A 57,671-nucleotide genomic window follows, 5' to 3' on the forward strand; every position below is an offset into this window, starting at 1 on the left:
ACGCACAAATGCAAAGTATGTCGCTTGGAAACTCTTCGTTGCAGGGGGCTTCATTTGAAAAAATGGGCAATAACCTTGGTATGGGAGACAGCGCTATTCCAGCGCTGAATAAGTCGACCAGTAATTTTGGCGATATGCTTAAAGATGCGGTGAATAATGTCAATGATATTCAAAAAGAGTCTGGAGCAAAGAAAATAGCTTTTGAAATGGGCGACCGAAGCGTTACGCTCGCTGATACCATGGTTGCTTCCGCTAAAGCTGGTATTGCTTTTGATGCCACCGTACAAGTACGTAATAAGTTTGTTGAAGCATATAAAGAAATAATGAATATGCCAGTTTAACAATACCTTAGTATAAAATAGATAGTATTTCGTAATAAAATCAAGTGGTAGTGGAGAAATTAAGTGGCTGATACTGATAATAATTCAATGGTTGCTGCCGATGGCGGCACCGGGTTAATGGCAAGTGATGGTGCTGATAATATGGCTGATGAGCAAAAATCAGGCTTTGCTTCTGCTATGGGTAATGTCGATTTATTACGCCAAGTCACCTTAATTATGGCATTAGCAATATGTTTAGCTATCGCTGTTTTTGTTATTATGTGGGCAAATCAAGCCGAATATAGATTTCTTGCCAAACAACCTACCGAACAATTAATCAAAACAATGGACTTTCTAGACGCTAACCAAGTGGATTATCGTCAAGCAAACAACACTATTTCAGTACAAAGTGATCAATATCAAGAAATTAAAATTTTACTCGCTCGTGAAGGTTTATCTGATGAACCAACAGAAGGTAGTGAAATTATTATGCAAGATATGGGTTTTGGTGTCAGCCAGCGCCTTGAAACAGAACGTCTTAAGTTTTCTCGTGAGCAGCAATTGGCTCGCACCATTGAAGAACTGCAAGCTATCTCTAGAGCAAAAGTCTTACTGGCGATACCCCGCGAAAATATTTTTGCTAAACGCACCCGCAGCGCATCTGGCACTGTGGTACTAACTATGCGTAAAGGGCGGATGTTATCTGAAGAAGAAGTTGACTCTGTTGTTGATATTATTGCTTCTGCCGTTCAGGGAATGGAGCCTAACCGAGTTACAGTGACAGATCAAAATGGTCGTTTACTTAATTCAGGCTCACAAACCTCTGTTTCTTCTCGCTCACGCAAAGAGTTTGAAATGGAGAAAAAAAGAGAAAATGAATATTTAAACAAAATAGACAGCATACTCATCCCTGTTGTTGGCTTAGGGAACTACACCGCACAAGTTAATGTGACTATGGATTTCACCTCAAGTGAAGAAATGCAGCGTCGTTATAATTCAGATTTACCGGCACTGCGCAGTGAAATGAAAGTCGAAGACAACACGATTGGCGGTTTACTTGGTGGTATTCCTGGAGCGTTAAGCAATCAGCCACCACTGGATTCAAATATTCCAGAAAATGCGAATGGTGGTGCACAACAAAGATCAATGCCTGGTCGTAAACACCTTGAATCAACAAAAAATTATGAATTAGACGAAGCTATCAGCCATACCAAACAACAAGCAGGTGTCGTTCGTCGAGTAAGCGTTTCTGTTGCACTTGATTACTTGGCAACTGCTGATGCTGAAGGCGCGATTACCGATTCACCGAGATCTGTTGAAGAAATGTCAAATATTCGTCGCTTATTACAAGGGAGTATTGGTTTTAATTTACAACGTGGTGATGTATTAGAAGTTGTTACCTTGCCATTCTCTCGTCAAATTATTGAGGATGCTCCTAAAGTTCCTTTCTATGAGAATGCCGACATATTAAAGTTTTTCAAATTAGGCATGGGCGCATTAGTGATTATTGTATTGATACTTGCCGTTGTTAAACCTATGCTTAAACGTCTTATTAACCCTGATCAAACACCTGATGACTACGGTGATAAATCACTCGATAGCCACATTGATTTGGGTGATGAAACCATGGATATGCTAACATCAGATTTTGATGCGGCGGCAGTAGGTTTTGCACCTGATGGTAGTTTACAATTACCTGATTTACATCGCGATGAAGATATACTAAAAGCTGTTCGAGCGCTTGTTGCTAATGAGCCTGAACTTTCCTCTCAAGTGGTTAAAAGTTGGTTGAACGAAGATGAGTGATGAAATGCAAGAGTTAGCCCCTGCACCTAAGGGTTTTGACGTTGACAAACTTGATGGTGCAGAGAAAGCTGCGATATTATTACTAAGTTTATCTGAAGAAGATGCCGCGCAAATATTAAAACACTTAGAGCCTAAGCAGGTTCAACAAGTGGGCATGGTTATGGCTGCTATGGAAGATTTCACCCAAGAAAAAATTACCGCTGTTCATAAGCTCTTTATCCATGAAATACAAAACTTCAGTACCATTGGCTTCCAAAGTGAAGAATTCGTTCGCAAGGCATTAACTGCAGCATTAGGTGAAGACAAAGCCGGTAATTTAATTGATCAAATTGTCATGGGAGGCGGCGCAAAAGGTTTAGATTCATTGAAATGGATGGACTCAAAACAAGTAGCCAATATTATTCGTAACGAGCATCCTCAAATTCAAACCATTGTACTTTCCTATTTAGACCCTGATCAATCGGCTGAAATTATGAGCCAGTTTGCCGAAAAAGTGCGTTTAGATTTAATGATGCGTATTGCCAACCTTGAAGAAGTTCAACCGGCAGCATTACAAGAACTTAATGAAATTATGGAAAAACAGTTTGCCGGTCAAGCAGGTGCACAAGCCGCTAAAATGGGCGGTTTAAAAGCAGCAGCTGACATTATGAACTATTTGGATACCAATGTTGAAGGTATGCTAATGGATTCAATTCGTGAACATGACGAAGAGATGAGTCAACAAATTCAAGACTTGATGTTTGTTTTCGAAAACCTTGCCGATGTAGACGACCGTGGTATTCAAGCGATATTACGTGAAGTACAACAAGATGCGTTGATGAAAGCAATTAAAGGCGCAGATGATGTGCTGAAAGAAAAAATTATGGCTAATATGTCCAAACGTGCCGCTGAAATGCTGGCAGATGACCTTGAAGCTATGGGACCTGTGCGTATTAGTGAAGTTGAAGCCGCACAAAAAGAAATATTATCTGTTGCTCGACGATTATCTGACGCTGGAGAAATTATGCTTGGCGGCGCTGGTGGTGGTGATGAGTTCTTATAAACCTTATATTTTTAGGTCAGTCAAAACTTACTGTTATAAAATATTATGAAATTATTAAATAAATCGAATGCTGAAGTTATTAAACATAATCCCGAACAAGAAACCGATGTTTGGTCATTGCCGACGGTTGAATCTGAAAATAAAATTAAAGATGAAACAACCAATGCTATGGGAAAGAAAGCCGCTTGGCGTTTCGAGCCCCCTGAAGATTTTGTTGAAGAAGAAATCGCGCCATTAACGGCAGAAGATATTGAAAACATTCGTCAAGCTGCATTTGATGAAGGCCTTAATCAGGGTAAGGAAGAAGGTTTTGCTAAAGGTTATGAAGAAGGTAAAGTCTCTGGCCATGAAGAAGGTGTGGTACTTGGTCACCAAGAAGGGCTTGAAACCGGCTTAGCCGAAGCAAAAGAAAGTATTGATGAACAATCAGCTGCATGGGCGTCACTTACTGAACAGCTTCATAAGCCATTACTCGATGTCGAAAAAAATGTTGAACAACAATTACTTTATCTTGTCGTAGAACTCACCGAAGCGATTACCTTAGAAGAAGCTAAAACTAACCCTGATATTATTATTGCTGCGATTTCTGCGGGTATAAAAGCTTTACCTAGCCAAGAAGCGCAAACGCAAATTTTATTACACCCCAACGATATTAAACGTGTTGAAAAGCAATTTGGCGCTAAACATGTGCAAGAACAAGGTTGGCGTTTACTCGCTGCCCCGCAATTAGTTCCGGGTAGCTGTCAAATTGAAAATAGCACCTCTAATATCGACCTGAGTGTTAAATCTCGAATAAAAGAAGTATTGGACTCGTTTTTGCAAGATGCACTACATCAGTAATTTCTTGTACAAAAGAGTCAAAATACCGCTATGGTTGATATTTCTCGCCTTAATGAAAGACTAAAAAACTGCCAAGAATTTGTGCACCCGCATAAAGTCTCTGTTGCTGGGCGTTTAGTCCGAGTAGTCGGATTAACGCTTGAAGCTGTTGGCGTAAAAGCGGCAGTTGGTAGCCAATGTTTAGTCGAAACGGCACAAGGCGATTTAATCGCTGAAATTGTTGGTTTTTCTAAAGACATAACTTTTCTAATGCCAGAGCAAAGCTTACAAGGTGTTTTACCGGGTGCGCGCGTTGTGCCACTGACAACTAAAGCTCGCTTACCCTTTTCAATGGATTTACTTGGCCGAGTCGTTGACGGTGTTGGTAAACCACTCGACGGCAAAGGGCCAATCAAGAACTCAGGCAATTATCAAATAAACAATAAGCCGATTAATCCGTTATCAAGGCGTGGTATCACTGAACCGCTTGATGTCGGTGTGCGCGCTATTAATAGTTTTTTAACGGTTGGTATTGGTCAGCGTATGGGCTTATTTGCCGGCTCAGGTGTCGGTAAAAGTGTCTTGTTAGGTATGATGACACGCGGCACAACTGCTGATGTTATCGTTGTGGGGCTAATTGGCGAACGTGGTCGAGAAGTTAAAGAGTTTATCGAAGAAATTTTAGGCGAAGAAGGGCGAGCACGTTCAGTTGTTGTTGCGGCGCCTGCCGATAATTCGCCATTAATGCGTTTAAAAGGCTGTGAAACTGCGGTACAAATTGCTGAGTACTTTCGTGATCAAGGTCTGAATGTCTTGCTACTGGTTGACTCGCTAACGCGTTATGCCCAAGCGCAACGAGAAATAGCACTGGCTGTCGGCGAACCACCGGCAACCAAAGGTTATCCGCCTTCGGTCTTTTCAAAGTTACCCCAACTGGTTGAACGAGCCGGTAATGGTGGCGATGGTCAGGGATCAATTACCGCATTTTTCACCGTATTAACCGAAGGTGATGATTTACAAGATCCGATTGCTGATGCGGCGCGTGCTATTTTAGATGGACATATTGTTTTATCTCGTGCCTTAGCCGATTCAGGGCATTACCCCGCTGTTGATATTGAAGGCTCGATTAGCCGTGTTATGCCGATGGTGACCAGTGATGAGCATCAACAACTTGCTCGGCAACTAAAGCAAGTCTACTCACTATACCAGCAAAATAAAGATTTGATTGCTATTGGCGCTTATAGCCGTGGTAATGATCCTCGCATTGATCAATCCATTGATTTAATGCCGGTGATCAAGTTCTTCCTACAACAAAAAATGTTGGAAATTATTCCTTATGATCAAAGCTTAACGCAACTTCAAGAAATACTTTCTGCAGCGCAAGCACACGCGCAAGCAAAACAAGGCCAGCAAAATGCCTAAGCATAATAACGTTAACACTATTTTCGAAAAATTTATTAGCTGTTTAGCATTATCTAGGAGGACGTTATGCCATTAAAGCAACTGAATACCTTACATCGCTATGAACAGGATAAAGAAAAAAAAGCAGCGCAAGCACTGCAAACTGCTGAATTTGAATACCAACAAAATCTTGAACGTTTACAAAGTGTCAGTGACTATCGTCTTGAATATATGAAACGTTTGAATGCTCGCTCTATGGTGGGTATTGATAGCGCGACGTTTAGTCATTTTCATGCCTTTATTGCCAAGCTCGATTATGCTGCTGGGCAAGTTGATATTGCGATTATGCAGAGTAAGGCGATGGTGGAAAAGAGCAAACAGCTCTGGCTAGCGCAGCGACAAAAAATTCAAGCGGTAGAATTACTGCTTGATAAAAAAACACAAGCGCTCACTCTTATCGCTAACAAGCAAGAACAAAAAATGTTTGATGAAATTGCTACTCAACAATTTGTCCGTCGTAAAATGCGGGGGTAAAGTGAATTAAATAGTAATTTCTAAGTGGAACAATACTTGCTTATTTAACTAATATAAAAAGTATTCGCAATAAACGACGTTGTCATCATTGTAAATATAGCTCAAATTTACCATTGAAATAAAAAGGTTTACTATGCCGCAAGTTACTCCATTAGCCATAGATATCTCGCCAAGTAAGGACTTTAGCCCTGTTCAGTCAGGAGCGATTAGCACATCCAAAAATTCAACTAAAGATTTTGCACAAATGGTTGACCAGCATTATCAAAGTCAACAAAGCGGCAAAAAGCAACAGGCAAGCGGCAATAACATGAAACTTGCTAGCGAAATTAATGCTGAAAAGAAAGTACCCCAAGAAAAATCTTCCACAACGGATGTGCAACCAAAAGAAAAGCAAATGGGTGGAGTTTCTGATGAGAAGGTTAATACAGAAATTAACCAAAGCGAAGCTTCAGAAAGATTGCCTTATGATGATACAGCGACTAGTGAAAAAAATGTTCGAGTAGAAAATAGCCAAGAAGAAACACCGGAACACAAAGCTAGCGGATTAATTAATCTTGATACTAATTCCACCGCACCTGAAAATACAGATAAAAGTACCGAGCAATTAATGTCGTTGTTATCTGCGTCACAACAACTATTAAATGATACGGTGAAAAATGACGGTGCGATACCATCACAACTTAATGAAAAACCATCAATAGTTGTGGCTGGTAGTCATCAACAAGAAAAAACACAGTTAGCAGCAATGTTAAGGCAAGTGCTTGGTGGCAATAGCCAAGAAAATGTAGCGACCAGTGATAATACCCTAGCAAAAGATAGCCTTGCGCCAGAGTTAGCTAAATCATTAACCGTTCCAGTAACGGTTAACAGTGAAATGCCAGCAAAGAAAGTTGACCTAGCTAGCGAACCCAAAGTCGTTGCTGATAAAGTTGTGCAAGGGGAGGCTGAATTAGCTTTATCTGCATTATTGGAGAAAAAAACAAACAGTGAAGGACAAGATCCCTCGCTAAAAACAACGAATGTTAATGGCCAACTTTCCACGCAATCCGTTCCTCCTGCTCAAAGCGAAACGTCGTTAAAAGCAGAGCCGATTGTAGATAAAACCAATAATGTACCGAAACAGGCGATGCCTTTAAGTGATCTTGAAGCGCTATTAGCGGATATGGAAAAAGCGCCCACGGATACTGAACTTGAACAAATTAAAGCTGCACTTATCGCCAATCAAGACAAAGCTATAATTCCTGATAAAAGTAATCAAAGTATCAGCAATAGTAAAACGTCGGTCGATAAAGAGTTGGCTGGAGCGGTATTGCCTGTAACCCTTAAAAATGAAAGCTTGGTTAACGAAATAGCAATTGATGCTGATAAGGTCAATACGGATAATGTTGTTTTTTCAAGTGTAGCTGTTCCAGGTGAAAAACAAGCTCAGGAAAATAACGCAAATAATAGTCGAGGGGTTAATCAGATAAACCAGAAAACCCTTGAAACACAAAATTTAAATGCCGGTGAACAATTTAAAGAGCCAGCTAAAGATCAGTCGGCAGAGCAACAAAACCAAAAGCAGGCACAAAGCTTAACTCAGCTTGATAAAGTGGCTAACAATGATGCTCAAGTCAAAGAAAAAACTATTAATGAAATATTTGATAAGAAACAAGTCAGTACAAGTATTGAGAATACTCTTAATAGAGATATGCATCGAGCCAATAATGAAGTAACCAAATCTACGGCTTCTGCGGAGGAAATGATCACTAAATTAACCAGTGACCATGTGCAATCAACGGCCCAATCAGCAACAAATGCCAAGCAAGTGACAGCGTTACAAAATGAAGCCTTATCGGTATACCGTAAAGACTTTACTGGCGCATTGAATGATAAAGTCATGGTAATGATGAACCAAAAGCTTCAGCAGGTTGAAATTCGTCTTGACCCACAAGAATTAGGTAATGTGAACGTAAAAATAAATCTGCAAAATGAGCAGGCGGTTGTTAATTTTACTGTTCAAAATCAGCAGGCTAAAGAAGCGTTCGATCAAAATTTAGGGCGATTAAAAGAGATGCTTGCTGAAAGTGGCGTCAATGTCGGTGATGCGAATGTCGAACAGCAAAGTAAACAAAATAATAATGAAGAAGAACTCGGTGAAGGTCGCCAAGGTGGTGGTGACGGTAACGAGAATGAATTTTCAGATTTAAGTGATACTCAAACACTACATTTGGTTAAAGGTTCGTCAACTGGTATAGATTACTACGCATAAATGACAAAACTCATTGGCTCGCTGACCATTCAACGATATAGTTGACTGAAAGTAATTTTAACATTTAAATAGATAATAAAGGCTTGATGATGGCTGATGATAAAGGCGAAGGTAAAGAATTAGAATTAGACGGTAAAGGCAAAAGCAAAAAGATGATCATTATCATTGCTGCTGTTGTGATATTGGCTGTTGGCGGTGGAGCGGCTTATTTTTTTCTGGCTGGAGATGATGCTGTTTCTCAAGAGCAACTTGATGCTGAGCTAGACGGTGATAGTGCCAGTGAAGGCGAAGCCGTTGAAAGTGTTAGTGCCAGTACAGGCTCTGCGCTTTATGTACCTATGCCAAGACCTTTTCGCTTTAATGTTCCTGGCGCTGCCCGCGACAGATTTGTAGAAATCAGAGTGCAATTATTAGTACGTGGCTCTGATAATGAAGAAGCGGCAAAGAAGCATGTACCATTAATTGAAAGTACTTTACTAGCGACTTTTTCTCAATCAAATGCCGATGATTTAGCAACCAGTGCCGGAAAAACCTCATTGAAACAGAAATCTTTAATAGAAGTTCATAAAATTATGAAAGAAGTTGAAGGTAGCAATGTGGTTGAAAAAGTATTATTTACCGGTTTTGTAATGCAATAAGGCTATGCGATAAAACAATGCATTTAATTAAAGAGACTATTCAGTGAGTGATTTATTATCTCAAGACGAAATTGATGCGCTATTACACGGTGTTGATGACGTTGAAGAAGAGGAGCTAGTTGAAGACTTTGCCCGTGAAGCTGGCAGCACGTCTGACTATGACTTTTCATCACAAGATCGCATTGTTCGTGGCCGGATGCCAACACTGGAAATGGTTAACGAACGTTTTGCACGCCATATGCGTATCAGTTTATTTAATATGATGCGCCGCACTGCTGAAGTATCAATTAATGGTATTCAGATGATCAAGTTTGGCGAATATGTTCATACCTTATTCGTGCCAACAAGCTTAAATATGGTACGTTTTCGCCCATTAAAAGGCACCGCATTAATTACCATGGAAGCACGGCTGGTCTTTATTTTAGTCGATAATTTTTTTGGTGGCGATGGTCGCTATCATGCAAAAATTGAAGGTCGTGAATTTACGCCAACAGAGCGTCGTATTATTCAAATGCTGTTAAAGTTAATTTTTGAAGATTACAAAGAAGCTTGGTCACCCGTGATGGATGTCTCTTTTGAGTATTTAGATTCTGAAGTTAACCCGTCGATGGCCAATATTGTTAGTCCTACCGAAGTGGTAGTGATCAGCTCTTTTCATATTGAACTTGATGGTGGTGGTGGTGATTTTCACATTGCTTTGCCTTACTCAATGCTCGAACCTATCCGTGAGCTACTTGATGCCGGTGTACAGAGTGATAAAGAAGATACCGACATGCGATGGTCGAAAGCCCTACGCGATGAAATAATGGATGTTCCCGTTGAATTAACCACTAAATTTATCTCTGTAGACCTACCTTTACAAAAGATTATGGACTTAGAGAAGGGCGATATTATTCCTATTGAGATGCCAGAACATATTACGGTATTAATTGAAGGTTTACCGTCGTTTAGAGCAAAACTAGGCCGTAGTCGCGATAATGTTGCGATTAAAATATCTGAAAAAATTAAACGTCCTGAATCAGTGAAAAACGAATTAACGATATTAACTAAAGGAGGTAAGCGCCTAGATAGCGACGCTGAATTACATCTTTTAGAAGACGATTTCGATTATTAATAATTTTATTAAAGCAGCAGTAAACAAAAAAATAAATTTGAGGCCAATGGCATGAGTGATAAAGACGATGATTTAGGCATGTGGGATGAAGCGATGGATGAACAAGCCGAAGCTGCAGCCAAAGCCGAAACTGTTGAGTTAGAAGAGCTTGAAGAAGATGCACCAATAACGGGTGATGAAAAACGTAAACTGGATGCGATTTTAGATATTCCGGTGACTATTTCAATGGAAGTTGGACGTAGTCATATTAGCATTCGTAATTTATTACAGTTAAACCAAGGCTCTGTTGTTGAGCTTGACCGAGTTGCGGGTGAATCCCTCGATGTATTGGTCAATGGTACGTTAATCGCGCATGGTGAAGTTGTTGTGGTAAACGATAAGTTTGGTATTCGATTAACCGATGTTATTAGCCAAATTGAACGTATTAAAAAGTTGAAGTAATACTGATGCGTTTTTTACTTTTTAGCTTGTTAAGCTTACTTACTTTTTTGGGCCATGCTCAAGAAAGTATCGTCGCAACAACCGTCGTTGAAACAGACGACGCTCCCGTGATAGCGCAAACAGCACCGGCGACCGTTGAAGTAGGACGACATGTTATGGGTAATATTGATGCCGGTAGCATGATCGTTTCATTATTGGCGGTACTCGTTGCTATCGTTATTGTTGCTTGGCTATTAAAAAAGCTTCAAGTAGGGGGCACCTCAGTAAATGGTTTGAAAGTGGTGACTAGTTTAAATTTAGGCTCCAAAGAACGATTAGTGGTGGTGCAAGTGGGTAAAAAACAATTGTTACTCGGTGTTACCGGTCAACAAATTAATATACTTGATACGCTAGCCGAACCTATTGAAGTTAAAAGTGGTGTGCCGATAGAACTTAGCCAAACATTAGCACGCTTTAGCCGTAATTCTGCGAATAAAGCCAATAGTGAAAAATACTCATGAAAGACTCGATATTAAACGATGGTGCTAAAACGGCGCAATGTTCTGCTAACGCAATGGCAAAAAGAAATCCACTCGAAAATTTACTGATCCGTTTATTTTCTGTAAAAGGTTTTATTTTTTTATTTTTCCTCCTTGTTGCTTTTTTTGCCAGTCAAACGGTATTAGCCGCTGATGATTTGGGTATGTCGGCATTGAAGCTGACCACTAACCCTGACGGTTCACAAGAATATACGGTAACCCTGCAAATATTAATGTTTATGACCGCATTAGGCTTTATTCCTGCTGCGATTATTATGATGACCTCTTTTACCCGTATTGTCGTGATCATGGCCATTTTAAGACAAGCGATAGGATTACAACAAACACCGTCTAATCAGGTGGTTATAGGTTTAACGCTTTTTATGACCATGTTCATTATGACGCCTGTCTATAATGAAATAAATCAACGAGCGATTGAACCTTATTTAGCCGACCAAATGACATCAGTAGAAGCCATAGATAGTGCAAAAATTCCTTTAAGAGCGTTTATGCTTGAACAAACCAGAATTAAAGATCTACAAACCTTAGCCAATATGGCGGGTATTGTTGAAGTTGATCAACCCACTGATTTACCGATGACCGTGATTATTCCTGCCTTTATTATTAGCGAGTTAAAAACGGCTTTTCAAATAGGTTTTATGCTCTTTATTCCTTTTTTGATTATTGATTTAGTCGTTGCTAGTATTTTAATGGCAATGGGTATGATGATGCTATCGCCGATGATCGTTTCTTTGCCCTTTAAGCTAATGTTATTTGTGCTGGTAGATGGTTGGAACTTGGTGATAGGCACTATCGCAACGAGTTATGGCATGGGGAGTATTTAATGAATCCAGAAGTTTTTGTCGACATACTCAGTGATGCACTATTTTTAGTGATTGTTTTGGTGTCTGCGATTATTATTCCGGGTTTGTGTGTCGGCTTAATCGTTGCTGTATTTCAAGCGGCAACATCGATTAATGAACAAACATTAAGCTTTTTACCTCGATTAATCGTGACACTTTTAGCCCTTATCTTTGGAGGGCATTGGTTAGTACAAAAACTCATGGATTTTACTATCCGACTGATTGCAAGTATACCCAGTGTGGTGAGCTAGTGGAATTCACCGAGTCAGTTGTGATGCAATATATTGCTGACTTTATTTTACCTTTCGCGCGCATTTCTGCGCTTATTATGGCAATGATTGGCTTTGGTTCTAAAATCATTCCAGGTAAAGTTAAAATTTTTCTGTGCCTAACATTAACGGTCGCCGTTATGCCGGCAATCCCGCCAACACAAGTTGGCAGCCTGATTTCTTTTGAAACAGCGCTGCTTATGTTTGAACAAATGGTTATTGGTGTTGCGCTTGGCCTAGTTACCGTTATGGTACTTAATACTTTTACCTTAGCGGGTCAAATTATTGCTATGCAAACGGGCTTAGGTTTTGCTTCACTCGTTGACCCGGTTAGTGGCATGAATGTTCCTGCTGTTGGCCAATTTTTCTTGATTCTATCTACCCTGATGTTTTGGGCAATGGACGGACATTTAGCCTATATACAATTTATTGTTGCCAGTTTTGAAACCTTGCCCATCGGGGAGTACAAGTTTACGGCCGATAAATTTAAAGAAGTGGTTGAATGGGGCGAGTGGATGTTTGTTACCGCGTTATCGTTAGCATTAGCGCCGCTAACGGCTATGTTATTGATTAACTTTTCTTTTGGAGTTATGACGCGAGCAGCCCCGCAATTAAATATTTTTGCGATAGGTTTTCCGGTAACTATGTGTGCTGGTTTGTTAATTATGTGGTTAACTATGGGTAACTTTTTTACGCATTATGAATTGCAATGGCAACGTGCACTCGACTTTAGCTGTTACCTCATTAATTGTAAGGCAAACTAATGGCTGATGCAGGTAGCGGTGAAAAAACAGAAGAACCTACGGCTAAGAAAATTGCTGATGCGAGAAAAAAAGGTCAAATAGCACGTTCAAAAGATTTAGGCACTATGTTTGTGTTGGTGGGGAGTGCTGTTGCAATAATGCTGGTTGGCGGTATGTTAACTGAAAGCTTAGCCGGAATTATGAAACGGTCATTTAGCTTGAGCCGTGAAGAAGTCATGGACATTCATGCGTTATACAATGTGCTTAGGGGCTCGGTAGGCACGTTAGTTGCTCCAATGTTGTGGATATTCTCTATTATTATCGTCGCCGCTTTTATTGGCAATACTATGTTGGGAGGGATGAGTTTTTCTTCTGAGGCTATGGCGCCAAAGGCTAGTAAATTGTCACCTTTAGCCGGTTTAAAGCGTATGTTTGGCATAAAAGCTTTAGTCGAGTTATTCAAGTCGTTAATGAAGTTTTTTGTGGTTTTTATTGTCGCGTATCTGTTGTTGAGTAGTTTGTTTCCAGAAATATTAGGTCTTAGTTTGGAGCTGATCCCACTGAGTTTAGAGCACTCGGTAACTTTATTACAATGGATGTTTTTAGCATTAGCCTTATCGGTAGGTATTATTGCTGCGATTGATGCGCCCTATCAAACTTGGGATCACAACCGTCAGTTAAAAATGACTAAGCAAGAAATTAAAGACGAAATGAAAAATTCTGAGGGTAGTCCTGAAATCAAAGGTCGTATTCGTCGTACTCAATATGAAATGTCGCAGCGTAAAATGATGCAAGAAGTGCCAGACTCTGATGTGGTTATCACCAATCCGACGCATTATGCGGTTGCGTTGAAATATGATGTCACCGCCGGTGGTGCGCCAATGTTAGTGGCAAAAGGTATTGATGAAATGGCGATGCATATTCGTACTATCGCTAAAGAAAATAATGTTGAAATTATTGCTTCTCCGGCATTAGCACGGTCTTTATATTATAGCGCAGACGCCAATCAAGAAATCCCAGAAGAGCTCTTCGCTGCGGTTGCTCAAGTGTTAGCTTTTATTTTTCAACTTAACGAACATAAAAAAGGTAAAGCCAAAAGGCCGACACCGATTGCAAAAAACCTTCCTATCCCCGATGAGTTCAAATATTAATGCTCTTTATAATCATTGGGTTAAGTGTTTTGTTGTCGATTTATCCATCACTCTAATTATATTTAATCGACGTTGGTCTACTTATTGCTATTTCATGGTATGCGTCAAAAAAATATCATAAGAGTAATATGCAGTTAATTACTTCATTTAAAGAGTTCAAAAAAAGTAAAATAAACCTATTTTCTGGTTTAGGTACGCCAATATTAATTATGGCGGCGCTTGGTATGGTTATTTTACCTATGCCGGCATTTTTACTCGATATACTTTTTTCTTTTAATATTGCCTTATCTTTGGTGGTATTACTGATCACCGTTTATACCTTAAAGCCTCTTGAATTTGGCTCTTTTCCTGCCGTACTGTTAATTGCCACTATTTTACGTTTAGCACTAAATGTCGCGAGTACACGAGTGGTGCTACTTGAAGGTCATGAAGGGCCTGATGCTGCGGGTAAAGTTATTGAAGCCTTTGGCTCTGTGGTTATTGGAGGTAACTATGCGGTTGGTTTAGTGGTTTTTGTTATATTAATCATTATTAACTTTGTGGTTGTTACTAAAGGTGCTGGGCGTATTGCTGAAGTAACCGCGCGTTTTACCCTCGATGCTATGCCCGGTAAGCAAATGGCAATCGATGCTGATTTGAATGCTGGCTTTATTACCGCTGACCAAGCAAGAGAAAGACGTATCGAAGTCACCAGTGAAGCTGATTTCTATGGCTCAATGGATGGTGCCAGTAAGTTTGTTAAAGGTGATGCGGTTGCCGGCATATTAATTTTATTGATTAATATTATCGGTGGACTCGTTATCGGTATGGTACAACACGATTTAAGCTTTGACAGAGCGGTTGAAATATACACCTTATTAACGATTGGAGACGGCCTAGTAGCGCAAATTCCAGGTCTACTTTTATCGGTAGGTACGGCGATTGTTGTTACGCGACAAAATACCTCTCAGGACATGGGCGAGCAAGTCAGCAGTCAATTAGGTCAAGAACGTTCTTTGTATATTGCTGCCGCCGTTATGTTTGTCATGGGTGTTATTCCGGGCATGCCACACTTTGCATTTTTATTCTTTGCTTTTATGATCGCTGGAACCGCCTTTTTAAGTGGAAAGTACAAAATTGCCAAAGAAAAACAATTAGCGGATAAATCAGATGCTGAACAGGTTGAAACCCAGCAACAAGAAGCAGAAGTAAAAGACTTAGGTTGGGACGATGTTAACCATGTTGACATTATCGGCTTAGAAATTGGTTATCGCCTAATACCTCTAGTAGATAAATCTCAAGGTGGGGAACTCCTTAACCGTATTAAAGGTGTTCGTAAAAAACTTTCCCAAGAATTTGGCTTTCTAGTGCCAGCGGTACATATTCGCGATAATCTTGATTTAGACCCTAATGTTTATCAAATATCATTAATGGGCGTGACTATCGGTGAAGCTGAAATTAGACACGATCATGAATTAGCGATAAATCCAGGGCAAGTGTTTGGCAAACTTGACGGCGTGGCAACAATCGATCCTGCTTTTGGACTAGAAGCAGTATGGATAAAACCAGCACAACGCGAACATGCTCAGTCTTTAGGCTATACCGTGGTTGACGCATCAACTGTCCTTGCCACTCATTTAAGTCAAATACTAACAAATAACGCGGCACAGTTACTTGGTCATGAAGAAGTACAAAACCTTCTTGATATGCTAGGCAAAAATTATCCTAAATTAATTGAAGGGTTCATCCCTGATGTTTTATCACTGGGTACTTTGGTTAAAGTACTACAAAACCTAATGAATGAAGGTGTTGCTGTTCGTGATATGCGCAGTATTATTCAAACGTTAGTTGAATATGGTCCTAAGTCCCAAGACCCTGAAATTTTAACCGCCGCTGTTCGTATTACCTTGCGTAAATTCATTGTTCAAGAGTTAGTGGGACCCGTGACTGAGGTACCTGTCATAACTTTGGCGCCAGAGTTGGAACAGATGTTGCACCAGTCTATGCAAATGGCTGGCGACGATGGTGCTGGCATTGAACCAGGTTTAGCAGAACGGTTACAGAAATCATTAGCTGATGGTGCTCAACAACAAGAAATGGCGGGTGATACGCCAATATTGTTAACCTCAGGGATTTTAAGAGCGGTACTGGCTAAATTTGTTAAATATACTATTCCAGGCTTGCGGGTGATTTCATACCAAGAAATTCCTGATGATAAGCAGATAAAAATAGTAAGCGCCATAGGTCAATAATTACGATATCAGTAATGAGCAGCAGAAAATATTTGCGGTTAAATGAATAAGTCATTAACAGCGATTGCAGTTGATAAGGGGTTAGTTTTGAAAATTAAACGTTTTGTAGCAAAAGATATGAGAAGTGCGCTGACACAAATCAAAGACGAGCTAGGTGCTGACGCTGTGATTATGTCAAATAAACGCGTACCTGAAGGCGTTGAACTAATGGCTGCGGTTGACAACAACGTAGAAATTAAGGCAGCACAACCCGTAATGCAAAATTCTCCTGAAAACAACTCAACAGCGCAAGCAACAAACAGTTTTGACCGTTCGATTGACAATGATGTGGTCAATATTAGACAAAATAATCCTTTGACCAGTCCTAGTGTTTCGCACAACTCGGCAGCAGAAGATACCCGCTTACCCTCAGACAGTTTAGCGGCTTTATTAAGTCGTCAAGTTCAGCAAGCACCTGCAAATATTGGTCAAGGTATTAATCAAGCTCAGCATGATAAAATCGTCCAGGCAGCCGCTAAGCTAAATAATCCAAATAACTCAGCGCAAGTTTCAACGCCAACACCGTCAAGCAATATTGAGCAGCAATTTAAAAGCTTCACCGACCGTTTAGAGCAAAATAGCCAAGAACAAGGTGATGAACAATCAAGCGACTCATATCAACAGCCGGTGATGAACCAAGCACAGTCTTTAGTAAGCGATGGCTTACCGCCACAAAATGTAAATAACGCCGACTTAGAGAAAATGAAACACGAAATGTCTTCTATTCGTGAATTACTAGAACATCAAATTTCGGGGTTAATGTGGCAGGATATGGCGCAAAAAGATCCCGCTCGTGCGATGTTGGTTAATCGACTAATGTCTTTGGGTATGAGCGAACAAGTTTCAGATCAAATTGCAGGTTATATTCCAGCACAAAAAAATGACCAAGATACTTGGTTATTAGCGAAGAAATTTATCAGCCAACAAATTAATACCACTAATAATGACATTATTCATCGTGGTGGCGTGGTTTCATTAGTGGGACCTACCGGCGTAGGTAAAACAACTACCGTAGCTAAACTCGCGGCGCGGTTTGCTCAGATTCATGGCGCAGACCAAGTGGTGATGATCTCAACAGATAACTACCGTATTGCTGGATTTGAACAATTAGCCACTTACGGCCGAATTATTGGTTGTGATGTAAAGCTTGCTGGTGATGCAAAAACCTTAGATACATTGTTGCAACAGTTCTCCAAAAAGAAACTGATACTTATTGATACTGCAGGTATGGGGCAACGTGATATGCGTTTAGCTAAACACCTAACTACTTTAGTTTCTAATGCAAGGGTCAGAATTCGCAACTATTTAGTGTTAGCTGCTAATACTCAACAACGAGTTATGCAAGAAAATGTTGATCGCTTTAAAAAAGTACCTTTAGCTGGCTGTATTTATACTAAACTTGATGAAAGCCTTAGCATAGGAGAAATAATTTCTACTTCGATTCAAAACGGTTTAGCGATAGGCTACTTAACGGATGGACAAAGAGTTCCTGAAGATATTAAAGTTGCAAATGCTGAAAAACTCGTTACGCTAGCAGATAAAATGAGCGCGAAAAATCAAATTAATAATCCAATAAATTGGCGAACAGCACCGATGAGTGCTAATACAGCTGTATTTCCATAACTTGTTCTAAATATGTGAATTTTGAAGCTATAAAAATATGCAGATTAAATGATTATAGGGTTATACTAAATTAAATTGATAGCTATTCGTAAGAAAGTAGAGAAATACGATAAATGAATGATCAAGCAAGTGGCTTAAGAAAAATGCAAAATTCAGCTCCGGTAAAAGTCATTGCTGTCTCTGGCGGTAAAGGCGGAGTAGGTAAAACTAACGTTTCGCTTAATACCGCTATTGCACTTGGACAATTAGGACAACGAGTTTTAGTTTTAGATGCCGATTTAGGCTTGGCTAATGTCGATGTTATGCTAGGTTTGCGGGTAAAACGTAACTTATCACATGTGCTTTCTGGCGAGTGTGAATTAGACGATATAATTATTGAAGGTCCCGCTGGTATTAATATCATTCCTGCTACGTCAGGTTCACAATCTATGGTCGATTTAACGCCTGCTGAACATGCGGGTTTAATTCGCGCTTTTAGTGATATGAACACAAAATTTGATGTACTTATTGTTGACACTGCCGCCGGTATTTCCGACATGGTACTAAGCTTTTGCCGTGCCTCACAAGATGTGATGTTAGTGGTCTGTGATGAACCTACATCTATTACTGATTGCTACGCCTTAATGAAATTATTAAGTCGAGATCATGGTGTATTTAAATTTAAAGTTGTTGCCAACATGGTGAGAACGCCAAGAGAAGGACAGCAACTCTTTGGTAAGCTTTCTAAAGTTACCGATCGATTTTTAGATGTTGCACTTGAACTCGTTGCTGTCATTCCATTTGACGAAAATATAAGAAATTCCGTTAGAAAACAAAAAGCAATTGTTGAAGCTTATCCACAATCGCCTGCAGCGGTTGCTTTTAAATCTTTAGCAGGTAATTTAATTAAATGGCCGGTGCCTAAACAAGCGTCAGGTCATTTAGAGTTTTTTATTGAACAATTGTTAGAACATTAATAACAAGAGTAATCAGATATGAGTACTTTGTTGAAAGTTCTATATCTTTCCTATAATTTAGCGAGTGAGCGATAGTGGTAAAACCAAATGCTTACAGTATTCAAACTGATAAATCTGCTATAATTTCGCAGCATACAGTTTTAGTGAAAAGAATCGCTTATCACCTATTAGCAAGGTTGCCTGCGAGCGTGCAGGTTGATGACCTTATTCAGTCAGGCATGATAGGCCTGCTTGAAGCGTCTAATAATTTTGATCACGGCAAAGGTGCAAGTTTTGAAACCTTTGCTGGTATTCGTATCCGTGGTGCTATGCTTGATGAAATACGCCGTGGTGACTGGACTCCCCGCTCTGTTCATAAAAATAGCCGCATGGTCAGTGAAGCGATAAAATTGCTTGAAGCAAGTTTAGGTCGTGATGTAACTGATATTGAAGTTGCTGAAAAACTTGATATTTCGTTAAATGACTACCATCATATTCTAAGTGAGGTAAGTACCGGTAAAATAATTGGTATTGAAGACTTAAGTACGGGGGCAGATGCTATATCGAATATGGAAGATGTGAATAATAACGATCCCTATGATAATTTTGAAAAAATAGTTTTTAAAAAATCGTTAACAGCATGCATTTCCACTTTACCCGAACGCGAAGCTCTAGTACTGTCACTATATTACGACGAAGAATTAAATCTTCGAGAGATTGGTCAAGTGCTTGATGTAAGTGAGTCGCGTGTTAGCCAAATTCACAGTCAAGCGATGCATAGGTTAAAAGGACGTATGCAATCTTGGCAAAGTTGAGTAGAATATACATATAATCACAATTTTAAAATGTTCTCACCGGAGGGTGCCTTGGATAAAAATATGAAAGTTCTTGTTGTTGATGATTTTTCAACGATGAGACGTATCGTCAAAAACTTGTTACGAGATTTAGGTTTCACTAACATTTCAGAAGCAGATGACGGTAGCACTGCTTTACCGATGTTAAAAGAAGGCTCTTTTGACTTTGTTGTAACTGATTGGAATATGCCAGGTATGCAAGGTATTGATTTGCTCAAAGCCATCCGTGCCGATGCGAAGTTATCACATATCCCAGTATTGCTGATTACTGCTGAAGCAAAGAAAGAACAAATTGTGATGGCGGCTCAAGCGGGTGTTAATGGCTATATTGTAAAACCATTTACCGCAGCGACGTTAAACGCCAAGTTAGATAAAATATTTCAACGCTTAGGTTAATTCCTTAATTAGATAGATAATTAATTAATCTAAACGTGAGGTTTTTGCATGAGTGCGAATACAAATGTGCATGTTTCTTTGGAAGAAGCAAAGCTACTGGTCGAATATTTAGAAAGTGGTCAACAAGACAAGGCAGATGAATTAATTGCTGAAATTCAAAATCCAATTAATTCTGAATTGTTTGCTGAAATAGGCAAGCTGACTCGCCAACTACATGACTCATTAAATAATTTTCAATTAGATTCCAGGTTAAATGATTTAGCGACAGCAGATATCCCCGATGCTCAAGAACGTCTAAACTACGTTATAACGCGAACGGAAGAAGCCGCTAATAAAACCATGGATGCTGTTGAATCTATTTTTCCCGTTGTGGATACGATACAAAAGCAAATAAAGGCTGTTAATCCGTTATGGCAAAAATTAATGCATAACAAATTGGAATTAACCGAATTTAAAAGTTTATGTGTTGATATAGATTTATTATTAAAAACGACAGATAGAGAATCAGTGCGTATGCATGATTTAATGACTGATGTTTTGATGGCGCAAGATTTTCAAGATTTAACCGGACAAGTTATTCGTAAAGTTATTGATCTAGTTCGTGAAGTAGAGGATAGCTTGATTGGTATGCTAACCGCTTTTGGTATTACGACAGATAGTAATGCAGAGCGAAGTAAACCTAAAGTAGGTGATAACTTAGTTGAAGGCCCGATCGTTAATGCAGCACAACGTGATGATGTTGTCGCTGACCAAGATGATGTTGATGACCTTTTATCAAGTTTAGGATTTTAATAGGAGTTGCTGGATGTCATTTGAGCAAGATGAAGAGATTCTTCAGGATTTTTTAATAGAAGCTGGAGAAATACTTGAAACGCTTTCGGAACAACTCGTAGAACTTGAAAACGACCCCGATAATGCCGAATTATTAAATGCTATTTTTAGAGGTTTTCACACCGTTAAAGGTGGAGCCGGATTTTTAGCATTACATAATTTAGTTGACGTATGTCATGGCGCGGAAAATATTTTCGATCTGTTACGTACCAACCAACGTAGTGTTAGTGCAAGCTTAATGGATGTTATTTTACAAGCGCTTGATGTTGTAAATGAAATGTTTGTACAAGTTCAAAACGGCGAGAAACTTGATAAAGCTGATGCTCAACTACTTGCAGAATTGCATCGTTTAAGCCAACCAGAAGGCAAAGAGCAAGCGCCTGCGCCAGTCGTTGTTGAAGCAGTAGCTACTCATGAAAGCGAAAGTTCTTCTAGCGATGAAATGTCAGAAGATGAATTTGAACGACTTCTCGACGAACTCCATGGTGGTGGCTCAGCTTCTACGCCAGCCCCAGCACCTGTAGAAACAGCAACGTCTTCAGACAGCAATGATATTTCAGATGACGAATTTGAATCCTTACTCGATGAACTTCACGGTCAAGGTGCTTTTTCGCCTGAAGTCGCTGCTAATAATTCAAGTAAACCATCTTCATCGAATAGCAGTTCATCAGATGAAATAAGTGACGATGACTTTGAAGCTTTATTAGACGAATTACATGGTCAAGGTCAAGCGCCGAAATTATCTGTTACTCCAGCACCTAGTGCACCAACACCAGCACCAACACCAGCACCAACACCTGTTGCTCAAACACCAGCCGCGAAGCCAGCACCGGTAGCTCCTGCAGCTAAACCTGTCGCTAAAGCGCCAGTGCCAGAAAAAGCGCCCGCTAAAGCAATGCAGGGTGAAACGACTGTTAGGGTTGACACTAAACGTCTTGATCAAATTATGAATATGGTTGGTGAGCTTGTTTTAGTGAGAAATCGCTTAACAAGTTTGGGCTTAACCAAAGAGGATGAAGATTTAACGAAAGCTGTTTCTAACCTTGATGCGGTAACGACTGATTTGCAAGGTGCGGTAATGAAAACCCGTATGCAGCCAATCAAGAAAGTCTTTGGACGATTTCCTCGAGTTGTTCGAGATTTAGCGCGCAGTTTAGACAAAGAAATTAAATTAGTGCTCAAAGGTGAAGAAACCGATCTAGATAAAAACCTTGTTGAGGCACTCGCTGATCCATTAGTGCATTTAGTGAGAAACTCTGTAGATCACGGTATAGAAATGCCTGATAAGCGCGAAGCATTGGGGAAACCAAGAGAAGGTGTCGTGGTGCTTTCTGCTTCTCAAGAGGGTGACCATATATTATTAACCATCAAAGATGATGGTGCAGGCATGAATGCAGAAAAGCTCAAAGAAATCGCGATTACTCGTGGTGTTCTTGACGCTGACTCTGCGGCTAGAATGACAGATAAAGAAGCCTTTAGTTTAATTTTTGCTCCAGGGTTCTCTACCAAGACTGAAATTTCAGAAGTTTCAGGCCGTGGTGTTGGCATGGATGTAGTCAAGACTAAGATCACCCAGTTAAACGGTACGGTAAGTATAGATTCTGAAATGGGCGTAGGTACAATCTTAGAGATTAAAGTACCGTTAACGTTAGCTATTTTACCGACATTAATGGTTATTGTTGGTAAGCAAACATTTGCTTTACCACTTGCTGGCGTGAATGAAATATTTCATCTTGATTTAACCACCACCAACGTTGTTGATGGACAATTAACCATTATTGTTCGTAAAAAGGCGATTCCACTCTTCTACTTAGATAAGTGGTTAGTACGTGATTTTGTTGAGAAGCCAAGAGAAAAAGGTCATGTGGTTATTGTTCAATTGGGCAATCAGCAAATTGGCTTTGTGGTCGACAGTCTAATTGGTCAAGAAGAGGTGGTGATAAAGCCACTCGACCGTCTATTACACGGCACACCAGGTATGGCCGGCGCAACAATTACCAGCGATGGTGGTATAGCGTTAATTATCGATGTGCCTAATATGCTGAAGTTTTACGCAAAAAAATCTGTTGTTAATAAAAAATTACGCTCTTAACGTATAATAAAGCCCTATTAAATTTTATTAGGGCTTTTTCATTCATAATAACAAATGAGATAATAAATGCCCTATAAGGTGTTGGTTGTTGATGACTCGAGTTTCTTTAGACGTCGAGTTACCGATATTTTAAATAAAGATCCGAACCTTACTGTTATTGATGTTGCTGTAAATGGTAAAGATGCTGTTGAAAAGGCTGTATCATTAAAGCCTGATGTGATCACCATGGATATAGAAATGCCATTGCTTAATGGTATTGAAGCTGTGAAACAAATAATGGCGAAAGCGCCAACATCAATCTTAATGTTTTCATCGCTCACTCATCAAGGTGCTAATGCTACCCTCGAGGCCTTAGAAGCCGGAGCACTTGATTTTCTCCCGAAAAAATTCAGTGAAATAGCCAAAACAACTGATGATGCAGGTAGTTTGCTGCGTCAACGAGTGGTTCAATTAGCGAAGACTAACGGTTTATTGAAAAGAAAATTGGCAGTAAAAGCTCACGCGTCACGAATTAGCCTATCTTCAACGGCCACTAATCCGGTGAGTAAACCCGTAAATAAATTCGACATTCAATCGAGAACTCCGCTGCGAACAACTAAAACTGAACCGAGTCAAAGCGAAAGTATTCGCAGTCAGGTTGTTAAAAGAAGCTCAGGTAAAAGTTACCAACTACTCGCTATAGGTACATCAACGGGGGGACCAATTGCCTTACAAAAAATATTAACGCAATTGCCGCAAAACTTTCCGCTACCCATTATTCTAATACAGCATATGCCCGCTGCTTTTACTTTTGCTTTTGCCAATCGTTTAAATACCTTGTGCAATATTAATGTTAAGGAAGCAGCAGATGGGGATATTTTAAAACCTGGTTGTGCTTACCTAGCGCCTGGTGGCAGGCAAATGATTATTGACGGTACGCCAAAATTAGCCAAGTTAAAAATTATAGAAGATAAGTCTGAAAAAATTGCTTTTAAACCAAGTGTTGATGTGAGTTTTGGCTCAGCAGCTAAGGTATTTGGTGGCTCAGTATTGGGTGTTGTATTGACCGGTATGGGCTCTGATGGCCGAGAAGGTGCTCGCATGTTAAAAGGTAAAGGGGCGACAATATGGGCACAAGACGAAGCTTCTTGTGTGGTTTATGGTATGCCGCAAGCCGTTACCGTTGCAGGTATTTCTGTTTTATCTTTAGCATTAGAAGATATCAGCCAAAGTATTATCAAGGAAGTGGACCATGGATAAGTTAACCATTGCCGGGCTTTTTGTCGCAATTACGGCCATATATTTAGGTTTTATTCTCGATGGAGGCTCCCTCGCTGCGTTATTTGAGTTACCTGCCTTTATCATTGTCTTTGGCGGTACTTTAGGGGCTGTAATGTTACAGTCATCTTCAGCGCAATTTTTTCATGCGTTGTCTTTATTAAAGTGGATATTTTATCCACCCAAGTATGATATTGACCAAGGCATTGATTCGATAGTTTCTTGGTCTGAAAAAGCACGAGAATCTGGATATTTATCACTGGAAAATATTGCCGAAGAAGAACAAGATTTTTATACCAATAAAGCGCTTAACTTATTAGTTGATGGTATAGAAGTAGACAACTTGCGTATCTCATTAGAATTAGATTTAGATCTTTATCGCGAGCATAATTTGCGCTCTGCTCATGTTTTTGAGTCTATGGGCGGTTACAGTCCTACCATAGGTATTTTAGGAGCGGTACTTGGCCTCATTCATGCGATGAGTAACCTTACCGATCCCACTTTACTTGGACAAGGCATTGCAACGGCTTTTATTGCGACTATTTACGGCGTTGGTTTTGCCAATTTAATATACCTACCCGTTGCTAATAAAATAAAGGCTATTATTCACCAGCAAACCATGTACCGAGAAATGATTGCTGAAGGCCTTATTTCTATTGCATTAGCAGAAAATCCACATGCCATTGAAAATAAGTTGTCGGCCTTTCGGTTAGAGCAATGAACCACTTAAGGAAACGTCGACATTCAGTCGAAAATGATAATGTCGACAGATGGTTAGTTTCATACGCCGATTATATGACCTTGCTCTTTGCGTTATTTGTTGTTTTATATGCAATGGCAATGGTTGATGAAGAGCCCTATGAAACCGCGACAGAATCAATAGGTAAAGTTTTTCAAGCCAATAATAAACTACCTAAAAATCGGGGGCATGGTGACGATATCCTCGATGTTAACAGCTCAAAAACTAATAAGCGCTTGTATGGTAATGGCATTTTAGATGTCGCTGGCCCTGAACTTTTTGACGGTGAGAAAACACTTTCTAATGTTTCTGACAGTCAGGTAGGCACTAATCTAACGTCACTAGAAAAAGAATTACATACCGCCTTGTATGAATTAATCGAATCAGGTTATGCGCAACTGCAGATTGATGGTGATTGGTTAGAAATAGAATTAAACAGTGGTATGCTTTTCCCCAGCGGCTCATCATCAGCAACCAACAATGCAACAACAATACTTGCGGTTATTTATGATGTAATTGGTTCATCCAGCAATTTTATTCGCATAAGAGGCTATACTGATAACCAACCGATTAATACTGAGATATTTTCTTCAAATTGGGAATTATCAGTTTTTAGAGCAACGGCTATTTTACGAGTGCTTGAAGACTTATCCCTTGATCCTGCTCGTATGGCTATTGAGGGGTATGGGCAATATTATCCACGAGAAGACAATAAAACAGCACAAGGCCGCGCGCAAAACCGTCGTGTTGTTATCGCTATATCAAAATATGGTTTAGAAAAGTCAAATTTACTTGCGACCCCTACCATCAGCATTAAAGACGTCGAAGCCATAAAGCAGATAGATAATGGTGATGATGAGGATAATGAAATACGTATCATAAGACTTGATAATGGTGGCATTAGAATTACAACACGAGAAGATGATAACCCCTCTTCTGAGCAGAACAATAATTAGTACAACGAAATAAGTAGGTTAGCAACTTGGTAGTATGGACCGTAGCAAATCAAAAAGGTGGCGTTGGTAAAACCACAACAACAATCTCCTTAGGTGGCTTATTAGCTGAGCAGGGCTATAAAGTGTTGTTGGTAGATACTGATCCCCATGCTTCTTTGAGTTATTATTTTGGTATCGAATCTGAAGATCTTGAGTTAAGTGTTTACGATTTATTTGTTCAAGTTTCAACGAAAGAACAAATAATGCAAAGTTTATGTCCAACGAAATACGACAATATAGATATACTCCCGGCAACTATGGGCTTAGCTACTTTAGACCGTTCACTCGGTAATAAAGGTGGTATGGGCTTAGTGTTGAAAAAAGCGATGATAAAAATAGCCGATGAATATGATTATGTCTTAATTGATTGCCCACCGATTTTAGGTGTGCTGATGGTGAATGCTTTGGCGGCATCGCAACGTATTATTGTGCCAGTGCAGACTGAGTTCTTAGCCTTGAAAGGCTTAGACCGCATGATGAAAACAATGGATATTATGCAAGTTGAGCAAGATAAGCCGTTTAAATATACCATAGTGCCGACTATGTTTGATAAACGTACTAAAGCATCATTACTGACCTATAGAAAGTTACAAGAGCTATACGATGATAGTGTTTGGGCCGGTGTTATACCGGTAGATACTAATTTTAGAAATGCCAGTTATGCAATGCAGGTACCTTCAGATTACGCACCGTTAACACGTGGTGTTAGTGCATATAAAAAACTACTAAGCAGTTTATTAGAACTGCAAAAATTAGGTTAATTGTCCAATGGCAAAGTCACTCGCTGCAAGTAAGAAATTAATGCAGAATTATTTATCAGAATTGTTGACTGAAGATCAGCAAGAATCGGACCTGCCAATTATTTCTGTAAAAGCAAAATATCAGCAACCGTTAGAAAAACTTTTACAAAAAGTTGATATTACTGAACGTATTGCCGACCCAATAGATGAACCTGTTTATACTGTAAAAAGCTCAGTAAAAAATGAACGACCTAAAATAGTTGAAGAAAAAATTCAGGACAAAGTCGAAGAAAAAACGCAATTGACTCTTGATGAACCGCTTAAGACAAGAAAAAGTGATCAGCCATTAATTGTTCATCAGAGTAAAAATTATCGAAAGGGTAGTTTTCAAGCGATGTTCTTTAATGTTGCGGGTTTAACGATTGCAGTGCCGTTGATTGAATTGGGTGGCATACATAACGAAGACAAGACAACGAGTCTAATGGGTAAGCCTAAATGGTTTACTGGTGTTATGTTACATCGAGATGAAAAAATTAATGTAGTGAATACCGCTTTATGGGTAATGCCAGAAAAATGTGACGAAGCGTTAATAAATTCGCTAAACTATCAATACATTGTCATGCTAGGTAATAGTCATTGGGGATTATCGGCTGAAACATTAGTCGATACAGTGACGTTAGAGCAAGAAGATGTAAAATGGTTAGACCTACCGAACAAACGACCTTGGTTAGCCGGTTTAGTCAAAGAACGTATGTGTGCACTGCTTGATGTCGAGTCTTTGATTAAGTTACTTGACGCAGGCGCAAATATTAACCAAGATTAATGGCTAGATCTCCAGATAGTATTATACTATGTACACTAGACGAATAATCAAACAGATTGATTTTCAATAAGATATTTAAGAGGCAGGCTGTATGGCTGATGATAGACGTAATGCAAATGAAAACGTAGACAACGATGAAGTGTTGCAATGGGTAACCTTTAAGCTTGATAGTGAAACCTACGGTATTAATGTAATGCAAGTGCAAGAAGTCTTGCGCTATAGTGAAATTGCACCGGTGCCAGGAGCACCTACATATGTATTAGGTATCATTAATCTGCGAGGGAACGTTGTTACTGTCATTGATACCAGACAACGCTTTGGGCTTAAACCTGCGGATATTTCTGATAATACTCGTATTGTTATCATTGAAGCCGAAAAACAAGTTATTGGTATCTTGGTAGATAGTGTCGCTGAAGTTGTTTACTTAAAAAATTCTGAGATAGATGATGCTCCGAATGTTGGTAATGACGATAGTGCACGATTCATTCAAGGTGTTTCAAACAGAGAAGGTGAGTTATTGATTTTAGTCGACCTAAATCAGTTACTTTCTGACGACGAATGGGATGAACTTAAACAGTTCTAGGCTGTTTACTGAGTCTCTTTAAATAAAGCCTGGCTTATCAGGCTTTATCTAGTTGTAATGGTTTAAGAAGCGTTTATGTTTATTATCTCGCCACTTTTGATTTTAGTTAGCAGTTTTGTGCTTTTTATAGTGCTAATGGGTTATATTTATCGCCAAAAAACTTATTTTTATCGAACTCATAAAGTGCTGAAAACACAACTTGAAACGCAAGAGTTGTTTATAAATGAGCTACAATCGTCGCAAAATAGCGTAAATAAACAATTGCTTGAGTTTAATAATAAGCTTGAAAGTCTGCAGTTAGAAAACGAGCAAGTCAGTAAACAACTTGAACATCGTATTAAAATACTGCAACAAGAGAGTGGGCTTCAAAAGCAATTAATAGATCAATTTCAAAATCAGCAACCGCAAGATAAACTCTATTCACGTGCTTTTAAACTCGTTGAGTTAGGCGCAGAGATCGATGAGGTCGTTCGAGAATGTGACATCCCACTTGCTGAAGCTGAGATGTTAATATCTGTCCACAGAAATAAAACATCGCCTTCTTAAAACCAATCATTTTATGGTTTTTCCGCAGATAAATAGTTAAAGCTTTTATGTTGCATTGCATTTTTGCGTGGTAAACTGCGTCATTATTTTTTTACTCAATATCAAGGACGCTAAGTGAAAGTAGCCGCTATATTTTCTTATTTGTTCAATAATCCAACAAAAAAAATTGTTGTCATTCTACTGGCATTAGTTATTTCTGCCTGTTCATCAACACCTGCTGAAAATAGTGCTAGTGTTTCAGATCCTAAAGATCCATTAGAATCAATTAACCGACCGTTTTGGACTTTTACCTGGGATTATGCAGACAAATATGTGCTTAAACCGACAGCCCAAGCGTATGTTGAATATATGCCAACAGACTTTAGGTCCGGGATACATAATGTTGCCTTAAACCTAAACGAACCATCAACGGTTATAAATAACCTGCTGCAAGGAAAGTTTAGTGAAGCGGGTAAAAGTACGGGGCGTTTTATCCTTAACTCTACTATTGGCATATTTGGATTTTTTGACCCAGCAAGTGACTTCGAGTGGATCAGAGCACAAGAAGAGTTTGGTGAAGTCTTAGGCTCATATGGTGTTGGAGATGGACCTTATCTAGTTATACCGGCTCTTGGGCCAAGCTCAGTTCGTGAAGAAGTGGGTGACTATGTTGATAAATACTACTGGCCATTAGCGATTATTGATTTTTGGCCTAACTTACTTCGCCAAGCCGTACTCGGGCTTGAACAACGAGCTGCGCTTGTTGATCAAGAGCAAATTATTAATGAATCTATTGATTCATACGAATTTGTAAAAAATGCTTACTTTCAAAATATGGAATTTAAAGTTTATGATGGTAACCCGCCCATCGTGATTGATGAAGACAGTGAAGACGAAATTAATGCCTTTTTAGAAGAACTCGATAACATGGCAGACGTTGATCAATAAACTTGCTTTGCAGAGTGAAGCTTAAAATACTTCAAGCTTCACTCATTTTTACAAAACTATTAATTAAAAAAAAGGCTGTGGTGTTAATGTAAATCGCGGTTTTTTTGATGTGATAATTAAAGATTAAGCTAATTTATTATACTGCTTGATCGCAACACTGAGATATTTACGGGTAAAAATTAACGATACTGGCCGAAGTAAAATAAAATACACGGCTAGAAAACTAAACAAAGATACCACAAAGAGCAGCCCATCTAATTGTGCCATAAATATAAAAGGTGGCACCAACATGATTAACTTCAAAATATTTAATACGAACTTCTCTGGTGCGGTCAATTTAGCGGCAGCGAGTGTTAAAATCTGCTGTCTTTGCCCAAGCGTATAGCTTTCGAGTTCGGGAAGTTTATTTGTTGAAAATATAAAAGCCATAGGTATCGTATTTTTAGTGAGTAATAGCAGTATTCTACAGTATTTTTACACTTAATTAAGCAAACAAGTACCGAATTGTCTCTGGGTTTGGTAGAATTGCGGCAAATTTTTTGTGAGTGAAATATAAATGAATATCATTGAAGCTAATTTTGACGCAGCAGGTAAAAAGTTTGCCATCGTTGTTTCACGTTTTAACAGTTTTGTAGTTGAAAATTTATTAGAAGGTGCAGTTGATGCACTTAAACGCCATGGCAATGTTGCAGATAACGACATTACTATTGTTCGTGTTCCTGGCGCATATGAATTACCCCTTGCTGCTAAGCGTATTGCAAGTAAAGGCGAGTTCGATGGCATTATAGCTATTGGCGCCGTTATTCGTGGCGGAACTCCACATTTTGATTTTGTTGCGGGCGAATGTAATAAAGGCTTAGCGCAAGTTTCAATGGAATACACTATTCCTGTTGCTTTTGGTGTTATTACAACCGATACCGTTGAGCAAGCAATAGATCGTGCCGGACTTAAAGCAGGTAATAAAGGCGCAGAAGCGGCTTTAAGTGCTTTAGAAATGGTTAATGTTTTAGATAAAATATAAGCGGGAATTTTTGTGAAACCAACTCCTAGAAGGAAAGCTCGTGAGTTAGCTGTTCAAGCTATTTACTCATGGCAGCTTAGCCAAAACTCAGTAACTGATATCGAAGTTAACTTTTTAACTGATAACAGTGCGCGCCGTTTTGATATTCCATATTTTCAACAATTACTCCACGGTGTAACCAAATCAGTTGGTTCTATCGATGAAGCTATTTCTCCACATGTTGACCGTCCTTTAAACGACGTTGACCCAGTAGAAAAAGCTATTTTACGTGTCGCCATTTATGAATTGAAAGATTGTAAAGATGTGCCATACCGAGTTGTTATTAATGAAGCTATCGAATTAGCAAAATCTTTTGCTGCTGACGATAGTCATAAATTTGTTAATGGTGTTCTTGATAAAGCCGTTAAACTGATTCGTCCAGAAGAATAATTTGCGTTCATTTTCTCAAAGCAAAGCAAAGGATTGGTTGTTGTATGAAAGAATTTGAAGTCATTCGACGTTATTTTACTGAACAGGTAGTGAAGCGCAAAGACGTTTATTTAGGTATTGGTGACGATTGTGCACTGGTTACTCCGGGTGAACGCCAACACATTGCAGTAACGACAGATACCTTAGTGGCAGGTGTTCATTTTCCTTTAAATACATCGCCACGTGCTATTGGTCATAAATCGATAGCTGTTAATTTGTCTGATCTTGCCGCTATGGGGGCAGAGCCTAGTTGGGTTTCTTTAGCACTCACGCTTCCTGAGATTGATGAAAATTGGATCAATGAATTTTGCCTTGGTGTTTTTGACCTTTGTGAATTTTATAATGTCCAGCTTATTGGTGGTGATACGACGCAAGGACCATTGAGTATAACCATTACAGCGCAAGGACAAATTCCTTTTGGACAACATATTTCCCGTTCAGGTGCTAAAGCCGGAGAATGGTTATATGTTACCGGTGAGATAGGTGCAGCGAACCTCGCTTTACAACATATCCAAGGTAAAGTGAAAGTAGCAGCTAAATATCAGCAAGAAATACAAAAACGCTTAGACTTTCCAAAAGCAAGGGTTTTGGCTGGACAAGCTTTACGTAAATATGCGACTTCTGCGATAGATTTATCTGATGGTTTAGTCGCAGACCTAGCTCATATCTGTAATGCCTCGGGTGTTGGTGCTAATATTGTTCTTGATGCTTTACCACTTTCTGCCGCATTAAGTGATACTGTTGGTATAGACGCAGCGTACGATATTGCTTTAGAAGGTGGCGATGATTACGAGCTATTATTTAGTGTTACTGAAGATAACCGCGTAGGCATGGAAACAGCCTTAGCTAACTCAGGCAATAAGATCACCTGTATTGGCCAATTGAATGGTTCAGGAAAAATTACCACGACATTAAATAAAAAAGCGGTAAATATTAAGGTTCAGAGCTATGAACATTTCTCTGATACTCCTTCTACTAAATAATGTAAGTTAAATGTAATGAGTAAATCTACCGAGAACTTTCGTATAACTAACCCCATCCATTTTCTTGCTTTAGGGTTTGGTAGTGGTTTATTACCTAAAGCACCAGGTACTTATGGCACGCTTGCGGCCATTCCTTTGTACCTGCTGTTAGCGCCTACTTCAGTCAGTACTTATTTAGCTATTGTTATTATCATGAGCATTGCCGGTATCTATATTTGTGGAAAAGCCGCAGAAGATGCAGGTGTACCTGATCATGGCGCAATTGTCTGGGATGAAATTGTTGGTTTTTTAATCACTATGTTTCTTGTTCCTTTGACATGGCAAAGTATTGTTGTTGGTTTTATCTTATTTAGAATTTTTGATATTTTTAAACCTTGGCCTATTTCCTATGTAGATAAAAATTTACATGGCGGTCTAGGTATTATGGTTGATGATATTCTTGCGGGCTTAGCAGCACTGGCTTGCATGCACCTTATCTTTTAATCCATAGCACAGAACGTCGAGTTTTAGTGTCTGGTCACTTCTTTTTAAAACCTTAATTAAATGACGGGTTACTTGATACATATCAGCCTATTTATTTTTCAACTTGCTACTATAAATTAAAGACATACTTTAATGCGGTAGTGATAATGGAAGAATGGGTTGGTGGGATTTGGCATAAGTATATTACCCGTAAAGCCAGTACCGAATATGAGCAAGCAAGCGTGTGCTTTAGTGAGGTCAGTAAATCTGTTGGTATGGTTTTTCGTGCCTTAGGTGGCGACGTTGTTAAGCGTATAGAGGCGGCGAGTTCAAGAGATTATCTCGTTCGTCGCACCTTTCTGCAAAAAGTATCGGGTGAAAATCAACAAGTCAGTCTTGCGTGGCAAGACCCTGAGAGTTTACGTTTACCTGAACGTTTAGCGGTATTTCCAACAACTGAACTCAATCGTGACCTTTATATTTGGCTAGCTATTTTAGCTGCGCATCATAGTGGACGCTTTCAGCATTGGGCGATAGATAATCAGCAACTCGTTGTTGAAGTCTTAACAAAATTTCCAGCATTAACTCCCCGTTATCAACGATTAGCCCAAGCTTTTTTAGTAAGCAGACCCTCGTTAAAAAAACTACCCGAGCAAGAAAAAATAATGGAGCAGGCGATTGTCCAAGCGATTCTAGAACCGGGCACTGTTAAAATATTTCCTACGGTTAATTACGCGCCGAAAGCGGTATTCCTTTGGTTATATCCTTCAGCTCATGTTGATCCATTACTCTTGCCTGATTATCAAGACATTACTGAAGACGAAAACCAAGCTCAAGAAAGTAAGCAATCAACAAAAAATAAAATTAGCCGTAAAAAAGCAGATCGCGAACAAGCAGATGAAAGTAACGATGGCATGATGATTTTTCGTTTAGAAAGCCTTTTTTCATGGAGCGAATTTTCAAAACTAGATAGAGGCTCTGACGATACCGATGAAGATGAAGAAGATTTATTACGTACAGCAGAAGATCTCGACAATATTACTTTATCGCAACAACAAGACCAAAAAAGTGCCAATATAAAAATTGATTTAGATTTACCTTCCGCGTCCGAAGATGATATTCCGCTTGGGAAAGGCATTTCTTTACCCGAATGGAATTACAGAACGCAGCAGTTAGAAGCCGACCGTTGTTTACTACAACCAATGCTGCCAAAAAATTATACAGCTCAATCTTTGCCTATTAAGCTTCAAAAAACGGCAAAGGCTATTCAAGCTCAATTTGAACAATTAACCAGTGTACGTTACTGGCTAAAAGCCCAACCGCAAGGCGAAGAACTTGATTTGTCTGCTTGGTTAGACTTTTATGTAGAAAGTAAAATAGCGCCGACTCAAGAAAAAGGACTTTACCAAAGTTTTAGAGGTAACAATCGCGACATTTCTAGTTTATTACTGGCTGATTTATCTATGTCTACTGATGCTTATTTAGATGATGATAACCGTGTTATTGACGTGGTTCGCGATAGTATGCTGTTATTTGGTGAGGCGTTAAATAGTGTTGGTGATAACTTTGCTATGTATGGTTTCTCTTCAGTAAGACGTTCAAATGTTCGTCTTACTATGCTAAAAAACTTTAATGAACCATACAATGATGAAATTCGTGGCCGCGTTCAATCTATTCGCCCCGGTTTTTATACACGAATGGGAGCGGCTATTCGCCAAGCAACCAAGGTTTTACAAGAGCAGCGTAGTACGCAAAAATTGCTACTGATCTTAACCGATGGAAAACCTAATGATATAGATCATTATGAAGGGCGTTTTGGTATCGAGGATACTCACCAAGCGATTGCTGAAGCAAATAGGTTAGGCATTAAACCGTTTTGTATTACCATTGACCAAGAAGCAGAAGAGTATTTACCTTATTTATTTGGTCGTGATGGCTTCACCGTTATTTTACGACCAGCACAATTACCGATACGTTTGCCGCAACTTTATCATCAATTAACGAGTCATTAATTATGTCTGCGAAACAGTTACCTTGTCTTTATTGCCAAACAAAAAATGAGATTAATAGGGAAAATTGTCAAAATTGTGGAATGCCGTTAGCAAAAGATCATCCTGACGGTGAAAATGCGCGGCAACGATTTTTTGTCAAAGCCTTCTGGGGTATTGTTATATTTTGTATCGTGATGATGATTTACTTACCGAGATATCTTTTTTAATCAGATTATGGGCTGTAAACTCTTTAGTGCAACTATTTGTTGACAGCTTAACCCTCAGAAAAATAACTCAATGCTATCATTAATACCAATTATTGTTCTCGCTGGTATAATGCCGCTATCTTATATCGTTATCTTCTATACTTACTTGTATTTTAAAACGTATTTTGACGTTTTATCAAAGTAAGCCATAAATTTCAGGAGTTCTTCAAGCAATGTCTACTATGAATTTATTAAACGAAACCCACAATTCAGCCCGAGTTAGTTGGCTTGTCACTGCGAATAAAGCAGATACCGACTTTCCTATTCAGAACTTACCTTTTGCGGTTTTTAAACGTGCAAATAGCGAAGAAGCATTCCGTGGTGGTGTAGCAATTGGTGATCAAGTTATTGACTTAGCTGCCTTGGCTAACGCAAATGTTTTTGACGGTCTAGCCCAAGCAGGTGTAAAAGCCTGTAATGCACCACAGTTAAATGATTATATGGCGATGGGTAAAGCGACATGGAGCGCTTTACGTTTAGCACTCTCTGATGCTTTGAAAGAAGGCTCAGCTTTACAAGATAAAGTGGCCGCTTGTTTAATTGCTCAAGCTGACGTTGAATATGCACTACCTTGTAATATTGGTGATTACACTGATTTTTATACCTCAATTCACCATGCTACGTCAGTGGGTTTGAAGTTCCGTCCAGACAACCCATTATTACCTAACTATAAATGGGTACCTATTGGTTACCACGGTCGTTCATCTTCTATTGATGTTTCTGGTCGAGATTTTAAGCGTCCTTCTGGACAAACTAAAGCGCCGACAGCAACTGAACCATCATTTGGCCCTTGTAAGCGTCTCGATTATGAATTAGAAGTAGGCATATTCATTGGTAAAGGTAATGACTTAGGCGATGCTATCTCTATCGATAACGCCGAAGATCATGTCTTTGGTTTATGTTTATTCAACGATTGGTCTGCGCGTGATATTCAAGGTTGGGAATACCAACCCTTAGGGCCATTTTTGTCGAAGAACTTTGCGTCAACAGTCTCACCTTGGATTGTGACGACAGAAGCATTAGCACCTTATCGCTCGGCTTGGACACGTGTTGAGACAGATCCTCAACCAATGCCATACCTAGAGTCAGAAAATAATCGTGCGGTCGGTTCATTTGATATCCAGTTACAAGCCTTGCTTGAAACCCAAAATATGCGTGAAAAAAGTGAAGAAGCGGTTGAAATGTCACAATCTAACTTTAAAGATTCATACTGGACAGTGGCACAAATGGTCGCTCATCATACCGTTAATGGTTGTAACCTTCGCGCGGGTGATATGTTTGGCAGTGGTACGCAATCTGGACCTAAGCCTGAAGAAGCCGGTTCAATGTTAGAGCTTTCAAATGCGGGTGCCGATCCTATTACTTTACCTAATGGTGAAAAACGTACTTTCTTAGAAGATGGTGACAACGTCATAATGAAAGGTTGGTGTCAAAAAGAAGGTGCAGTGCGCATTGGTTTTGGTGCCGTATCAGCGACAATTTTACCAGCGAGTTAACGGCTAAATTAGCTAATTGCTCATTGAGTTAATCGCAAAGCGTTGGTTGTTTATGATCAGCGCTTTTTTTATCACTAAATTTCAATAGTAATAATCTATTTTATTCCCCACTACTTCTCATTAAATTTTGTTTTGATCTAGATTATCTTTTTTATAAATCAGCCCTGCGAATACAAAATTATTCAATAAGTGTGCATAAATAAGCGACGAAATGCTAAAAAAAGACGATGAATTACTTTGTATATTGTATGCACTGTGAAGTTAGTGTTAATTTTTAGTGCTTTGACTGTGACTTCACTAAATAGTGCAATATTTTTATAATTTATTTTTATGTCAATTTGGAATAAGAAAATTCTTTTAGGTCTATTTAGGTCTATTTGATTACGAAAATATTCGGATATTAATTTCTGGTTAATAAGTCCACAGTCACTAGCCTGTATAGTCCTTATAGAGAAAACCTCTTTATCAATAACTAGACTTCTTTTCGTAATTAAACGTTATTTAATGAAGAACATCTATTTTCGCGCTATTTTCAATTAATTTCGCCCTTGTAAACACTTTTAGGCTGTTTTATAAAGTACCTGCAAGTCTAGGTAGTTTCACCTATTGACTACCTAGTCTAAAAAAACATAAAAATATAAAAATATAAACATAAATCTATGAAGGAAGTAACATGTCTACTCAATTATTTCGTACAGCAACGTTAACGTTAGCGGTAAGTATTGCACTAGGTACTGCGCCAGCATATGCAGAAGAAAACAGCTCAAAAGTAAAAGTAAAAGATGTAGAAAGAATAGCGGTTGTTGGCTCACGTTCAGCGCCTCGTTCTGTTGCTGACTCTCCTGTTCCAATTGATATTATTGGTGGTGAAGATTTAGAGAAAATGGGTTCAAGTGACATGCTTGATCAACTTGTCGGCAGTGTTCCTTCATTTAACGTACACGCTAACCCAATTAGTGATGCGGCGACATTAGTTCGTCCGGTAAACTTACGTGGTTTGTCTTCAGATAGCACATTGGTGTTATTAAATGGTAAACGTCGTCATCGCGCTTCAGTTATTGCCTTCCAAGGTGGCGGCATTAATGATGGTGCACAAGGTCCAGATATTTCTGTTATTCCAAGCATAGCGTTAAAGCAAGTTGAAGTGTTACGTGACGGTGCAGCAGCACAATACGGTTCAGATGCAATCGCTGGTGTAATGAACTTTGTCTTAAAAGATGCTGCAGAAGGCGGTAGTTTCTCTGTTAAGCACGGTGAATATTACGAAGGCGATGGCGCTACAACAACCTACGCAGGTAACGTTGGTATGCCATTAACTAAAGATGGTTTCGTTAACTTAAGTTTTCAATATAAAAATGCTGATGCGACAAGCCGCAGTGTTCAAGTAGCCAATGCTGCGACCATTGCAGCGGCAGGTAACTCATTCATCGCTGAAGAAGCTCAAGTTTGGGGCTCTCCAGAAGTTAATGATGACACCACACTTTTTGGTAATATTGGCCTTGATTTAGGCAATGATAAAAAATTCTACATGTTCGGTAACTATTCAGAACGTGATGTAAAAGGTGGCTTCTACTGGAGAAATCCACATAACCGTTCAAGCATTTATTCAAATGATGGTGGTGACACACTACTTGTTGGCGATTTAGATGGCGTAGATAACGGTATTACTTGTCCTACCATAGCTATTGGCGCTAATGTTTTAGACCAAGCTGATTATCAGTCTATTGCCGACAATAGTACGGCTTTAGGTAAAAACTGTTTTGCGGTTAACGAAACATACCCAGGCGGTTATACGCCAAACTTTGGTGGTAATGTAGTCGATACATCATTAACTATGGGTGTTGAAGGTGAAATTAATGGCGGAATGCTAGACGAAGTTTTCTTTGATATCAGTGGTTCTGTTGGTCGTAATAAATCAAGCTTTAGTATTGTAAATACCATTAACTCTTCAATGGGTCCTGAATCTCCACGTGATTTTGATTTAGGTGATTACACACAATTAGAAAAAACGTTTAACTTAGATTTATCTAAGGGCGTTGAAGTTGGTCTAGATTCACCAATGAATGTTGCGGGTGGTTTAGAATGGCGCGAAGAGACATTTGAAATTGGCGCGGGTGATCAATACTCATTCCTTGCTGGTCCATTAATCGACCAAGGGTTTAACCTAGGCTCACATGGTTTCCCTGGTTTTCAACCATCACAAGCCGGTGTGTTTTCTAGACGCAGTGTTGCTGCATACGTAGATGTTGAAGCATACATTACTGACGACTTTTTACTTGGCGCAGCTTTACGTTATGAAGACTTCTCATCATTTGGTGATACGTTAAATTATAAATTAACGGCTCAATATTCTATTAATGATGAGTTATCAATACGTGGTTCTGTAAGTACTGGTTTTAGAGCTCCTACCGTTGGTCAAGCTAATGTAAGTAACGTTTCTACCGCATTAGAAGATGGTGAATTAACCGATTCAGCGTTATTACCACCAACAAGTGAATTTTCAAAATTATTTGGTGGTAAAGAATTAGAGCCAGAGCAGTCAAGCAGCTATGCATTTGGTGCTGTTTATCAAAATGGAGATTTTTTCTTTACGGCTGATTACTATCATATTGAAGTTGATGACCGTATTACACAATCTGACCGTACAAAATTAGAAGAAGCTGACTATGCTAAATTAGAAGCATTAAATGTAGCTAACCCTCGTTCAGTAGGTACAGTAAGTTTCTTTGCTAACGACTTTGATACCACAACACAAGGTGTTGATATTGTTGCAAACTACGGTATGCAGTTGTTTGAAGGTGATACTAAACTTAGCTTAGCTTACAACTGGAATGAAACCGATGTTACGGGTAGTTCTGATATTACAGGTGCTTTTAAAGTTAAACGCTTAGAAGAAGGTTTACCAAAGCATAGAGGTTCATTCACTGTTTCTCAAAGCTGGGATAATATCAGTATGTACGTTCGTGGTAACTACTTCGGTGAATACCATGCGGTACACGTAGATTATGACCTAGCCGCTCAAGATGCTGATGCAGCAATTACTTTTGATGCTGAAGTGAGTTACTTTATTAATGACTCATTTACAATAGCAGCGGGTGCACAGAACATCTTTGATCAACAAGCTGAAGAGTTAGAGTTTGAAGAAGCTTCACGTAATCATCCTGATGGTTTCACACCTAATAACCAATGGGGCGGTAAGTACTACGAAACATCTCCATTTGGCTTTAACGGTGGCTTCTACTACGTAAAAGCAACTTATAGCTTTTAATTGAGTTGTAAATAGCGATTAGAACACTAATCGTCTTACTTAAAAAAGTCAGCTAATTTAGCTGACTTTTTTATATAAAAATATTGAGGAGTTGAATAGCTTAGTTAACTCTATCGAGCATAATAACTTGGTCGAGAATAATAACCTGCTCACAGTGAAGCTAAATTAGCGTGCGGCTGGGTAAATTTACTTGGTACTTGAATGTTTTTTTGATTTTTCAGCCAAAGGTTAAAGATTGTTAGCTTGTACATGACCTACTTTAAAGCTCTGAACAAGTTCAATGCGTTTTTTATTTATGGCTTCTTTAATATCTGCACCTTTTATTCCTTGTTCGATAAACTCTTTAGCGGTTACCGTTAAGGCCGCTTCAAAAGCACTACGTAAGTAATCTACTTGCGGATAGGGTTTGTTCTCATTGTACAAACGACCGCGAAAATCAGCCGTACAGGCAGTCAAGAAATCAGTAAACTCTTCAGGCTTGCGCCATACATCTAAACTATTAAACAACTTAACTAGCGTGTTGGCTTTTAATTCAAATGCTTTATGGCAATGTAAATGAAATTCACAGACTTTACGCGCTAAAATTTTGTGATCTTTAGGCACTTTTAATTGCTCACATATTTTGTCAACTAATGCTAAACCTGAGTTTTCATGACCCCGGTGGCTGGGCCAATTTTCTTCTAAGGTCAAAGACTTACCCAAGTCATGACAAAGTGCCGCGAACCGTACAGATGTTTTAGGGGAAAGCTTTACCGCTTGTTGCAGAACCATCATAGTATGAATACCCGAGCAAATTTCTGGGTGCCATTTTTCTGGATTAGGGATCCCCCATAGCGAGTTAAGTTCAGGCCATATTTTCGCTAATGCACCACATTCACGTAACACTTGAAAAAATACTTCGGGATTATTTTCAGTCAAACTGCGCTGCATTTCTTGCCAAATACGTTCACCTGACAGTGTAGCTAATTCTCCGCTTTCACTGATTTTAGTCATCAAGTCTACTGTTTCGCCAGCAATGGTAAAGCCATAATCATGATAACGGGCAGTAAATCGAGCTACCCGTAAAACACGAAGTGGGTCTTCAACAAAAGCTAATGAAACATGTCGCAGTATGCGGTTTTTTAAATCAACTTGGCCATTATAAGGATCAATAATAGTGGTGCTTTCAACGCTATCGTTAAAGGGCATCGCCATTGCATTAATAGTGAGGTCGCGGCGAAGGAGATCTTCTTCAAGGGTAACCGCGCTACTGGCATCGCAAATAAAACCGGTATAGCCATGGCCTTGCTTACGTTCAGTTCTTGCTAAGGCATACTCTTCTTTAGTCTTGGGATGCAGAAATACCGGAAAGTCTTTACCGACTTGTGTAAAGCCTAATGTCAGCATCTGTTCAATCGTTGCGCCAACAACAACATAATCATGATCATAGACCTTGTGTCCTAAAAGTTTGTCGCGAACGGCACCGCCGACTAAATAGCGGTTAAGTACTGAAAGGTCATTGTTGATCATTATTACTCTTTATTTATTAAAGCTGACATATTTTCAGAAAGCTTAGCATATTTATCTAAATTATTTACCAGCTAGTTTTGACTTATGATGGACTACAGGTTAGTTTCTATGACAGTTTATTGACTTTAAAAATTACTTAAATCTATTATGTATAAAGGTTATTTTGGTTTAAAAGAAAGCCCTTTTTCAATCGCACCTAATCCTCGCTTTTTATTTATGAGTGAACGCCATAAAGAGGCCTTGGCTCATTTAAGTTATGGCTTGGGTGAAACAGGAGGCTTTGCACTGTTAACGGGTGAAGTTGGCACCGGAAAAACCACGATCAGTCGGCGCTTAATGGAGCAGTTACCCGAAAATACGCAAGCGGCTTTTATTCTTAATCCAACATTATCAAGCCAAGAGCTACTGGCTACTATTTGTGACGAGCTAAAAATTCGTTACCGAAAGACAGGGGCAACGTTAAAAACACTCACCGATAAAATATATGAAAAACTCAATAAAAATCATCAAGCTAATCTTAATACGTTATTAATCATTGATGAAGCGCAGCATTTGGCGCCAGAAGTTTTAGAACAGTTACGTTTATTAACAAACTTAGAAACAGATACTAAAAAATTACTACAGGTCATTTTAATTGGTCAGCCTGAATTAAAACAATTGTTGCAACGTCGAGACTTGCGACAACTGGCACAACGCATTACTGCTCGCTATCATTTGCTGCCGTTAACTAAGGGGGAAGTAGGACATTATATCCAACATCGCTTGTCAGTAGCACAATGTGAACGTATGTTATTTGAACGTGCCGCAGTGGCGGAAATTCATCGCATTTCACAAGGTATACCGCGGATAATTAATTTGTTATGTGAGCGTTCACTGACCAACGCCTATTGCAGTAATAATGCTTTGGTGACTAAAAAAATTGTTTTATTATCTGCACAAGAAGCATTAGGCGATGAATACCAAGCAACCTATTGGTGGCAACACAAAGCGGTTAAGGCGCTAGCCGCATGTACAGTGTTAGCGGTTATTGTCAGTAGCTCGTATTTCCTAGGCCAATTATTTGGTGAAGATATTAACGAAACGTCAGCGCTCAGTATTACTGAGCCTGTGGTTAATAACCCTATAAGTGACACTAGCGCTCCAGCGCTTATTGCTGCGGATAATGAAAGTTTAGCGACTAACAATAAAAAAACACCGGATGAAAATTTAGTTGCAGTAACAACAGACAATGCTTCTAAAGTGTTTGAAATAGAAAGCGATGGTGACAAAAAACTTGCTGTTGAGCAGCGTATCGTAACAACCGATAACACCGCAAACGTGCTTATGCCGGACAAGAACTCTTCTGAGCAACTATCTACATTAGCAGACAGTAAATTAGCTGAAGATAAAGCGACAAGCAAAGTTAAAGAAAAGCTTTCTGTGAAGGCGGTTGACGGTGTTTCTGATGATTTGCTGGCGCTTTTTCAAAGCGCAATAGATGATACCGAGCAAGACCCTCAATTCAAAAATAGCGCAAACCAAGCTGTCGAACCTGAGGTTAATGCACCGACATTATCAGATATGCCTGCTTGGGTGCAAAGTGAGTTACCTTCATTAAATTTTCAACAACATATTTATACCAGTGAAGGTGAAAGTTGGGTAAAAGTTAATGGCAGAGATCGCTATGAAGGCGACACTATTTCTGAGGAATTAGTGTTAAATTATATTTATGGTCAGAAAGTTATTTTAACGTTTAAAGGCCAGCAGTTTAGTTTGCCGGCGCTTTCTTCTTGGTAATATCATCGTTTTAAGTGGTCTGACTAATGTTTATCTGCAAGCGCTAAACGTTAGTCGATAAAGGCGGTTTTGAAAAAACCTAATAAATTAAGGTTAAATTCTTCAGGTCGAATACAGCAGTCAATTTGATCTTTGTATTTTGATTCACTCAAGTTAACTTCTTTAATCGGTATCGCTTGATTGAGGCGTATATTATAAAAAACGCGTACGTACGGGTGTAAGGGTTTTTGTTTATTTAAGCGGCTAATTAGCCCTAATTTACCACTGTTAAGTTTGACTAAGGTACCGACGGGATAAACGCCCATACACTGAATGAAGCTTTCAACTAATTCTTCGTCATAACATTCGGGGGACTCAGCAATAAGTTTCTTAAAAGCATTAATAGGGTGAACACTCTTTCTATATGGGCGATCACAGGTCATGGCGTCGTAGCTGTCGATGATAGCAAGCATCTTGCCATATTTTGATATGTCATCTCGCTTAAGGTTATTAGGATAACCCGAACCATCTAAACGTTCATGATGCTCTTGTATCATGGTCATCGCGACATGAGAAATGCTAGGACTGTCTTCTAATATCTTTAAGCCAAGCGCAACGTGACTGCGAATAATACTTTGCTCTTTAGCGGTTAACGTACCTTGTTTATTTAAAATATCACTAGGTAATAATACTTTACCAATATCATGTAAAAAGGCACCCAGCGCTATTTCTTGGATCAAACGTTTGTCAAAGCCTAAATGTTTAGCAAAAACAGCCATCAAAATTGAAACATTGAGTGAGTGTTCAATAAGATAAGAGTCTTTAGTTTGAAAACGGGACATGCAGGTTAGGGCATCTTGATTTCGAAAAATAGAGTCAACCATAGCGTTAGCTGATTCTTCAACCTCGGCAATATTAATTGATTTTTTTTGTCTAATTTGCGATAGGATTTTTTCTTGCAGTAATTTTGCGTTTTTATACAAGTCGCTGGCTTTTTTCATTTCGCTGTCAAATGATATAGCTAACTTTTCCAGCGAATTACTTTTTAGTTCAATAAGTTGCCTGGTTTTAATATCAGCGAAAACCTTTTCAACATTAACGGTTTTCTTCTCTTTATCAGGCACAATAACGAGCTGAACAATATCAGCGTTACGTAATTGAGTAATACTTTCAAGACACGAAATATAACCTTCAGATTTGATCGAAAGATGATTGTTACTGAAAAATGATTTTACATACATGCCAGGTTTGAGCTGATCGATAGAAATAATTTCGGTGATTTCGCTCGTTGTTATTTTGGACATATTGTTAGGCGGCTAGTTACAAAGCTATAATTGATAATAGCTTATTACTAAACAATACTTTAGATTAATTTTAGTCATTAGTGCAATTGATGGGTGAAAGGGGGAAAGGGTGAAAAATAAAGCTTCATCTACAATTTATCGGTAAAGAGCAGATGAGGCTTTAGGACGTTATACTTAACTTATTGCCAGCTTGGCATTTTTGCTTCAAAAGCTTTTATCGTGTCTAGCTTGTTTAATGTCCAGCCAACACTATCGATGCCTTGTTCTAAACAATATTGATGAAACTTATCTAAACTAAAGGTGAAACTTAATTCGCCACAAGTGATTGTGTTATTGATTAAGTCGACGGTTAACTCGAGGTTTTCTTGGCTGCTCATTTTAAATAACGTGTCAATTTCTTCATCACTAAGTTTTATTGGCAGTAAACCAATATTAATACAGTTACCATAAAAGATATCGGCAAAACTTGGTGAAATTATAGCTTTGAAACCGTATTCCTCTAATGCCCATGGTGCATGTTCTCGACTTGAACCACAGCCAAAATTTTCACGGGTTAGTAGAATGCTTGCACCTTGGTACTGAGGTTTATTCAAAATGAATTCAGGGTTGTTTACTTTCCCTGATACGTCTAAATAGCGCCAGTCATGAAATAAATGCTGTCCAAAGCCTACTCGCTCTGTTTTTTGTAAAAACTGTTTTGGGATTATCTGATCGGTATCTACGTTTGCTGCATCTAAAGGAACAACTAACCCCGTATGTGTTGTAAATTTTTCCATGATTATATTCCTTGTGAATTCAAGTCAACAAAATGACCGGTAATTGCAGAAGCAGCAGCTAGCTCTGGGCTCACTAAGTGCGTTCGGCTGCCACGGCCCTGTCGGCCTTCAAAGTTACGATTACTGGTTGAAGCACAACGGTCACCTTCTGTTAGCACATCATCGTTCATGCCTAAACACATTGAACAACCAGGTAAACGCCATTCAAAGCCGGCATTACTAAATATTTTGTCTAAACCTTCCGCTTCTGCCTGCGCTTTTACGCGATATGAACCGGGAACAACGATGGCATCAACATTTGCTGATACTGATTTCCCTTGTGCTTGATAGCTTGCAACAACACCTGCGGCTGCGCGTAAATCTTCGATACGTGAATTTGTACATGAACCAATAAAGACTTTGTTAATAGTAATATCTGTAATTTTTGTACCCGCCGTTAAGCCCATGTAGGTTAAGGCCGCCGCACAAGAATCTTTTTCTACTTGCTCGGTAAAGTCATCGGGCGATGGCACTACGCTATCGACTGAAGTAACCTGTCCTGGTGTGGTTCCCCAGGTAATTTGCGCTTTAATCTCTTCGGCTTTAAGGGTTAATATCGTGTCAAACTCAGCGCCTTCGTCAGTTTTGAAGGTTTTCCAATCATTTAACGCTTCAAGCCATACATCGCCCTTTGGCGCATATTCTTTACCTATTAGATAATCGAAGGTGGTTTTATCAGGAGCGATTAAGCCCGCTTTCGCGCCAAATTCAATGCTCATGTTACAAACGGTCATGCGTTCTTCCATGCTCAGTGCTTCGATAGCACTACCGCAATATTCAACGACATACCCGGTCGCACCCGCACTACCTGTTTTGCCAATAATCGCTAAAATGATATCTTTTGCGCTAATTCCAGCGCCTACTTGACCATTAACTTCAATTTTCATGGTTTTTGCTTTTGTTTGGCGTAAGGTTTGCGTGGCAAAAACGTGTTCAACTTCAGAAGTACCAATACCAAAAGCTAATGCGCCAAATGCGCCATGGGTTGCGGTATGAGAGTCACCACAGACAATTGTTGTACCCGGTAACGTTAAGCCAAGTTCTGGCCCAATAACATGAACAATACCTTGATTTTTATGGCCCATACCAAATAGTTCAATACCAAACTCTTTACAGTTTTTTTCTAATGTTCTTAATTGATTGGCTGCGCCTTCACCCGCAGCATCAATTTCTATTGAACGGGTTGAAATGTTGTGATCCATCGTGGCAATCGTACGCTCAGGATGACGAACAGGGCGGTTATGAAACTTTAAGTTAGCAAACGCTTGTGGTGAGGTAACTTCGTGGATCAAATGACGGTCAACATAAAGCAAAGGTGTTTCACCCGCTTTTTCTTCAACAACATGCTGTTGCCATAATTTTTCATATAAGGTGGTAGCAGAATTTTTAGGACTCATCGGTTATGCCTCTGTTATTTTTTGATTAGCACTATTTTGTGCACTACTATGTTGCGCAATAATCTGTTGGCAAATATAATCACCCACTTCAGTGGTGTTTTTAGCCTGGTGTCTTTGGTTTGCGGGCAGTAAATCAGCGGTTAACACGCCATTGTCTAATGCGCTTGCTACGGCATCTTCAATCGCTTGTGCCGCTGCACTTTCATTTAAGCTGTAACGTAGCATTAATGCTGCTGATAAAATTTGCGCGATAGGGTTAGCGATACCTTTTCCGGCAATGTCAGGCGCACTGCCACCGGCAGGTTCATACATACCAAAACCTTCGCTATTTAAACTTGCAGAAGGTAATAACCCCATAGAGCCGGTTATCATTGCGCAGATATCGGAAAGAATATCGCCAAATAAATTAGGGCATAACAAAACGTCAAATTGGTTGGGATCGCGAACAAGTTGCATGGCGGCGTTATCTACATATAAATGCTCTAAGGCAACATCTGGGTATTCACTCGCGACTTCTTCAACTACTTGGCGCCATAACTGACTGGTCGCTAAAACATTGGCCTTATCAACAGACGTTACCTTATTGTTACGTTTTTGCGCCGCTTGAAACGCCAAGTGAGCAATACGTTTAACTTCTCGACGAGAATAAAACATCGAGTCAAAGCCTGTTTCTTCTTCACCTTCACCGCGACGTCCTTTTGGCTCACCAAAGTAGATATCGCCGGTTAACTCGCGAATAACCAGTACGTCGAAGCCTTGCTGTGAAATATCACTGCGCAATGTCGATAATGATGATAAAGCCGGTTGTAAGGTCGCTGGGCGCATATTACAAAATAAATCAAAACGGCTACGCAAGCCTAATAATGCACAACGTTCAGGTTGTTGTGTAGGAGGTAAGTTAGCCCATTTTGGACCGCCAACCGAGCCAAATAAAATAGCATCGGCTTGTTCACAACCTTTCATGGTCTCATCAGGAAGGGCGTGACCGTGGCTATCAATAGCAGCACCGCCTATAGCGTAATCTTGTGTCGATATTTTTATATCAAATATTGTTGCGATGGTACTTAATACTTTTTTAGCTTCAACCATTACTTCTGGTCCGATGCCATCACCGGCTAATATTGCTATGTTCGACATGTCTTTTATACCTTTAGTCAATCTTATATGTTTGAATTTATTATAATGAAGCTTGAACGTCGTTTTTTAGTTCGCTTTTTATTTCATTAATGGTGATAGCGCGATGAATACTATTCAGTGCATGTATCAAGGCTTTTGCTGAAGCGTCAATAACATCGGTCGCTAAACCGTAGCCATGAAATTTTCTGTCTTGCCAGGTAACCACTAAATCAGCTTTACCTAAACCGTCTTCACCTTCACCTTTATTTGATATTTTGTAATCAGCGACCTCAAAATCAATATCAACCGCTTTTTTAATCGCTCTATATAATGAGTCAACCGGGCCATTACCGGTTTCAGAAACAATATGGCTTTCTTTACCGGCTAATAATTTAATACTTGACGTAGAAAACTCGCCGCCACCACACTGCACGTTTAATGTTTCTAGATGATAAAATTCTTGCTCTTCACCTTGTTGTTGAATATTAAAGTGCAACGCTTCTAAATCATCATCAAAGACTTGACCTTTTTTATCGGCTAGCGCCAAAAAGTCACTGTATAACTCTTCTAAGTCAAACTCAGCTTCGGTATAACCTAAACTTGCCATGCGGTGCTTAATAACGTGACGACCACTGCGTGAGGTTAAGTTTAATTTTGTTTTACTGATGCCGACACTTTCTGGGGTCATAATTTCATAAGTATTACTGGCTTTTAACATGCCGTCTTGGTGTATACCTGACGAATGACTAAAAGCGTTACCGCCAACAATCGCTTTGTTTAATTGCACGGGCATATTACATAATTGGCTGACTAACTTTGAAGTGCGGGCAATTTCTTGATGATTAATATTGGTGTGTACATTTAAGAAGTCATGTCGGGTTTTCATGATCATCGCGACTTCTTCTAATGAACAATTACCGGCGCGCTCACCAATACCATTAATGGTACATTCAATTTGTCTAGCGCCTGCCTGTACTGCAGTCATTGAGTTGGCAACGGCTAAACCTAAATCGTTATGGCAATGCACCGAAATTACTGCTTGATCAATATTAGGCACACGATTAAATAATTGGGTAATAATGCCGCCAAATTCATTGGGTAGGGTATAGCCAACCGTATCAGGAATATTAATGGTGGTGGCACCGGCTTTTATGGCGTTTTCAACCATGCGACATAAATTGTCGATAGGGGTACGGCCAGCATCTTCACAAGAAAACTCGACATCATCAGTAAATTTTCGGGCAAATTTAATTGCATGGATTGCCATTGCTTCAACATCGGCAAAATCTTTCTTCAATTTTTGTTGAACATGAACATCTGACGTTGAAATAAACGTATGAATACGGAATTGGTCAGCGACTTTTAACGCATCGGCACAGGCTTGAATATCGCCTTCAACAGCTCGAGCTAAAGCACAAACTCGGGAGTTTTTAATGGTGCGGGCAATTTGTTGCACTGACTTAAAATCGCCTGGCGAAGAAACAGGGAAGCCAACCTCCATTACATCGACTCCTAAGCGTTCAATGGCTAGCGCAATTTGTAACTTCTCATGCACTGAAAGGCTTGCATTTAGTGCCTGCTCTCCGTCACGTAAGGTGGTGTCGAAAATAATTACCTTGCTGTCCATGTTTATTCCTTAATATTTATTGTGCTTAGGGTATTGGCTACTTACATAAAATACGGGTATAAAAAAACCCGCGGTAATATGCGCGGGTTTTAATGTTTATCTTTAATTTACAACAATAAAAAACCTATCCGCGCATTGATAATGTGAGGAGGAGGTTAATGCGAATAATATTTTTTATGGTAATGGTTGTTGTCATTAAAGTCGTCTTATTAAGTTAGTTTAGCTCGCTAGAGCAAACAGTCATCTATTAATAGCGTATTTACTCAAATAATGTCAATTAATTATTAATATTTAAAAAGTATAATGGTGGCGCTAATGAATATAAGGCGTTTAAAACTTCCAATAATTAAGAATTTTGCGTTGCTTTAAGTTTCTGATGATATTGCGCGGTAGTGTTTTTATTGCCTGTTTGCCATTGAGTCTAATATCTTCTACAGCCTCTAATATCCGAAATGACGACTTACCATCACTATAAGGATGTAACTCTTGGGCATAACGATTTATCGCCAATATAAGTGTTTCTGAAGGCGATAATGCAACAGTTAATGCTTGGGGTAATTCTTTTGCATCGGTAATGTTAATTAAATAATTACCGGGTTGGCTATTATTGAACGCGATAACCGGCTTACCCAGTAAAGCAAACTCACCAATAACCGATGAAGTATCCGACACCATAATATCAGCCGACTGCAATAAGCTATTTATATTTGACGATGTTATTATTTTTAGGTTTTCTGAAGAGAGTTGAGCATAAAGCTCTAACCACTTTTTATCCATTTTTGGGTGAAACTTAATCAGCCAATTATATTTTTTATCATCCACTAAAGCGGCAATTTCTTCATATAAAAAAGGTGCGCAAGTCAACGCGGGTGAAAAAGTGGGTGCAAAGAGGATTGTAGGCAGGTTATTACTAAAATATTGCTCTTTGGGGGTATTAAATAAATTATCTAATTTTGGCCAGCCTGTTTCTTTAACATCGAAAAACTTATGCTGGTTAGCTAATTCATTAAAGCGATTGGTGGTCGCTGCCCCATGAGTACAATAGAGATCAAAGCAGTCTCTAATAACAAAGTGGCCTTTTTTCTTCCACTCTAAACCATGGAAAACTTGTACTTTAATACCGGGAATAAATCGTGGGATGATATTACCCGGCACAAAGCTAGCGACAGGGTTAAAACTAATCACATCAGCAACACTGCTAAGCACCACTTCATCGGCAGCAAAATTACTCAGATTAACATCACTACCAGCAACAAACCAGGCAACTTGGCTGCCTTGGCTTAGTATTTCTCGCTGTAAAGGTCGCAAAATTTCAAAAGAATAATTTTGTGAAATATAGAAAAGGTATTTAGATGCTTTCATTGATATAAACTAACTGGGATTTAATATGAACTCACCTTTACGGACAAACAAAATATCACCTGATGTGTATTTTTCATCAATGATATCTAATACATGTTTTGAAAGATCTTCGCATGTTAAAATATTGTCGTTGGGTAAGTCGAATTTGTCTCTGAACTTTGTCATTATTGCTCCAGGACACAAACAATAAGAATTAAAACCATCTTTAGCTAAACATTTAGATAGGGTAACAACACCTGCTTTTGAAGCACAATAAGATGACCAATCAGGGTAGGCATTAAACGCAGCCGTTGATGATATGTTAATGATAACTGTGTCAGGGTTTTTGGTTAATGCCGCTTTAGCGGTAAGGTAAGTGCCAATTAAATTGACTTGAATATCATTAATCCAAAGATGTGTGTCACTCTCTAATATTCTTTTTGGATGGATTGTGCCAGCATTGTTTATAACAATATCAAATGAATGGCTCTTAAAATAATTATTGACGCTCAATTCATTACTTATATCTAATTCAGTTCTGCTTGGTGTAGAGATTTTGAAGGCATTTTTGAACTGTTGATAAAAGCTTTGTGCCCAGTCACCCGCACCACCGGTAATTAATATAGATTTCATTATGCTTTCACATCTGGATTGATATGTTTGTCGGCATTAGTTATTAATTCTTTATACTGATCAACAATTTGAGCTTTTAAATTTGAGCTACTGATACCGGAGCCATAGGGAAAATAGAACACTTTAACACCAAGATCTCTGAGGTAGTCATATTTTCCTTTCCAGTCATCACCAATAACAAATATATCAATGTTAAGATCTTTTACTCTGTCTGTATGTTCTAGAGACCTTTGCGGGATAACGACATCAGGGTATTTTAAGGCACTAACAATTGCTATGCGTTCTTCAAAAGGTATTGCTGGAGGGTTTTTGTAGCTGCATACTAATTCATCAGTACTCACACCTACAATTAGTGTGTCGCCCAAACCTGCTCCATATTCAATCATTTTCAGATGGTTGCGATGAAACAAGTCGAAAGTGCCAGAAACGTAAACTACAGAACTCATATTATTAACCTAACTTAGTAAAAAAATATTATATATTTTTACATGTACAACCTACAGAGTAAATGTTTATTAATCAGTATGATTTATCAAATAATCCGCAATTCGCTTACTACAATTACCATCAACTTTACCAATAAGAAGTTCAGTTAATTCAAACCTCTGCATTTCTTTTAATTGAGGGCTCTTGAGTTGAATTTCAACTTGTTGAACTAATTGCTCAGTATTGATTACTTGTTGGGCTACTTTTGCAAAGTATTTTAAATCATCATCAAGACGCTTATTTAAACGCCACTTGAATATACCTCTGTAGCTCCAACGCACTTTAAAAAAATCACACCAAATAGCGGGTTTATTAAGCGCAGTAAATTCAAACAAAGTAGAGGATGCATCGCTGATTAACAAGCTTGCGGTATTCATAAAAGGGATAATACAGGCTTCCTCTATAGAGGAGATATATACGTTATTGTACTGAGACCAAGATTCAAAAATCGTTTGATGATTCTTGTATTTCTCTTTAGTTAAGGAAAAATAATGAGGTTTAATTATAAGGTTATATTCTTCTAAAAGTTCAGGAAAATCATGAGGTAAACATTCAATACTGCTTGGGTAATAGGTCGGTGCATATAATATCGTTTCTTTTTCTGGATCTAAACCTAACTGTTTTAAGTCTAAACTAGAAGATTCGTTATTAATGATAGGGTCTAATTTTGCATAACCCGTATCAATAAAGCTTTTAGAGGGAAATCGTTCTTTCAAACGTTTTAATCGGTGTTTCCCTTCGACAAACCGGTGCTGAATGTCACAATCTGACCAATCATAATAACATGACTTTGGACCAACCCCGTGATTCATCATAGCTGTTTTAGAACATTGATGAACATTTTCTAGATGATGAAACGCATTACCAAAAATTATCCAGTCAGGTTTGTTATTGAAATAAAATTCTTTTGCTTCATTTGAATTATTTACAAGGGTGTAGTTTAATTTTTCACTTTCAACATAATTTATTAATATATCCTGCAGCTGTTTTTGATTGTATAAAATAAAGTGGCATGACACTGAATTTTTTTCAAGCACATCTTTTACCGGTAAATATTGTGGTAAATAATACAGGTGTTGAATATCAAAAAAAACATTCATAAATTACCAGTTATAACCCAAAGTCGCACGGTAGAAAGACTCTCCATAAATATCACTACCAGCTGTTAACGAATAATTAAGAAATCCATTTTTATATACTTGTTTTAAACTTAATTCTATCTCTTGGGCTCTAGAGTACTTATCTTGTGTCAAAGAATCTATAGCAGCGGTTCGAAATAGTGTTTGTAAATGATACTTGGGTGAAAAGTCCCAGTTTAGTCTAATTAACGAAGAATTCCCGGGGGATCTATCTTCCAGCTCTTTGTTATTACCCCACCAATGACCCATTACAACGTGATCATTACGGTAACCTTCACCATAAATTTTGTGAACATACCATGATTTGTGAAATTTAGAATGCTCAGCATACAATGAAAAGTCCTTGTTAATATATGGAAAGAATAACCCGTAGGTTTGACCAATGTTACCTAACTGAGTGTTCTTGTGTTCTTTGGTATCCTCTCCTGCATATTCCATATAAAAGGTAAAAGGGAAACCCTGATAAGACAAGTCAAATTTATTGGTTAACGAAGCAATTTGATTACCCACTTCTTCATCAGAATTGGCACAACCAGTTAAACCTGAGCCACAGTTATCTGAGTTAACGGGGTCAATAATCGCATTCCAAATATCACTTAGGCCAGTGCTTCTTTCGCCACCACCAAATTGAAAGGTTCTATTAGCACCTATCGTCCACCAGCTAAAGGGTTGAAAACTCATATGCATAGTCATTAATAATGGCTTTCCTGATGATGTAGAGCCCTTATACTTTATACCCGCCATTTCCTCTAACTGTCCTAATGAAAATTCGTATTTAATATGCCAAGAGGTAATAGGTTTTACATTACTCATGGTAATAGAAAAGGTCGGAGCAGCGTTAGTAGACAGTAATGATGCACTTTCTTGTGAGGGAGATAGCCAATGTTCGCGGTAGCCAATATCAAATTGAGCATATTCATAACCCAATGAAAAGTAGCTATTATGGGGAATAATATTCTTACCTTCGACGATGGTTCCCCCTAAATTTGCGATGGCGTATTGATTGAACTGATAAAATCCAGAAGCACTTGCTTGGGCCGAGCTGTCCATGGCAACACCACGATTATTGGCTATGGTGAAGTTTTTATTGTTAGATGTTGAAAGCGTGGTTGATAAATGAGTGATCGCACTCTGCTTTTTATAACGTTTTATATAAGCAGAAATTCTATAAAAAAGCTCAGGATGAGAACCTTTAATTTTGTTTAGATAATCAACAACCGTGACAATATGGTAGGGTTTACTCAACATTGGCATTCGAGAAATTGTCGCTAGACGTGCGATTTCAAGTTCAATAAGAGCATCAGTTTTTAACGGTAAGTAAGGGCTAACACCATCGGCATTAGCCTGTTTTGTATAAAATAATATAAATAAAGCGATAAAAAATAAGTATTTAGTTTTGTGCACAAAAAAAGCCATCATATAATCTAAAAATCGCTGTGATTATACGTGAGTTTTTCTAACATAATAGGGGTTACTTCCAATTATCCATTGAGCCTTTGCGGCGAGAAGTTAATCTTGGCAGAATCAAACCTAAAAGTAAGCCAATAACTAACACTATAGCGCCATTATAAAACCATTCTTTTTTGATATTGGTATCTTGGTCTTTTAATTTGGCTCGTATCGTTATAAGTGTTTTATTAAGCTGGCTTATTTCATTGTTAAGTTGGGCTTTTTCACTGCTAAGGTTTTGAATAGTATTTCTACTCTGGGAAAGTTCCTCTGACATGCTGTCAGTATTGCTGCTGGTATTGGCTAATTTTTCATTCAGCTCGGCAATAACAAAGCGTAAGCCGGGTTTTAATGATAGATACTTACTTTCAACCCAGACATTTCTATTTTTATCATCAATGATTTCAGAGTAATCATTTTCATTTTTACCGGTTACTTTCACTTCAGTGCCTGAGTTTATACTGCCTAGAATTCGATAATTATTACCCGCTCCTGAATGCATATAAATAAATAAATCGTCTGAAATATAGCCAGAAGGAAGGTTGGTTGGGCTGTCTTCTGCAAAAAGAGGGGAAGATGAACTGAGAACTAAACCAACCAATAAAGCTTTTATTATTTTCATGAAACTACCATTAACCTGTATAAAATTATGCATAGCAAAATACTAGGGGTTTGGCGGATTGATAGCAAGTTAAGTTTACGAACATTAAGGTTTTATTGGTAAAATACATAAGTGTTCTCAATATTTTGTAAACAAGGTATTACATAGTTAATTCATTATGGTAGTTTTTACTAATAGTTTGTTAGGGCATCAGCAGTCAGTTAAATTTTTCTATATCGCTACATTATATGAAAGAAATTTATCGGAATTGGCATTCGCTATTTGTTTTCATATGTCGCTGTTGTAAACTCACTATGTTGGCATAATAAAACAAATTATTGGAAGAATATGGTTACCGAAATTGAGCTTAAGTATTTTGTTACAAGTGATAATACTCAAGAAAAAATCACCCAGTTATTCACCACAAAACAGCTGTCATTTAGCTGTGAAACAAAGCAATTATCGAACTGCTATTACGATACAACTAATTTAGATTTTCGCCGTCATGATATGGGGCTAAGAATTAGAGGTTGTGACGGAAAGTTAGAGCAAACCATAAAAACAGCTGGGGTGGTAATTGCGGGCTTGCATCAGCGACCAGAGTATAACGTTAATATTGTTAATAACTTCCCTGAACTTTCCTTGTTCCCAAATGAAATTTGGCAGTCAACTCAAAAGGTAGAGCAGTTACAAGAAACGTTAATCCCCCTTTTTTCAACGGACTTTACCCGTATTATTTGGTTAGTTACTTTATCGTCGGGTACCGTGGTAGAAGTTGCCTTCGATCAAGGCGATATTAGTAGTGATGGTCGCAGTGTTAAAATTTGTGAACTCGAACTAGAACTTGTCAGTGGTATAACCTCAGATTTACTGTTGCTTGCCAAGTTATTATTTTCTGTACTGCTTGTTAGGCCAAGTAGCCAAAGTAAAGCGGCTCGTGGCTATGGTTTATGGAAAAACATCCCCGTTAATTATAAAAAAAATATTACAGACACTCTTCCCATTGACCGCAGTCACTCTATTTCTAATGCCTTTTCTACCGGTATCAATTATTGCCTAGTTAACCTACATGATCATATTGAATACTATATAACGTCGCCAAGCTTAGTCGAGTTAGAAAAAATAACAGAAACTTTAGCGTTAATTCGCCACGGTTTTTGGCTATTTGCAGACTATCTACCCGAAGAAGCCGTAAAAATTCGTGATGAACTAAGCTATTTTGTGCACTTACTCTCGTGGGTTGATAATGCCGTTAACCTACAAGAGCTTACTAATAAAACGGGTAATTATAGACGCAAGTTAAATTACAGCGAACAATTGGTAGAACAACTAAGAATGGAGAAACGTCGTCTTCCAACGAGCGAAAATGTCATCGAATTATTGCATGGCCAGCGTTTTAATACCCTGCAGGCTCATTTGTTGGAAATGCTATTAACTGAAGATAAACAGTTTAGTGACTCGTTATTACCTTTTGCGCAGCAAAGTTTAACGAAAAGTATGGCGGTGTTATTTGCTGATAGCACACCAGCGCAGTCGCTGAGTAGTGAGCAATACTTATCACAAGCAAAACTGTTAAACCGAAGTTTACTGACAGGAACTTGGTTTGGTTTATTGTTTGATGAAGAAGAACGTAAACACTATCGAGCACCTTGGTTGGACATTCAGCAAGGGATCAGTGAATTACAAACATTGTGGATCATTCACCAACAACTACAAACGTTAGATGAAAAACCTAAAAAACTCGTTTTATGGCAAGGAAGCAAAGTTGAAGGGTTACTCATCGCGTTAGATAGCTCCAGAAATATGGCGTTATTAACAAAGCCGTACTGGTTAGATGAGTCATAGTTGTTTATCGGTTAGAATAGAAAAAGGTTTTAGATAATGTTGAAGATAATTCGTAGGGTCATAAATTAATGAAGTGGGTTGTTAAATTAAGTTTATTGTTAAGTAGTTTTATTACCTGTGTAAGTTTGGCGAGTGTTTATAATCTCCCTGCTGCCAATTCAAGGTTAGTGGGCGAAGATATTATCCATAAAGCAGTAAAAGGTGATTACTTTCAAGCTTTAGCTGAAAATTATAACGTAGGTTTTTTTGCCTTACTTGCCGCTAACCCCGGTGTTGATCCTTTTTTATTGGATCTTGATCACAATATTGTTATTCCTAAACAGATGCTTCTACCCTTTGGTAAGCGTGAAGGTATTGTCATTAATCTCGCTGAGTTACGCTTGTACTATTACCCAAAAGGAGAGAAGTTAGTTTACGTTTTCCCTGTGGGTATTGGTAGAGAAGGACTAGAAACACCGCATTTAACCAGTACTATTGGCGACAAACGTAAAAACCCAAGTTGGCGTCCAACAGCAGAGATGCGCGCACGTTATTTTGCCGAACATGGCAAAGAGATGGTCAGAGAAGTCCCCGCAGGACCCAATAATCCCTTTGGTAAATATGCATTACGTATTGGCACAAGTGAATACCTACTTCATGGCTCCAATAAGCGCTTTGGTATCGGTATGCGAGCAAGCTCTGGCTGTATTCGTATGTACGATGATGACATAGAATGGTTATATAATAATATTCCCGTAGGCACACCTATTCGCATATTCGAACAGCCCATTAAAATGTCTTATGAACAGGAAGGCAAAAAGATAGAAGTACATCGCCCATTAACACCCGATGATGGCGCCGAAGTTAAATTAGCGATGACAAAAGCAGTAAAACATTTTATCGGTAATGATGCTCAAATGTTAAAAAAAGTGAGTTCACTACTAGCTAATCCAGAAGGTGTAGTCGTATCATTAAATTGAGCTAAAGGGATATTGTCAATTAGAGTAAAATAGAACTTCGTTAGGATGAACTCAAACTTCTTCAGGATGAATTCAAGCTCCGTTAGGATGAACTCAAACTTCGTTAGGATGAATTCAAGCTCCGTCAGAATGAACCCAAACTTCGTCAGAATGAAGCCAAACGCCGTCATCCTGAACTTGTTTCAGGATCTGTACCTAACAACTAGAAGCCCAGATACT

53 protein-coding genes (1 of these 53 running past the window's edge) are annotated in these 57,671 nt (G+C 38.8%); 40 read left to right on the forward strand and 13 right to left on the reverse strand.

Annotated features, from left to right (window positions below):
- The 30 genes from fliE to H4J62_RS00870 all read left to right on the forward strand — a co-directional run.
- A protein-coding gene (fliE, locus tag H4J62_RS00725) for a flagellar hook-basal body complex protein FliE (RefSeq protein WP_070374634.1) crosses the window boundary here: on the forward strand, positions 1 to 341 show its 3' portion. Its footprint begins 25 nt before the window's first position; only the last 341 of its 366 coding nucleotides appear in the window; the start codon falls outside the window, past its left edge; its stop codon occupies positions 339 to 341.
- A 63-nt stretch (positions 342 to 404) separates the two neighbouring features.
- Complete coding sequence (gene fliF, locus H4J62_RS00730; RefSeq protein ID WP_070374633.1) at positions 405 to 2,126, forward strand: flagellar basal-body MS-ring/collar protein FliF; 1,722 nt, start codon at positions 405 to 407, stop codon at positions 2,124 to 2,126.
- Complete coding sequence (fliG, locus tag H4J62_RS00735; RefSeq protein WP_070374632.1) at positions 2,119 to 3,168, forward strand: flagellar motor switch protein FliG; 1,050 nt, start codon at positions 2,119 to 2,121, stop codon at positions 3,166 to 3,168. The genes fliF and fliG overlap by 8 nt, the downstream gene beginning before the upstream one ends.
- A 45-nt stretch (positions 3,169 to 3,213) precedes the next feature.
- Positions 3,214 to 4,008, forward strand: a complete 795-nt coding sequence (gene fliH / locus H4J62_RS00740) for a flagellar assembly protein FliH (protein WP_070374631.1) — start codon at positions 3,214 to 3,216, stop codon at positions 4,006 to 4,008.
- A 30-nt stretch (positions 4,009 to 4,038) separates the two neighbouring features.
- Positions 4,039 to 5,409, forward strand: a complete 1,371-nt coding sequence (gene fliI / locus H4J62_RS00745; RefSeq protein ID WP_070374630.1) for a flagellar protein export ATPase FliI — start codon at positions 4,039 to 4,041, stop codon at positions 5,407 to 5,409.
- A gap of 66 nt (positions 5,410 to 5,475) precedes the next feature.
- Positions 5,476 to 5,922 (forward strand): flagellar export protein FliJ, encoded by a 447-nt coding sequence (gene fliJ / locus H4J62_RS00750; RefSeq protein ID WP_070374629.1) that lies wholly within the window; start codon positions 5,476 to 5,478, stop codon positions 5,920 to 5,922.
- A 133-nt stretch (positions 5,923 to 6,055) separates the two neighbouring features.
- A complete protein-coding gene (locus H4J62_RS00755) occupies positions 6,056 to 8,173 on the forward strand; it encodes a flagellar hook-length control protein FliK (RefSeq protein ID WP_182213517.1) in 2,118 nt (705 codons plus the stop codon).
- Between the two features lie 89 nt (positions 8,174 to 8,262).
- Positions 8,263 to 8,811: a flagellar basal body-associated protein FliL gene (fliL, locus tag H4J62_RS00760; protein WP_182213519.1), complete on the forward strand. Its 549-nt coding sequence runs from the start codon at positions 8,263 to 8,265 to the stop codon at positions 8,809 to 8,811.
- 43 nt (positions 8,812 to 8,854) lie between these two features.
- Positions 8,855 to 9,925, forward strand: a complete 1,071-nt coding sequence (gene fliM, locus H4J62_RS00765) for a flagellar motor switch protein FliM (protein WP_146799119.1) — start codon at positions 8,855 to 8,857, stop codon at positions 9,923 to 9,925.
- Positions 9,926 to 9,976: 51 nt separating this feature from the next.
- Positions 9,977 to 10,366: a flagellar motor switch protein FliN gene (fliN, locus tag H4J62_RS00770; RefSeq protein WP_070374625.1), complete on the forward strand. Its 390-nt coding sequence runs from the start codon at positions 9,977 to 9,979 to the stop codon at positions 10,364 to 10,366.
- Positions 10,367 to 10,371: 5 nt separating this feature from the next.
- A complete protein-coding gene (gene fliO, locus H4J62_RS00775; protein WP_070374624.1) occupies positions 10,372 to 10,866 on the forward strand; it encodes a flagellar biosynthetic protein FliO in 495 nt (164 codons plus the stop codon).
- Between the two features lie 182 nt (positions 10,867 to 11,048).
- Positions 11,049 to 11,729 (forward strand): flagellar type III secretion system pore protein FliP, encoded by a 681-nt coding sequence (gene fliP / locus H4J62_RS00780; RefSeq protein WP_259364650.1) that lies wholly within the window; start codon positions 11,049 to 11,051, stop codon positions 11,727 to 11,729.
- On the forward strand, positions 11,729 to 11,998 hold the full coding sequence (gene fliQ / locus H4J62_RS00785; protein ID WP_070374623.1) for a flagellar biosynthesis protein FliQ: 270 nt from the start codon (positions 11,729 to 11,731) through the stop codon (positions 11,996 to 11,998). Before fliP ends, fliQ begins: the two co-directional genes overlap by 1 nt.
- A complete protein-coding gene (gene fliR, locus H4J62_RS00790; RefSeq protein WP_182213520.1) occupies positions 11,998 to 12,780 on the forward strand; it encodes a flagellar biosynthetic protein FliR in 783 nt (260 codons plus the stop codon). The genes fliQ and fliR overlap by 1 nt, the downstream gene beginning before the upstream one ends.
- The gene (gene flhB, locus H4J62_RS00795; protein WP_182213522.1) at positions 12,780 to 13,910 is read left to right on the forward strand and encodes a flagellar biosynthesis protein FlhB; all 1,131 of its coding nucleotides are present in this window, start codon (positions 12,780 to 12,782) and stop codon (positions 13,908 to 13,910) included. The genes fliR and flhB overlap by 1 nt, the downstream gene beginning before the upstream one ends.
- A gap of 128 nt (positions 13,911 to 14,038) precedes the next feature.
- Positions 14,039 to 16,141, forward strand: a complete 2,103-nt coding sequence (gene flhA / locus H4J62_RS00800; RefSeq protein ID WP_182213523.1) for a flagellar biosynthesis protein FlhA — start codon at positions 14,039 to 14,041, stop codon at positions 16,139 to 16,141.
- Positions 16,142 to 16,183: 42 nt separating this feature from the next.
- The gene (flhF, locus tag H4J62_RS00805) at positions 16,184 to 17,803 is read left to right on the forward strand and encodes a flagellar biosynthesis protein FlhF (RefSeq protein WP_259364648.1); all 1,620 of its coding nucleotides are present in this window, start codon (positions 16,184 to 16,186) and stop codon (positions 17,801 to 17,803) included.
- Positions 17,804 to 17,916: 113 nt separating this feature from the next.
- The gene (locus tag H4J62_RS00810; protein ID WP_182213525.1) at positions 17,917 to 18,759 is read left to right on the forward strand and encodes a MinD/ParA family protein; all 843 of its coding nucleotides are present in this window, start codon (positions 17,917 to 17,919) and stop codon (positions 18,757 to 18,759) included.
- 74 nt (positions 18,760 to 18,833) lie between these two features.
- Positions 18,834 to 19,553 (forward strand): RNA polymerase sigma factor FliA, encoded by a 720-nt coding sequence (locus H4J62_RS00815; RefSeq protein ID WP_070374618.1) that lies wholly within the window; start codon positions 18,834 to 18,836, stop codon positions 19,551 to 19,553.
- 51 nt (positions 19,554 to 19,604) lie between these two features.
- Positions 19,605 to 19,988 carry a chemotaxis response regulator CheY gene (cheY, locus tag H4J62_RS00820; RefSeq protein ID WP_182176128.1) on the forward strand — a complete coding sequence of 128 codons (384 nt, stop codon included), beginning with the start codon at positions 19,605 to 19,607 and terminating at the stop codon, positions 19,986 to 19,988.
- 48 nt (positions 19,989 to 20,036) lie between these two features.
- On the forward strand, positions 20,037 to 20,780 hold the full coding sequence (locus H4J62_RS00825) for a protein phosphatase CheZ (protein WP_182213526.1): 744 nt from the start codon (positions 20,037 to 20,039) through the stop codon (positions 20,778 to 20,780).
- Between the two features lie 13 nt (positions 20,781 to 20,793).
- Complete coding sequence (locus H4J62_RS00830; protein ID WP_182213528.1) at positions 20,794 to 22,911, forward strand: chemotaxis protein CheA; 2,118 nt, start codon at positions 20,794 to 20,796, stop codon at positions 22,909 to 22,911.
- A gap of 66 nt (positions 22,912 to 22,977) precedes the next feature.
- On the forward strand, positions 22,978 to 24,150 hold the full coding sequence (locus tag H4J62_RS00835) for a chemotaxis response regulator protein-glutamate methylesterase (RefSeq protein WP_182213529.1): 1,173 nt from the start codon (positions 22,978 to 22,980) through the stop codon (positions 24,148 to 24,150).
- Complete coding sequence (locus H4J62_RS00840; RefSeq protein ID WP_182213531.1) at positions 24,143 to 24,889, forward strand: flagellar motor protein; 747 nt, start codon at positions 24,143 to 24,145, stop codon at positions 24,887 to 24,889. The genes H4J62_RS00835 and H4J62_RS00840 overlap by 8 nt, the downstream gene beginning before the upstream one ends.
- On the forward strand, positions 24,886 to 25,863 hold the full coding sequence (locus tag H4J62_RS00845) for a flagellar motor protein MotB (RefSeq protein WP_182213533.1): 978 nt from the start codon (positions 24,886 to 24,888) through the stop codon (positions 25,861 to 25,863). The genes H4J62_RS00840 and H4J62_RS00845 overlap by 4 nt, the downstream gene beginning before the upstream one ends.
- Before the next feature lie 26 nt (positions 25,864 to 25,889).
- Positions 25,890 to 26,663 (forward strand): ParA family protein, encoded by a 774-nt coding sequence (locus H4J62_RS00850; protein ID WP_182176122.1) that lies wholly within the window; start codon positions 25,890 to 25,892, stop codon positions 26,661 to 26,663.
- A 7-nt stretch (positions 26,664 to 26,670) separates the two neighbouring features.
- A complete protein-coding gene (locus tag H4J62_RS00855; RefSeq protein WP_220465978.1) occupies positions 26,671 to 27,465 on the forward strand; it encodes a chemotaxis protein CheW in 795 nt (264 codons plus the stop codon).
- Between the two features lie 91 nt (positions 27,466 to 27,556).
- Positions 27,557 to 28,048 (forward strand): chemotaxis protein CheW, encoded by a 492-nt coding sequence (locus tag H4J62_RS00860; protein WP_146799106.1) that lies wholly within the window; start codon positions 27,557 to 27,559, stop codon positions 28,046 to 28,048.
- A gap of 75 nt (positions 28,049 to 28,123) precedes the next feature.
- Entirely contained in the window at positions 28,124 to 28,594 is a 471-nt protein-coding gene (locus H4J62_RS00865) for a DUF2802 domain-containing protein (protein ID WP_182213535.1), read from the forward strand.
- Positions 28,595 to 28,708: 114 nt separating this feature from the next.
- Positions 28,709 to 29,521 (forward strand): VacJ family lipoprotein, encoded by an 813-nt coding sequence (locus H4J62_RS00870; protein ID WP_310733495.1) that lies wholly within the window; start codon positions 28,709 to 28,711, stop codon positions 29,519 to 29,521.
- A gap of 123 nt (positions 29,522 to 29,644) precedes the next feature.
- Here H4J62_RS00870 and H4J62_RS00875 read toward each other — a convergent pair whose 3' ends face one another.
- Positions 29,645 to 29,950 (reverse strand): DUF6170 family protein, encoded by a 306-nt coding sequence (locus H4J62_RS00875; protein ID WP_182213536.1) that lies wholly within the window; start codon positions 29,948 to 29,950, stop codon positions 29,645 to 29,647.
- A 127-nt stretch (positions 29,951 to 30,077) separates the two neighbouring features.
- On the opposite strand from H4J62_RS00875, the gene ribE reads away from it, so the two are divergent.
- The 7 genes from ribE to H4J62_RS00910 all read left to right on the forward strand — a co-directional run bounded on the left by ribE (position 30,078) and on the right by H4J62_RS00910 (position 39,476).
- Positions 30,078 to 30,542 carry a 6,7-dimethyl-8-ribityllumazine synthase gene (ribE, locus tag H4J62_RS00880; RefSeq protein ID WP_070374607.1) on the forward strand — a complete coding sequence of 155 codons (465 nt, stop codon included), beginning with the start codon at positions 30,078 to 30,080 and terminating at the stop codon, positions 30,540 to 30,542.
- A gap of 12 nt (positions 30,543 to 30,554) precedes the next feature.
- Positions 30,555 to 30,971, forward strand: a complete 417-nt coding sequence (gene nusB, locus H4J62_RS00885; protein WP_070374606.1) for a transcription antitermination factor NusB — start codon at positions 30,555 to 30,557, stop codon at positions 30,969 to 30,971.
- A 44-nt stretch (positions 30,972 to 31,015) separates the two neighbouring features.
- Complete coding sequence (gene thiL, locus H4J62_RS00890; protein WP_182213538.1) at positions 31,016 to 31,993, forward strand: thiamine-phosphate kinase; 978 nt, start codon at positions 31,016 to 31,018, stop codon at positions 31,991 to 31,993.
- 15 nt (positions 31,994 to 32,008) lie between these two features.
- Positions 32,009 to 32,476: a phosphatidylglycerophosphatase A gene (locus H4J62_RS00895; RefSeq protein WP_182213539.1), complete on the forward strand. Its 468-nt coding sequence runs from the start codon at positions 32,009 to 32,011 to the stop codon at positions 32,474 to 32,476.
- A 146-nt stretch (positions 32,477 to 32,622) separates the two neighbouring features.
- A complete protein-coding gene (locus H4J62_RS00900; protein ID WP_182213541.1) occupies positions 32,623 to 34,467 on the forward strand; it encodes a nitric oxide reductase activation protein NorD in 1,845 nt (614 codons plus the stop codon).
- 427 nt (positions 34,468 to 34,894) lie between these two features.
- On the forward strand, positions 34,895 to 36,208 hold the full coding sequence (fahA, locus tag H4J62_RS00905) for a fumarylacetoacetase (RefSeq protein WP_182213605.1): 1,314 nt from the start codon (positions 34,895 to 34,897) through the stop codon (positions 36,206 to 36,208).
- Between the two features lie 673 nt (positions 36,209 to 36,881).
- Positions 36,882 to 39,476: a TonB-dependent siderophore receptor gene (locus tag H4J62_RS00910; protein ID WP_182213543.1), complete on the forward strand. Its 2,595-nt coding sequence runs from the start codon at positions 36,882 to 36,884 to the stop codon at positions 39,474 to 39,476.
- Between the two features lie 228 nt (positions 39,477 to 39,704).
- On the opposite strand, the gene H4J62_RS00915 is transcribed toward H4J62_RS00910, so the two are convergent.
- Positions 39,705 to 40,985, reverse strand: coding sequence for a multifunctional CCA addition/repair protein (locus tag H4J62_RS00915; protein ID WP_182213545.1), 1,281 nt, complete (start codon positions 40,983 to 40,985; stop codon positions 39,705 to 39,707).
- Between the two features lie 147 nt (positions 40,986 to 41,132).
- Here H4J62_RS00915 and H4J62_RS00920 point away from each other — a divergent pair, with 147 nt between their 5' ends.
- The gene (locus H4J62_RS00920; RefSeq protein ID WP_182213546.1) at positions 41,133 to 42,761 is read left to right on the forward strand and encodes an AAA family ATPase; all 1,629 of its coding nucleotides are present in this window, start codon (positions 41,133 to 41,135) and stop codon (positions 42,759 to 42,761) included.
- A 50-nt stretch (positions 42,762 to 42,811) separates the two neighbouring features.
- Here H4J62_RS00920 and H4J62_RS00925 read toward each other — a convergent pair whose 3' ends face one another.
- The 11 genes from H4J62_RS00925 to H4J62_RS00975 all read right to left on the reverse strand — a co-directional run bounded on the left by H4J62_RS00925 (position 42,812) and on the right by H4J62_RS00975 (position 54,669).
- Positions 42,812 to 44,044 (reverse strand): HD-GYP domain-containing protein, encoded by a 1,233-nt coding sequence (locus H4J62_RS00925; protein WP_182213548.1) that lies wholly within the window; start codon positions 44,042 to 44,044, stop codon positions 42,812 to 42,814.
- A 179-nt stretch (positions 44,045 to 44,223) separates the two neighbouring features.
- Complete coding sequence (gene leuD, locus H4J62_RS00930) at positions 44,224 to 44,820, reverse strand: 3-isopropylmalate dehydratase small subunit (protein WP_182213549.1); 597 nt, start codon at positions 44,818 to 44,820, stop codon at positions 44,224 to 44,226.
- A gap of 2 nt (positions 44,821 to 44,822) precedes the next feature.
- Positions 44,823 to 46,256 carry a 3-isopropylmalate dehydratase large subunit gene (gene leuC / locus H4J62_RS00935; protein ID WP_070374598.1) on the reverse strand — a complete coding sequence of 478 codons (1,434 nt, stop codon included), beginning with the start codon at positions 46,254 to 46,256 and terminating at the stop codon, positions 44,823 to 44,825.
- 3 nt (positions 46,257 to 46,259) lie between these two features.
- Positions 46,260 to 47,393: a 3-isopropylmalate dehydrogenase gene (leuB, locus tag H4J62_RS00940; protein WP_182213551.1), complete on the reverse strand. Its 1,134-nt coding sequence runs from the start codon at positions 47,391 to 47,393 to the stop codon at positions 46,260 to 46,262.
- A gap of 40 nt (positions 47,394 to 47,433) precedes the next feature.
- On the reverse strand, positions 47,434 to 48,999 hold the full coding sequence (leuA, locus tag H4J62_RS00945; RefSeq protein ID WP_182213553.1) for a 2-isopropylmalate synthase: 1,566 nt from the start codon (positions 48,997 to 48,999) through the stop codon (positions 47,434 to 47,436).
- A 330-nt stretch (positions 49,000 to 49,329) separates the two neighbouring features.
- Entirely contained in the window at positions 49,330 to 50,361 is a 1,032-nt protein-coding gene (locus H4J62_RS00950) for a CDP-glycerol glycerophosphotransferase family protein (RefSeq protein WP_182213555.1), read from the reverse strand.
- Positions 50,362 to 50,370: 9 nt separating this feature from the next.
- Positions 50,371 to 50,973 carry an SDR family oxidoreductase gene (locus H4J62_RS00955; protein WP_182213556.1) on the reverse strand — a complete coding sequence of 201 codons (603 nt, stop codon included), beginning with the start codon at positions 50,971 to 50,973 and terminating at the stop codon, positions 50,371 to 50,373.
- Complete coding sequence (locus H4J62_RS00960) at positions 50,973 to 51,419, reverse strand: adenylyltransferase/cytidyltransferase family protein (RefSeq protein ID WP_182213558.1); 447 nt, start codon at positions 51,417 to 51,419, stop codon at positions 50,973 to 50,975. The genes H4J62_RS00955 and H4J62_RS00960 overlap by 1 nt, the downstream gene beginning before the upstream one ends.
- Positions 51,420 to 51,488: 69 nt before the next feature.
- Positions 51,489 to 52,559 carry a CDP-glycerol glycerophosphotransferase family protein gene (locus H4J62_RS00965; protein ID WP_182213560.1) on the reverse strand — a complete coding sequence of 357 codons (1,071 nt, stop codon included), beginning with the start codon at positions 52,557 to 52,559 and terminating at the stop codon, positions 51,489 to 51,491.
- Between the two features lie 3 nt (positions 52,560 to 52,562).
- On the reverse strand, positions 52,563 to 54,002 hold the full coding sequence (locus H4J62_RS00970) for a capsule assembly Wzi family protein (protein ID WP_182213562.1): 1,440 nt from the start codon (positions 54,000 to 54,002) through the stop codon (positions 52,563 to 52,565).
- Between the two features lie 67 nt (positions 54,003 to 54,069).
- Positions 54,070 to 54,669: a TIGR04211 family SH3 domain-containing protein gene (locus H4J62_RS00975; protein WP_070374591.1), complete on the reverse strand. Its 600-nt coding sequence runs from the start codon at positions 54,667 to 54,669 to the stop codon at positions 54,070 to 54,072.
- A gap of 327 nt (positions 54,670 to 54,996) precedes the next feature.
- Here H4J62_RS00975 and H4J62_RS00980 point away from each other — a divergent pair, with 327 nt between their 5' ends.
- The gene (locus H4J62_RS00980; protein ID WP_182213563.1) at positions 54,997 to 56,493 is read left to right on the forward strand and encodes a CYTH domain-containing protein; all 1,497 of its coding nucleotides are present in this window, start codon (positions 54,997 to 54,999) and stop codon (positions 56,491 to 56,493) included.
- A 68-nt stretch (positions 56,494 to 56,561) separates the two neighbouring features.
- Entirely contained in the window at positions 56,562 to 57,452 is an 891-nt protein-coding gene (locus H4J62_RS00985; RefSeq protein WP_182213565.1) for a L,D-transpeptidase family protein, read from the forward strand.
- The last annotated feature ends 219 nt before the right edge of the window (positions 57,453 to 57,671 follow it).

Source organism: Colwellia sp. BRX8-5 (assembly GCF_014077325.1).
Classification (GTDB): Bacteria; Pseudomonadota; Gammaproteobacteria; order Enterobacterales; family Alteromonadaceae; genus Colwellia_A.

Bases quoted from the DNA above. Each gene is read 5' to 3' on its own strand.
- fliG (WP_070374632.1), top strand. From the start codon at position 2,119: ATGAGTGATGAAATGCAAGAGTTAGCCCCTGCACCTAAGGGTTTTGAC.
- fliH (WP_070374631.1), top strand. From the start codon at position 3,214: ATGAAATTATTAAATAAATCGAATGCTGAAGTTATTAAACATAATCCC.
- fliI (WP_070374630.1), top strand. From the start codon at position 4,039: ATGGTTGATATTTCTCGCCTTAATGAAAGACTAAAAAACTGCCAAGAA.
- fliJ (WP_070374629.1), top strand. From the start codon at position 5,476: ATGCCATTAAAGCAACTGAATACCTTACATCGCTATGAACAGGATAAA.
- H4J62_RS00755 (WP_182213517.1), top strand. From the start codon at position 6,056: ATGCCGCAAGTTACTCCATTAGCCATAGATATCTCGCCAAGTAAGGAC.
- fliL (WP_182213519.1), top strand. From the start codon at position 8,263: ATGGCTGATGATAAAGGCGAAGGTAAAGAATTAGAATTAGACGGTAAA.
- fliN (WP_070374625.1), top strand. From the start codon at position 9,977: ATGAGTGATAAAGACGATGATTTAGGCATGTGGGATGAAGCGATGGAT.
- fliO (WP_070374624.1), top strand. From the start codon at position 10,372: ATGCGTTTTTTACTTTTTAGCTTGTTAAGCTTACTTACTTTTTTGGGC.
- fliP (WP_259364650.1), top strand. From the start codon at position 11,049: ATGTCGGCATTGAAGCTGACCACTAACCCTGACGGTTCACAAGAATAT.
- fliQ (WP_070374623.1), top strand. From the start codon at position 11,729: ATGAATCCAGAAGTTTTTGTCGACATACTCAGTGATGCACTATTTTTA.
- flhB (WP_182213522.1), top strand. From the start codon at position 12,780: ATGGCTGATGCAGGTAGCGGTGAAAAAACAGAAGAACCTACGGCTAAG.
- flhA (WP_182213523.1), top strand. From the start codon at position 14,039: ATGCAGTTAATTACTTCATTTAAAGAGTTCAAAAAAAGTAAAATAAAC.
- flhF (WP_259364648.1), top strand. From the start codon at position 16,184: ATGAATAAGTCATTAACAGCGATTGCAGTTGATAAGGGGTTAGTTTTG.
- H4J62_RS00810 (WP_182213525.1), top strand. From the start codon at position 17,917: ATGAATGATCAAGCAAGTGGCTTAAGAAAAATGCAAAATTCAGCTCCG.
- H4J62_RS00825 (WP_182213526.1), top strand. From the start codon at position 20,037: ATGAGTGCGAATACAAATGTGCATGTTTCTTTGGAAGAAGCAAAGCTA.
- H4J62_RS00830 (WP_182213528.1), top strand. From the start codon at position 20,794: ATGTCATTTGAGCAAGATGAAGAGATTCTTCAGGATTTTTTAATAGAA.
- H4J62_RS00835 (WP_182213529.1), top strand. From the start codon at position 22,978: ATGCCCTATAAGGTGTTGGTTGTTGATGACTCGAGTTTCTTTAGACGT.
- H4J62_RS00840 (WP_182213531.1), top strand. From the start codon at position 24,143: ATGGATAAGTTAACCATTGCCGGGCTTTTTGTCGCAATTACGGCCATA.
- H4J62_RS00845 (WP_182213533.1), top strand. From the start codon at position 24,886: ATGAACCACTTAAGGAAACGTCGACATTCAGTCGAAAATGATAATGTC.
- H4J62_RS00855 (WP_220465978.1), top strand. From the start codon at position 26,671: ATGGCAAAGTCACTCGCTGCAAGTAAGAAATTAATGCAGAATTATTTA.
- H4J62_RS00860 (WP_146799106.1), top strand. From the start codon at position 27,557: ATGGCTGATGATAGACGTAATGCAAATGAAAACGTAGACAACGATGAA.
- H4J62_RS00865 (WP_182213535.1), top strand. From the start codon at position 28,124: ATGTTTATTATCTCGCCACTTTTGATTTTAGTTAGCAGTTTTGTGCTT.
- H4J62_RS00875 (WP_182213536.1), bottom strand. From the start codon at position 29,950: ATGGCTTTTATATTTTCAACAAATAAACTTCCCGAACTCGAAAGCTAT.
- ribE (WP_070374607.1), top strand. From the start codon at position 30,078: ATGAATATCATTGAAGCTAATTTTGACGCAGCAGGTAAAAAGTTTGCC.
- thiL (WP_182213538.1), top strand. From the start codon at position 31,016: ATGAAAGAATTTGAAGTCATTCGACGTTATTTTACTGAACAGGTAGTG.
- H4J62_RS00895 (WP_182213539.1), top strand. From the start codon at position 32,009: ATGAGTAAATCTACCGAGAACTTTCGTATAACTAACCCCATCCATTTT.
- H4J62_RS00900 (WP_182213541.1), top strand. From the start codon at position 32,623: ATGGAAGAATGGGTTGGTGGGATTTGGCATAAGTATATTACCCGTAAA.
- fahA (WP_182213605.1), top strand. From the start codon at position 34,895: ATGAATTTATTAAACGAAACCCACAATTCAGCCCGAGTTAGTTGGCTT.
- H4J62_RS00910 (WP_182213543.1), top strand. From the start codon at position 36,882: ATGTCTACTCAATTATTTCGTACAGCAACGTTAACGTTAGCGGTAAGT.
- H4J62_RS00915 (WP_182213545.1), bottom strand. From the start codon at position 40,985: ATGATCAACAATGACCTTTCAGTACTTAACCGCTATTTAGTCGGCGGT.
- H4J62_RS00920 (WP_182213546.1), top strand. From the start codon at position 41,133: ATGTATAAAGGTTATTTTGGTTTAAAAGAAAGCCCTTTTTCAATCGCA.
- H4J62_RS00925 (WP_182213548.1), bottom strand. From the start codon at position 44,044: ATGTCCAAAATAACAACGAGCGAAATCACCGAAATTATTTCTATCGAT.
- leuD (WP_182213549.1), bottom strand. From the start codon at position 44,820: ATGGAAAAATTTACAACACATACGGGGTTAGTTGTTCCTTTAGATGCA.
- leuC (WP_070374598.1), bottom strand. From the start codon at position 46,256: ATGAGTCCTAAAAATTCTGCTACCACCTTATATGAAAAATTATGGCAA.
- leuB (WP_182213551.1), bottom strand. From the start codon at position 47,393: ATGTCGAACATAGCAATATTAGCCGGTGATGGCATCGGACCAGAAGTA.
- leuA (WP_182213553.1), bottom strand. From the start codon at position 48,999: ATGGACAGCAAGGTAATTATTTTCGACACCACCTTACGTGACGGAGAG.
- H4J62_RS00950 (WP_182213555.1), bottom strand. From the start codon at position 50,361: ATGAAAGCATCTAAATACCTTTTCTATATTTCACAAAATTATTCTTTT.
- H4J62_RS00955 (WP_182213556.1), bottom strand. From the start codon at position 50,973: ATGAAATCTATATTAATTACCGGTGGTGCGGGTGACTGGGCACAAAGC.
- H4J62_RS00960 (WP_182213558.1), bottom strand. From the start codon at position 51,419: ATGAGTTCTGTAGTTTACGTTTCTGGCACTTTCGACTTGTTTCATCGC.
- H4J62_RS00965 (WP_182213560.1), bottom strand. From the start codon at position 52,559: ATGAATGTTTTTTTTGATATTCAACACCTGTATTATTTACCACAATAT.
- H4J62_RS00975 (WP_070374591.1), bottom strand. From the start codon at position 54,669: ATGAAAATAATAAAAGCTTTATTGGTTGGTTTAGTTCTCAGTTCATCT.
- H4J62_RS00980 (WP_182213563.1), top strand. From the start codon at position 54,997: ATGGTTACCGAAATTGAGCTTAAGTATTTTGTTACAAGTGATAATACT.
- H4J62_RS00985 (WP_182213565.1), top strand. From the start codon at position 56,562: ATGAAGTGGGTTGTTAAATTAAGTTTATTGTTAAGTAGTTTTATTACC.